The organism is Carboxylicivirga sp. (assembly GCF_982718395.1).
Map to the genome: position 1 here is coordinate 1 of NZ_CEXQWX010000015.1, position 57671 is coordinate 57671.

The 57671-nt window shown below is 38.3% G+C and carries 41 protein-coding genes and 1 pseudogene (1 of these 42 running past the window's edge); 23 read left to right on the forward strand and 19 right to left on the reverse strand.

What is annotated here, in order from left to right; translation table 11 throughout:
- The 3 genes and pseudogenes from AC4MRQ_RS04925 to AC4MRQ_RS04935 form a co-directional block, all read right to left on the reverse strand.
- A pseudogene (locus tag AC4MRQ_RS04925) lies at positions 1-220 on the reverse strand (homoserine dehydrogenase); the annotation flags it as partial.
- 117 nt (positions 221-337) lie between these two features.
- Positions 338-1633: an O-acetylhomoserine aminocarboxypropyltransferase/cysteine synthase family protein gene (locus tag AC4MRQ_RS04930; RefSeq protein WP_491196540.1), complete on the reverse strand. Its 1296-nt coding sequence runs from the start codon at positions 1631-1633 to the stop codon at positions 338-340.
- A 610-nt stretch (positions 1634-2243) separates the two neighbouring features.
- Complete coding sequence (locus AC4MRQ_RS04935) at positions 2244-4499, reverse strand: GH92 family glycosyl hydrolase (protein WP_491196541.1); 2256 nt, start codon at positions 4497-4499, stop codon at positions 2244-2246.
- Positions 4500-4804: 305 nt separating this feature from the next.
- Between AC4MRQ_RS04935 and AC4MRQ_RS04940 the strand changes: the two genes are divergently transcribed.
- Positions 4805-6499, forward strand: a complete 1695-nt coding sequence (locus tag AC4MRQ_RS04940) for a Na/Pi cotransporter family protein (protein ID WP_491196542.1) — start codon at positions 4805-4807, stop codon at positions 6497-6499.
- Between the two features lie 62 nt (positions 6500-6561).
- Here the strand turns inward: AC4MRQ_RS04940 and AC4MRQ_RS04945 are convergent, their stop codons facing one another.
- The 5 genes from AC4MRQ_RS04945 to lipA all read right to left on the reverse strand — a co-directional run bounded on the left by AC4MRQ_RS04945 (position 6562) and on the right by lipA (position 14512).
- Positions 6562-7770 carry a phytase gene (locus AC4MRQ_RS04945; RefSeq protein ID WP_491196543.1) on the reverse strand — a complete coding sequence of 403 codons (1209 nt, stop codon included), beginning with the start codon at positions 7768-7770 and terminating at the stop codon, positions 6562-6564.
- Positions 7771-7780: 10 nt separating this feature from the next.
- On the reverse strand, positions 7781-10531 hold the full coding sequence (locus AC4MRQ_RS04950; RefSeq protein ID WP_491196544.1) for a TonB-dependent receptor: 2751 nt from the start codon (positions 10529-10531) through the stop codon (positions 7781-7783).
- A 556-nt stretch (positions 10532-11087) separates the two neighbouring features.
- The gene (gene recJ, locus AC4MRQ_RS04955; protein ID WP_491196545.1) at positions 11088-12809 is read right to left on the reverse strand and encodes a single-stranded-DNA-specific exonuclease RecJ; all 1722 of its coding nucleotides are present in this window, start codon (positions 12807-12809) and stop codon (positions 11088-11090) included.
- Positions 12810-12935: 126 nt separating this feature from the next.
- A complete protein-coding gene (gene lipB, locus AC4MRQ_RS04960; RefSeq protein WP_491196546.1) occupies positions 12936-13640 on the reverse strand; it encodes a lipoyl(octanoyl) transferase LipB in 705 nt (234 codons plus the stop codon).
- Entirely contained in the window at positions 13640-14512 is an 873-nt protein-coding gene (gene lipA, locus AC4MRQ_RS04965) for a lipoyl synthase (RefSeq protein WP_491196547.1), read from the reverse strand. Before lipA ends, lipB begins: the two co-directional genes overlap by 1 nt.
- Before the next feature lie 288 nt (positions 14513-14800).
- Between lipA and AC4MRQ_RS04970 the strand changes: the two genes are divergently transcribed.
- The 8 genes from AC4MRQ_RS04970 to AC4MRQ_RS05005 all read left to right on the forward strand — a co-directional run bounded on the left by AC4MRQ_RS04970 (position 14801) and on the right by AC4MRQ_RS05005 (position 27449).
- Positions 14801-16921 (forward strand): M3 family metallopeptidase, encoded by a 2121-nt coding sequence (locus AC4MRQ_RS04970; RefSeq protein ID WP_491196548.1) that lies wholly within the window; start codon positions 14801-14803, stop codon positions 16919-16921.
- Between the two features lie 236 nt (positions 16922-17157).
- Positions 17158-17919, forward strand: a complete 762-nt coding sequence (locus AC4MRQ_RS04975; RefSeq protein ID WP_491196549.1) for a hypothetical protein — start codon at positions 17158-17160, stop codon at positions 17917-17919.
- Between the two features lie 12 nt (positions 17920-17931).
- Positions 17932-18828 carry a beta-propeller domain-containing protein gene (locus AC4MRQ_RS04980; RefSeq protein WP_491196550.1) on the forward strand — a complete coding sequence of 299 codons (897 nt, stop codon included), beginning with the start codon at positions 17932-17934 and terminating at the stop codon, positions 18826-18828.
- 5 nt (positions 18829-18833) lie between these two features.
- The gene (locus tag AC4MRQ_RS04985) at positions 18834-19604 is read left to right on the forward strand and encodes an IclR family transcriptional regulator (RefSeq protein WP_491196551.1); all 771 of its coding nucleotides are present in this window, start codon (positions 18834-18836) and stop codon (positions 19602-19604) included.
- A 4-nt stretch (positions 19605-19608) separates the two neighbouring features.
- The gene (locus tag AC4MRQ_RS04990; RefSeq protein WP_491196552.1) at positions 19609-23007 is read left to right on the forward strand and encodes an SUMF1/EgtB/PvdO family nonheme iron enzyme; all 3399 of its coding nucleotides are present in this window, start codon (positions 19609-19611) and stop codon (positions 23005-23007) included.
- A gap of 17 nt (positions 23008-23024) precedes the next feature.
- A complete protein-coding gene (locus AC4MRQ_RS04995) occupies positions 23025-24809 on the forward strand; it encodes a hypothetical protein (RefSeq protein ID WP_491196553.1) in 1785 nt (594 codons plus the stop codon).
- Positions 24809-25903 (forward strand): RidA family protein, encoded by a 1095-nt coding sequence (locus AC4MRQ_RS05000; RefSeq protein WP_491196554.1) that lies wholly within the window; start codon positions 24809-24811, stop codon positions 25901-25903. The genes AC4MRQ_RS04995 and AC4MRQ_RS05000 overlap by 1 nt, the downstream gene beginning before the upstream one ends.
- Positions 25904-25913: 10 nt before the next feature.
- Positions 25914-27449, forward strand: a complete 1536-nt coding sequence (locus AC4MRQ_RS05005; protein ID WP_491196555.1) for a sulfatase family protein — start codon at positions 25914-25916, stop codon at positions 27447-27449.
- A 103-nt stretch (positions 27450-27552) separates the two neighbouring features.
- On the opposite strand, the gene larC is transcribed toward AC4MRQ_RS05005, so the two are convergent.
- Both larC and AC4MRQ_RS05015 read right to left on the reverse strand, forming a co-directional pair.
- Positions 27553-28341, reverse strand: coding sequence for a nickel insertion protein (larC, locus tag AC4MRQ_RS05010; RefSeq protein WP_491196556.1), 789 nt, complete (start codon positions 28339-28341; stop codon positions 27553-27555).
- A gap of 365 nt (positions 28342-28706) precedes the next feature.
- Positions 28707-29387, reverse strand: coding sequence for a DUF2461 domain-containing protein (locus AC4MRQ_RS05015; RefSeq protein WP_491196557.1), 681 nt, complete (start codon positions 29385-29387; stop codon positions 28707-28709).
- Positions 29388-29801: 414 nt separating this feature from the next.
- On the opposite strand from AC4MRQ_RS05015, the gene AC4MRQ_RS05020 reads away from it, so the two are divergent.
- The 13 genes from AC4MRQ_RS05020 to AC4MRQ_RS05080 all read left to right on the forward strand — a co-directional run bounded on the left by AC4MRQ_RS05020 (position 29802) and on the right by AC4MRQ_RS05080 (position 48377).
- Positions 29802-30515 carry a 2-C-methyl-D-erythritol 4-phosphate cytidylyltransferase gene (locus AC4MRQ_RS05020; RefSeq protein ID WP_491196558.1) on the forward strand — a complete coding sequence of 238 codons (714 nt, stop codon included), beginning with the start codon at positions 29802-29804 and terminating at the stop codon, positions 30513-30515.
- A 404-nt stretch (positions 30516-30919) separates the two neighbouring features.
- The gene (locus AC4MRQ_RS05025; protein ID WP_491196559.1) at positions 30920-31153 is read left to right on the forward strand and encodes a hypothetical protein; all 234 of its coding nucleotides are present in this window, start codon (positions 30920-30922) and stop codon (positions 31151-31153) included.
- A gap of 183 nt (positions 31154-31336) precedes the next feature.
- Positions 31337-32026: a hypothetical protein gene (locus AC4MRQ_RS05030; RefSeq protein ID WP_491196560.1), complete on the forward strand. Its 690-nt coding sequence runs from the start codon at positions 31337-31339 to the stop codon at positions 32024-32026.
- Between the two features lie 753 nt (positions 32027-32779).
- A complete protein-coding gene (locus AC4MRQ_RS05035; RefSeq protein ID WP_491196561.1) occupies positions 32780-34093 on the forward strand; it encodes a hypothetical protein in 1314 nt (437 codons plus the stop codon).
- Positions 34094-34181: 88 nt separating this feature from the next.
- Positions 34182-34577, forward strand: coding sequence for an endonuclease domain-containing protein (locus AC4MRQ_RS05040; protein ID WP_491196562.1), 396 nt, complete (start codon positions 34182-34184; stop codon positions 34575-34577).
- Between the two features lie 120 nt (positions 34578-34697).
- The gene (locus AC4MRQ_RS05045) at positions 34698-35990 is read left to right on the forward strand and encodes a hypothetical protein (RefSeq protein ID WP_491196563.1); all 1293 of its coding nucleotides are present in this window, start codon (positions 34698-34700) and stop codon (positions 35988-35990) included.
- A gap of 24 nt (positions 35991-36014) precedes the next feature.
- Positions 36015-37352, forward strand: coding sequence for a hypothetical protein (locus AC4MRQ_RS05050; RefSeq protein WP_491196564.1), 1338 nt, complete (start codon positions 36015-36017; stop codon positions 37350-37352).
- A 6-nt stretch (positions 37353-37358) separates the two neighbouring features.
- The gene (locus AC4MRQ_RS05055; protein WP_491196565.1) at positions 37359-38726 is read left to right on the forward strand and encodes a hypothetical protein; all 1368 of its coding nucleotides are present in this window, start codon (positions 37359-37361) and stop codon (positions 38724-38726) included.
- A 2-nt stretch (positions 38727-38728) separates the two neighbouring features.
- Positions 38729-39715: a hypothetical protein gene (locus AC4MRQ_RS05060; protein WP_491196566.1), complete on the forward strand. Its 987-nt coding sequence runs from the start codon at positions 38729-38731 to the stop codon at positions 39713-39715.
- A gap of 6 nt (positions 39716-39721) precedes the next feature.
- Positions 39722-41077 carry a hypothetical protein gene (locus AC4MRQ_RS05065; protein WP_491196567.1) on the forward strand — a complete coding sequence of 452 codons (1356 nt, stop codon included), beginning with the start codon at positions 39722-39724 and terminating at the stop codon, positions 41075-41077.
- 1 nt (position 41078) lies between these two features.
- On the forward strand, positions 41079-41516 hold the full coding sequence (locus AC4MRQ_RS05070; protein WP_491196568.1) for a T9SS type A sorting domain-containing protein: 438 nt from the start codon (positions 41079-41081) through the stop codon (positions 41514-41516).
- Between the two features lie 20 nt (positions 41517-41536).
- Positions 41537-47818: an RHS repeat-associated core domain-containing protein gene (locus AC4MRQ_RS05075; RefSeq protein ID WP_491196569.1), complete on the forward strand. Its 6282-nt coding sequence runs from the start codon at positions 41537-41539 to the stop codon at positions 47816-47818.
- The gene (locus AC4MRQ_RS05080) at positions 47811-48377 is read left to right on the forward strand and encodes a hypothetical protein (RefSeq protein WP_491196570.1); all 567 of its coding nucleotides are present in this window, start codon (positions 47811-47813) and stop codon (positions 48375-48377) included. Before AC4MRQ_RS05075 ends, AC4MRQ_RS05080 begins: the two co-directional genes overlap by 8 nt.
- 763 nt (positions 48378-49140) lie before the next feature.
- On the opposite strand, the gene AC4MRQ_RS05085 is transcribed toward AC4MRQ_RS05080, so the two are convergent.
- Entirely contained in the window at positions 49141-49389 is a 249-nt protein-coding gene (locus tag AC4MRQ_RS05085) for an adenosylhomocysteinase (protein ID WP_491196571.1), read from the reverse strand.
- A gap of 90 nt (positions 49390-49479) precedes the next feature.
- Here AC4MRQ_RS05085 and AC4MRQ_RS05090 point away from each other — a divergent pair, with 90 nt between their 5' ends.
- Positions 49480-50046 carry an REP-associated tyrosine transposase gene (locus AC4MRQ_RS05090; protein WP_491196572.1) on the forward strand — a complete coding sequence of 189 codons (567 nt, stop codon included), beginning with the start codon at positions 49480-49482 and terminating at the stop codon, positions 50044-50046.
- 136 nt (positions 50047-50182) lie between these two features.
- On the opposite strand, the gene ahcY is transcribed toward AC4MRQ_RS05090, so the two are convergent.
- The 8 genes from ahcY to AC4MRQ_RS05130 all read right to left on the reverse strand — a co-directional run.
- Positions 50183-51616: an adenosylhomocysteinase gene (gene ahcY / locus AC4MRQ_RS05095; RefSeq protein WP_491196573.1), complete on the reverse strand. Its 1434-nt coding sequence runs from the start codon at positions 51614-51616 to the stop codon at positions 50183-50185.
- Between the two features lie 114 nt (positions 51617-51730).
- On the reverse strand, positions 51731-52660 hold the full coding sequence (locus AC4MRQ_RS05100; RefSeq protein ID WP_491196574.1) for a bifunctional riboflavin kinase/FAD synthetase: 930 nt from the start codon (positions 52658-52660) through the stop codon (positions 51731-51733).
- A gap of 423 nt (positions 52661-53083) precedes the next feature.
- The gene (locus AC4MRQ_RS05105; protein ID WP_491196575.1) at positions 53084-53254 is read right to left on the reverse strand and encodes a hypothetical protein; all 171 of its coding nucleotides are present in this window, start codon (positions 53252-53254) and stop codon (positions 53084-53086) included.
- Between the two features lie 58 nt (positions 53255-53312).
- On the reverse strand, positions 53313-54056 hold the full coding sequence (locus tag AC4MRQ_RS05110) for a LytR/AlgR family response regulator transcription factor (protein ID WP_491196576.1): 744 nt from the start codon (positions 54054-54056) through the stop codon (positions 53313-53315).
- Positions 54057-54066: 10 nt separating this feature from the next.
- Complete coding sequence (locus AC4MRQ_RS05115; protein WP_491196577.1) at positions 54067-55134, reverse strand: sensor histidine kinase; 1068 nt, start codon at positions 55132-55134, stop codon at positions 54067-54069.
- Between the two features lie 43 nt (positions 55135-55177).
- Positions 55178-55879 (reverse strand): LiaF transmembrane domain-containing protein, encoded by a 702-nt coding sequence (locus tag AC4MRQ_RS05120; RefSeq protein WP_491196578.1) that lies wholly within the window; start codon positions 55877-55879, stop codon positions 55178-55180.
- A gap of 133 nt (positions 55880-56012) precedes the next feature.
- A complete protein-coding gene (locus AC4MRQ_RS05125) occupies positions 56013-56915 on the reverse strand; it encodes an alpha/beta hydrolase (protein WP_491196579.1) in 903 nt (300 codons plus the stop codon).
- Between the two features lie 7 nt (positions 56916-56922).
- Positions 56923-57671, reverse strand: partial view of a serine hydrolase domain-containing protein gene (locus AC4MRQ_RS05130; RefSeq protein WP_491196580.1) — the 3' portion only. 586 nt of this gene lie beyond the right edge of the window; the window shows 749 of its 1335 coding nt (coding positions 587-1335); the start codon falls outside the window, past its right edge; its stop codon occupies positions 56923-56925.

Consider the following 57671-nt stretch of genomic DNA (forward strand, 5'->3'; position numbering starts at 1 on the left):
CATTATCTATCAATTCGACTACAGTATTGATATTTGGATCATCTAAAATAGCATCAGGATCGTAACAGAAGTATTGCTCAGGTAATGATCTTTTCTTCTGGTTTTTGACGCATATTTTTGATATTTCCGAGTCGAAGGCTGGACTGGTCTTCAACACTTCGTATAATCCTTGTCCAACTACACCAAAGCCAAACAGACCGATGTTTAATTTTTGTTTCATGGTTAATTTTTTCGATTCATCATATACAATGAATCAGTTGGTTTTTGTTTTGCCTCGCAAAATTAAGGTAAATAACTGACCATCCAACACCTATTAGGTATTGGATGGTTTGAAATTTTAAAGTTTTGAAAATGCCGCACTTAAATCGGCCTTGATATCATCAATGTGTTCGATACCTACTGATAAGCGAAGTAATCCGGGTTCAACACCTGAAGCTTTTTGTTCTTCAATGCTCAGCTGTTCGTGCGTAGTTGAACTCGGGTGGATGATTAATGATTTTGCATCACCAATATTAGCCAGATGACTAATCAGAGATAAGCTATTAATAAATTTGTCACCCGCTTCAGCATCGCCTTTTATTTTAAAGCTTAAAACGCCTCCAAAACCTCTTTTAAGGTATTTCTTGGCTAACTGGTGATAAGGACTGGATTCAAGACCAGGATAATTAACATATTCAACCTGAGGATGATTTTCGAGCCACTTAGCTATTTCTAAAGCGTTACTTACATGGCGATCAACACGAAGAGACAGAGTTTCTATACCTTGTATTAACTGGAAAGCATTAAATGGACTTAAGGCCGATCCATAATCGCGCAAGCCTTCAACGCGGGAACGGATGATAAAGGCAATATTACCAAACTGACTTTCAGCACCAAATACATCCCAGTATTTTAATCCATGATAACCTTCTGATGGTTCAGTAAACGAAGGGAATTTACCATTACCCCAGTTAAAGTTTCCACCATCTACAATGACACCACCGATTGAAGTACCATGCCCTCCAATCCATTTTGTTGCTGATTCAACTACGATATTGGCACCATGTTCAAGTGGGCGAAACAGATAGCCTCCAGTTCCAAATGTGTTATCAACAACGAGCGGAATATCATGTTTTTGAGCAATGGTTGCTATGGCTTCAAAGTCAGGCACATTAAATTGTGGATTACCAATTGTCTCGATGTATATGGCTTTTGTATTGGCATCAATAGCTGCTTCAAAATCTGCCGGATTATCGCCTTCAACAAATTTAACGTTTATACCCAAACGTTTAAATTGGACCTTAAACTGGTTATAGGTTCCGCCATACAAGTATGATGTTGAAACAAAGTTGTCACCGGCTTCCAGAAAATTTGTAAGCGCAATAAATTGTGCCGCTTGTCCAGATGAAACTGCCAATGCTCCAACTCCACCTTCTAAAGCAGCAATGCGCTTTTCGAATACATCGGTTGTTGGATTCATGATGCGCGTGTAGATATTTCCAAACTCTTTCAGACCAAAAAGATTGGCAGCATGCTCTGAATCTTTAAAAAGATACGAACTGGTTTGGTAAATTGGTACAGCACGTGATAAGGTGGTTTCATCAACATCATGACCGGCATGTAACTGAAGTGTTTCAAATCGAAAATCAGACATAGTATTTAATTTTTATGGTTAATGTTCTTGTTTTAACCTCTACCTGTGCCTAACGCACCGGTCTGTACTATGTTTTGTTTGATTTTCAGATACGATGCGTTGTGACACTTAGCGTGTCATCATCATACACATCATCATATATGAGGACGTATTCAATGAGTGATTCTCATTGAAGCCAGTAGAAGTAATATGAATTAATTTCTTATTCATCCATTGCAAATAAAGAGAAATTACTCCTAAATTCAAATGTATTTGTAAGAGATTTTTTTTAATATTGCGCAATAAGTAGGAAATCAAACCGTTATAAAGTGAAAGTACTTTAGAATGAATAAAAATTAGAATGGTATGCAACCTTCAAAATTTTTTTTCGTCTAGTGTTATGAATCGGGAGTTGGAATAGTAGTTAATGGTCTAATTAATTGACATAAACCCAATAAGCTATGATGACTCGAAACTTAACAACGGTCAAAGAATGGTTTAAAAGTATTGATGTACCAATCAGGTTTTTGATTTTACAGGTTTTTATACTGTCAATTGTTACTTTATTTATCATTCTTTAAAATGGCTAAGTGAAACAGAATACAATTGACTGTTTCACTTAGCTATTTTTTTAGTTTAAATCTGAAGGAGGAAAAGACTCCTTATTAGTCCATAAATTCTTATTTGGTTTTGATGTCATATGATATTCCAAATGTCCACCATTTATAATTTCATTGTGATAAATATAAGAACGATTTAACGTCTGACCGTTTAATTTCACATGATCAATGTATAAGTTTTCGGGTGATGAATTAGAGCTCGTTATTTTAAAAACTTTATTCTCATCAAGCTTAATTATTGCTTCTTCCCATAATGGTGTTCCAATTACGTATACTCCCTCAGCTGCATTAACCGGATAAAAGCCTAAGGAGCTAAAAATATACCATGACGACATTTGTCCGCAATCTTCGTTACCGCAATGTCCATTAGGAACCGGAGCGTATTGAGTTTCCATTATTTCTCTGACTCTTTCTTGCGTTTTCCATGGTTTGCCAAGGTAATTATATAAATAGGCTACATGATGACTTGGTTCGTTACCGTGAGCATATTGTCCGATCATACCTGTACTGAAGATTGGAAGTTCATCATCATCCTTTGGATGATAAGTAAACATACTGTCCAGTTTTTCATCAAAGCGATTGGTTCCACCTGTAATATCAATCAACCCCTGAATGTTGTGTGGTACAAACCAGAAGTAATGCCAGGCATTACTTTCACAAAAATGATCGGTATAATCTTTTGCCACAAAGTCTTTTATAAATTCACCATTGGCTTGTTTTGGCCTTAAAAATGATGATTCTTCATCATAATGGTTTCGCCAATTATTGGCACGTTGCATAAAATACTGGTAATCTTCAGTTTTATTTAAATCTTTGGCAAGTTGAGCTATACACCAATCATCATAGGCATATTCTACGGTTTTTGATACCGACCAGTTTTCATGATCATATGAAACTGGGACATACCCTAATTCGCGATATTCCTTTATTCCATGGTCATTATCCATGGCGTTCGATTTACAGGCCTGATATAACAGCTCTGGATCAAAATTATTCAATAGACCTTTAAAGTACGCATCCACAATTACTGGAATGGCATGATATCCAATCATCATGTTCGTTTCATTTCCATGCATCGACCAAACAGGTGTTAATCCCGTTTGCTCATAATGACTTAACATACTGCTTACAAAATCCTTTACCTTGTCAGGGTGCATAATTGTATACAATGGGTGAGCTGCTCTAAATGTATCCCATAGTGAGAATGTATCGTATTTATCAAATCCTTCTGCCTTATGATACTGGTGATCTGCGCCTTTGTACATTCCGTCTGTATCGCTTAGTAAAGTAGGTGCCAGCATTGATTGATAAAGCGTTGTGTAGAAGGTTTGCTTCCATATTTTATTGTCGCTCTGAATCTTTATTTTAGATAGTTCGTTCTCCCATGTATCGGAAGCATCTTTTCTGTATTTCTCAAATACATTATGAGAAGCTTCTTTATTCAGACTTACCAATGATCCATTTAAACTAGCTGAAGAAAAGCCAAATTTCACTAATACTTGTTCCTGATCGTTGGTTGGAAAACGAACAATCACTTTGGTATTTTTAGCATTAACACTGTTTTCCTCTACTTTCTTTCCATTTTTATATAGTTGCGACGAAGTAAATGGCTTAGAAAATTTGGCTGTAAAAAAAATTCGCTGATCAGGAGCCCAACCTGTTGAAAAGCGATAACCTTCAATGGTTGTTTCATCAACTATTTTTAAATAGGTATCAGTTGGAGCATCCCAGTTTAAAGCATATCCTAAGTCAATTATAAAACCTGAATTATCATCTTTAGGAAAAGTGTATTGATGAATACCTGTTCTTTTTGTGGCGGTTAATTCGGCGTTTATACCATAGTCCTGTAGATATACTTGGTAATAACCCGGTTCGGCCTGTTCATTTTCATGTGAAAATGTACTATACGGACGATAACCATTTTCTTTTGTTGTTTTAGTTGCTTTGGAATTGATGGGACTCAGCAATATATCGTACAAATCACCAGCTCCGGTTCCGGTTAGGTGCATATGACTAAAACCTGTTATAATTGTATCCTGATAAAAATACCCGGCAATCCGATCCCAACCTGGTATACCATGATCAGGACTTAATTGAACCATACCAAATGGAACGGTAGCGCCCGGGTAAGTATTTCCTGGTCCATCAGTGCCCATAAAAGGATTAACGAAACTGGTTAATCTTTCAGTTTCTTTTTCTTTGATCTCATCACACCCCAGTGTTAGTAAACAAAGTAAGCTTGCAATAATAATCAGATTGTTATTCATATTAGTACTTTTTAAATCTTTTAAAGTGCTCGTTTACAAAGAAAGTGGAGATCTTCCTTATACTTGGTGTATGCTGGTTCAAATAGGTATAATTATCAACTTAAATAATTCAGCTATAGATGATATTTACCGTCTGTAAATTAGAAATATTCTAAAGAGACACTTACAGTGTTAAAAAATCATTATTACAAGGTTATGTAAGTGTTAAAACTTTGAAAAAAATTACATCTTTGGGCGTTCAAATTTGAGATACAGAATCTATATTTTTTATTGCAAAGGCATTAGCCTTTACATTATTACTAATTATGAGCTATTCACTTTTTGATTTTTTAACCCTCATTGGTTCATTAGGGTTATTTCTCTTCGGGATGAAGATGATGAGCGAAGCCTTGCAAAAGGTTGCCGGAGCAAAGATGCGTAAGATTTTATCAGCCATGACCTCCAATAGGTTTTTGGGTGTTCTTACTGGCTTTTTGGTAACAACAATTATTCAGTCATCTTCGGCAACTACTGTAATGGTGGTGAGTTTTGTTAATGCAGGTCTTATGTCCCTGATTGAATCCATTGGTGTTATAATGGGTGCAAATATTGGAACCACAGTAACCGGCTGGATGATTACTTTGTTAGGCTTTAAAGTAAAAATCAGTGCCTATGCCCTGCCAATGATAGGTTTAGGCTTACCACTGATTTTCTCAAAAAATTCATCGCGACGATCATGGGGTGAATTCATGGTTGGATTCGCATTACTGTTCCTTGGTTTAGAATACCTGAAGGGATCTGTGCCTAATATTAAAGAAAGTCCGGAAGTTCTTAGCTTTTTACAGCATTATACTAATCTTGGTTTTGGCTCAACACTAATATTCTTATTTATAGGGGCGATATTAACGGTTGTTATTCAATCATCAAGTGCAACAATGGCCCTTACCTTTGTGATGTGTAACCAGGGATGGATACCATTTCATTTAGCTGCTGCGATGGTAATGGGTGAAAATATTGGTACGACCATCACTGCTAATATTGCAGCTGCAGTCGGTAATGTTTCAGCCAAACGTGCTGCCAGGGTTCACTTGTTGTTCAACATGATGGGTGTTACCTGGATGCTTATTGTATTTCCATGGTTTGTTGATGCCATTGATCATTTTGTTTCGAAAAGTAATGGTGTTTCACCAAGTCAGTCTGTTGCGGCTATACCTACAGCTTTATCAATTTTCCACACATCTTTTAATGTACTCAACGTGCTGATATTTATCTGGTTTGTGCCATTATTTAAAAAGGTGGTTGTTAAAATGATCCCATCATCTGAGGTTGAAGAAGAAGAGTTCCGGTTAAAGTTCATTACAACTGGTATGTTATCAACTTCTGAGTTATCGATACTTCAGGCCAGAAAAGAGGTTCATTGGTTTGGTAAACATAGTCAGAAAATGTTTGGTTTTATTCGGAAGCTTATAAACCAGAACAAGGATAGTAAATTTAGCAAGCAATTTGCACGTATCGAAAAATACGAAGGTATTTGTGATAATGTTGAGGTAGAAATTGCCAATTACCTTTCTCAGGTTAATCAAGGAAAATTGAGTGATTTGGGGCGTAAACGTGTTCGTTCGATGCTCAAGCTGGTTGATGATTTGGAGAGTATTGGCGATTGTAATTACAACCTTGCCAAGACAATTAACCGGATGCGTAATGCAAAGGTTCAGTTCAGTGAAGAGATAATGAATAAGCTTGAGCTGATGTTTAACCTGGTAGATGCGTCGCTTGAAGTAATGTTGTCAAATCTTGATAATTCGAATGAAGATATTCATTTGACAAAGGCTAAACAGTTAGAAGATGAAATAAATAATTACCGCAATCAGCTAAAGATTGAGCACCTGGATAATCTTAAAAATGGTGTATATACTTACGAGGCAGGAATTATTTTCAACGACTTGTTCTCTGAGTGTGAGAAACTGGCGGATTATGTCATTAATGTAACTGAAGCTTTAGCTGAGGTAAACCCTCAATAATATCAACGTATAAAGCAAAAAAAGACCGAATTTTCGGTCTTTTTTTATGTCTTTATTTTACCTTACTTCCACCATTTATAATCCGGTGAAATAATAAGTGGGTCATTAAATGATTTAGAAACATCGGCCCAATCAATAAGCTTGAAGTTTTGCGGCCTTGGTTGGTTATTCTCTTCATTAAATCCATCCTGCACTACCAATAAACCATTGGGAAAATCTGGTCCCATATTAAGGTTACTAACAGCTAAACCATCTGTTTCTTCAGCACCATCTATCGAGTTGTTTGCTCGAATTATAAAATTGCCCAGATATTTGTTGTTGCCATGTTTTTCGAATACAGCATAGGAAAAATTCCCCTGAACAGACGCAATAAGATAGCCTTTCCCGTCACCTGCATAATAGATGTCCAGACCTTCCAGGTCGTAGGCAATATGCGTGTTTAAACTATCACTGTCGGCAAGTTTTGTCAGCTCATTTGATCCGTCTTCTTCTGCATCTGTTTTCCAAATGGCGTTGCCTTCTTCTGCAATATAAAGAATACCGGTTTCATCGTCAGCTACCATTCCTTCACTTTGCGAAGCAAGAGAAATTGTTCTGACTGCTTCTATGCTTATTTTACCAGCATCAGATTCTAATTTCCATTGTTGAATATTGCCATTTTTGCCGCCGATAAATGCATAAAAAGTGTCTTTTTTTCGACTGTAATACATGCAACATCCATAGGCATCGTCAATAATGAAACTATCCAATAAGGCTGGTTTGGTATGAACAATACTTAAGCTGTCAGCAGTCACAGAGAACAACATCAAAGCATTCAGGTTTCTTTCTGAAGCTGCTGCTATGGCAATTTTCTGATCGTTATGCGGAAAATTGTAGCGAAGATCAACGTTATTTACTCTACCGACTGATTGAAAGTCGACAAGCTCACCTTTAAGATTGTAAAGCGCTAAACCAGCTTGTTTATCTGTTCCTAACACTCTTGATTCTCCCGGGTTTTCAGCATTGTACCAGATGGCAGGATCGTCAGCAGCATCAATATCATGTTGTTGATCAACCGGTTGTGTTTGTGCTTTAGGATAGACAACTCTCTTAAATTGAGCTTGTAAACTTAATGCATTGGCTTTTTTGATCGAATCTTCAATTGCTTCGGTCTGTCCATCCATTTTAGCAATAACAACTTCCTTTTCAGTTTCTGCCGATGTGCTGGCCTTATGCCTGCAACTACCAGTCAGAAAAGTCAGAACAAATAGTATTATTAATGGTCTTTTCATTTAATGTCAATTAGAAGTTAAAGCGAATACCTCCTTGCATGCGAATTCCATAATATTCTTCCTGGAAAGTATATTTTGATTCACCCTGGTAGAAGCGTAGCGGCTGATCCAACAAGTTATTAACTTCGGCAAAGAATTTCAGGTTTTTAGTAATATCATATGATCCACTTACGTCAACATGTGTGGCTTTGTCGTAGTAAACATCTTCGAATGCTTCGCCTCCATATTCATAAATAAAGTCGCCTGCATAGTTTAATGAAGCACGAAGCGTTAACTTCTTACTTTCATAGAACAGAGAAACGTTTACTGTATTTTCAGGTGTACCTGCCAGCTTAATCTCATCATCTTCGCGATCTTCCAGTTTAATGTTACTTACTTTGTTGTAATTGTAACTGTAGTTGGCATAAAGTCCTAAGTTCTTAAGTATACCTGGAAGGAAATTGAACTGACGCTGAAAAGCTGCTTCAAATCCAAACAGATCAGCATCACCAACATTAATTGGTTGAATATACTTCCATTCATCCTCTCCTTCCATTACATAAGTTCTTTCGTCAGCAACGAAATCACTGATTCCTTTATAGTACAAACCTCCTGAAATTAATCCGATTGATTTGAAGTAGTGTTCAACCATTAAATCAAGGTTCATCGAACTGGTTGCATTTAAGTCAGGATTACCGAATTCTCTCTCGTTATCTTCACGGTTAACAATCATATATGGGATAAGGTCGAAGTAACGAGGACGAGCCATTGTATTTGACCAGGCAGCCTTTAACTTGGTATTTTCAGAAATGTCATATTTCAATAAGATACTTGGTAAAAAGTTGCTATAATCGCTGGATTGTTTTCCTGTAGGTTGAAACTGATCTTCTTCTTCCTCAGCATCAGGATCAAAAACAAAACCTGAGTACTCAACATTGGTCCTCTCATATCGAATACCCGCTACGGCTTTAAGGCGATTGCTGATGGACTGATCCCAACGAATAAAACCCGCAGTTATATTTTCCTTAGCATCAAAATTACCGGCAATTTCTTCAAAATTAGGTACCTTATCCAAGTCACTGCTGTTTAAATTAAGATCACCTACAAATTCTGGCTTTACAAAATTTCCGGCCATATAATCACCCGCCCGGAAATTGTCTTTTGTTTTATTAACCATATTGCCTGGACTGGTGGCATCTGCTATAAAGGCATCTTCAGCAGCATCGTTGTTAAATTCATACTCATGAAACTCATTGCCACGTTGCTTTTCCTTACCCTTGTATTTGAAACCAAATTTAAAAATTGAATTTGTGTTAATTGGTAAGTCAAAATTAGCACCGAAAGTCTTATCAATATCATCTGTATGCTGGAACTCTTCAGTTATTTCCTTAAGTCCCCAGTTGCCATTCAGGTCTCTGGCATCAGCATCGTTAATAATAATCTGAGGTTTTTCAGTATCTGACAGGTCAGGAGTAACGCTTACATCTTTATAGTGCATACTGACATAGCGTTCATTTGGACGCTCCTCTTTTGCCTTGGAATATGAAGCTTTCCAGTCAGCAGTTAATTTACCAAAGTGGTGTTCTCCGCCTAATGAGAAGTTCATTGTTGCCTGGTCTTCCAAACGTGCATATTTATTGTCTTTTGAACCAGCTTTCGTCTGACGACGAATTTCGGCAATCATATTTCCATTATCATCTTCTTCAATATCCTTATAACGCAGACGGTAACGGTTTTCCCAGTCCTTACGACGATTGTAAATACCTTTAAGGTCAAAAGTGTGATTTTCGTTTACTTTAAAATCAAATGAAGCTGAGTAACTTTGACGCTCCCGTTGTAATTCATAGGTACGTACCTGGAAATCTTTTATTGAACCATCGTCATCCCATTCTGCTTCGATATTGTCGGAACCCAGATGATGGTTGTAATAAGAACCAGAGATCACCATTCCAATTTTATCATTGAAAAAACGATCTGCATAAACCAAAGAACCAATAGTCATTGGCTTTTCGGCTAAAAAGTTATAACCACTTCCGATTGTACCTGATATACGGCGTCCTGTTGGTTTTGAGCGGGTAACAAGGTTAACCGAACCACCAATTGCGTCACCTTCCATATCGGCCGTAACCACTTTGTTAACTTCGATGGTTTGTACCATATCTGCCGGAATAAGGTCTAATTGGACTGAACGCGTCTCCGCTTCAGCAGATGGAATTCGTTCACCGTTAATGGTAACGGAGTTAAGATCTGGTGCTGTTCCGCGAATATTGCCAAAGCGTGCTTCACCCTGATCGTATTGTACATTAATACCAGGGATACGTTTTAGTGCATCACCAATGTTCGAGTCGGGAAAACGTTCTACCTGATCGGCAGCAATGATGTTGGTTACATTAATACTGTTTTTTTGCTGGTTCAATGCTTTTGTTTGTCCTTGCAGCTGACCGTTGATTTTGATCTCCTGCAATTCGATTCCTTCTTTAAGAACAAAATTAGCTTCTGCCCCTTTCTGTTGACTGATTTCAATTTCAATGTTTGCTTTTTCAAAACCAATGTAATTGACTTCAACGGTATAATTTCCATCATTTAGGTTTTTGAGACGATAAAAGCCATTTACATCTGTAATAGTACCTGTATTTATATTACCCTGAATAAATACTGCTGCACCAGGCAGAGGATAGTTTTTTGAATCTGTTACGCGTCCGTGAATAAAGCCGTTTTGGGCCAATGTTGTGAAGCTCACTATAAACAACGATAGTGTTAGCAACAACTTAGATGTTTTCATGATTTAATGAGGTTTTATTAAAAATGTCGCCTCAAAAGTAGGAGGGTAAAAGCCGTTGGGGTTTAAATCAAAATTAAGTTTGGATTATTATGAAATAACCTCAATGTTAAGATGTTAATTAAATGTGTTGCGAATGTCTAAAGAATGGGAGTACGTGAAAGTTGGAACAAGAGGAAGTACAGGTATATATACGCAAAAAGGTCCGGCGGAACCGAACCTTTTTTCATCTGGATTTTATCTGATTTAAGGGAAAGGGCTTAACTTTCACGGGCTAAATATATATAAAAAAGTTATTCGTGCATCCCGAACTTTATAAAAAAATAAGGTGTAATTAACTCATAGTTAATAAATTGATATTTTCTATTTCTGGTTTTTTGAATTTATACCCCTAAAATACTGGTGTGAAAAAATGTTAAAATGATTTTTAAGTTATTGACCCCTCTAAAATTTAAGAGTGATGAAAATAAAATGTGATTTATTTCATTTTTACCCCTTGTTTTTAAAAAGGTAAATTATCTGCTTAATAGAAACTATTTATAATGATTCAAAATAGGAATTACTCTGCGTAAGGAAATTTGATATCTTTCACCATTACCTGGAGTGTGGTAATACCATTATAGACATTTTCTTCCACCGAATAGCAAATATCAAAAGGATCATTTGATTTGATATCATTGATAACATGTCCCATTGAGAAAGCAATACCTTGCTTGATGGCAGCTGAATGCTCTTCGATTATTTCCAGTTTCAGGTGATCGCGCTCTTTACCAACGCATTTGCTGGTACCATAATCAAATACGCGCTCAGATGAAAAGGCAGGTTTCATATTTCCAGGACCAAAAGGTCTGAATTGCTTTAAAATTCTATAAAACTTTGGTGTAATATCTTTTAAGTGCAGTTTTGAATCGATCTCAATCTGAGGTATTAATTGTTCAGGTAAGATATTGTCTTCCACATACTGTTCAAATCGTTGCTTAAAGGCAGGGATATTCTCAATCTTTAGTGTTAATCCTGCCGCATACATGTGACCTCCAAAATTTTCAAGCAGATCACTGCAAGATTCAATAGCCTTGTACAGATCAAATCCTTCAACAGACCTGGCGCTTCCGGTAGCCAGTCCTTTGGATTCAGTTAAAATAACTGTTGGTCGGTAAAACGATTCAGTCAGGCGTGAGGCAACAATTCCAATTACTCCTTTGTGCCAGTCTTTATTATAGAGAACAGTGGATTTTTTATTAAGTAACTCCTGATTACCGGCTATTAAATCATGGGCTTCGATGGTAATGCTTCGATCCAGATCTTTACGGGTTTCGTTACACTCATCAATGTCTTTACTCATCAGGCCGGCATTGCCTGAGTCACGGCTTACCAATAGATCAACAGCATCACTTCCGGCGTCAATTCGTCCTGCTGCATTAATACGCGGGCCAATTTTAAAAACGATATCACTGATGGTGATTTCGCGGCCTTCCATACCAGCTATTTTGATAATGGAACTCAAACCGATACCAGGATTAGAATTCAATTTCTCCAGTCCATAGTAGGCTAAAATGCGGTTTTCACCTGTGATCGGTACAATATCAGAAGCTATACTAACTGCTACCAGATCAATTAGATCATACAATTGTGATTCTTTGTAATCTTTAAATCGACAAAAGGCCTGCATTAATTTAAAGCCTACACCACAACCTGACAGGTTTTTATCCGGATAATTACAATCAGGACGCTTAGGATCCAGGCAAGCAGCCGCATTGGGTAAAACATCACCTGGTGTATGGTGATCACATATAATGAAGTCGATACCTTTTTCACGGGCATAATCCATTTTTTCAACAGCCTTTATCCCACAATCAAGAGCAATAACCAGGGTGATACCGTTATCGGCAGCGTAATCTATCCCTTTATATGAAATACCATAACCTTCCTCATAGCGGTTGGGTATATAGTAATCAATATCACTATAATGCAGACTTAAAAAAGAATAGACCAATGCAACGCTGGTAGTACCATCTACATCGTAATCCCCGTAGATAAGAATCTTTTCATGGTTATCAAAGGCTTTAACGATACGGTGGACTGCTGCCTCCATATCTTTCATCAAAAAGGGGTTATGAAGATCGGTAAGTTTAGGTCGAAAAAACGACTTGGCCTCGTCATAATTGGTTACCCCTCTCTGAACAAGAAGGTTAGCCAATACGCGATTGATATTTAGTACCTCTGATAAGTGATCAATTATTTCATCATCACTTTCGGGTTTTATGCTCCACCGTTTTTCCATCTCCCTTTATTGCCCATTTAAGAGCATAAATTTTTCGAAAATTTATCTTAAAACAAAAGCGGAATGCGCAATTGTTAATAAAAATATACTACCAGAGGCATTAAAATAACGCTATATTATTTATGCTCACTTGTTTAATTCCAATTCGAAAATATCAGATAATTTTTGAACCAGTTTATCTTTTACTTCCTTTATCTCTAATTTACTGCCCAACTCTTTTTCCATAGATGTAACACCTTTATCAACAAATCCGCAAGGATTTATGTGATTAAAATAGTTTAAGTCGGTGTTAACATTTAAAGCAAAGCCATGCATAGAAACATAACGACTGGCTTTCACTCCTATTGCACAAATCTTGCGAGATTTTCCTGGAACGGTAGTATCGAGCCATACTCCTGTGGCACCATCAAGGCGTTCACTTTTAATTCCATAGTCGGCCAGTGTCTGGATGATGGCTTCTTCTAAATTGTGGATATAGCTTTTCACCTGCAGGTTTAAGGCTTCCAAGTCCAGAATGGGATAACCCACAATCTGACCAGGTCCATGATAAGTAATGTCACCACCTCTGTTGATCTTGTAAAAGGTTGCGTCAATCTGTTTTAGAAACTGATCGTTGATCAACAGGTTATTCTGTACGCCACTTTTACCTAATGTGTAGACATGTGGGTGCTCAACAAATAGCAAATGATTAGTGATGTCTTTCAGATTATTCGGATTATCGCGATTGTGGAGTTTTACATCAACGACTTCCGCGAAAAGCTTTTCCTGGTAATCCCAAACCTCCTTATAATCTTTAATGCCAAGATCTTCAAATACTGTATATGTGTTCATTATTGATTATTTAAAGCATTTATATGTTGCTCGGCATGGTAGGACGAACGAACCAGCGGACCGCTTTCAACATATTTAAAACCCTTTTCGAGACCAACTTGTTTATACTTGTCAAATTGTTCGGGTGTAACATACTCCGATACGGGTAGATGATTTTGGGTTGGCTGCAGGTATTGGCCAATGGTCATCACCGTTACACCAGCCTTGAGCAGATCATCCATGGTTTCAAAAACCTCTTCTTCTGTTTCGCCCAGTCCAAGCATAATACCCGATTTAGCTACCATGCCGCCATCAGCAATATACTTTAGCACTTTTAAACTTAAATCATATTTGGCTTTGGTGCGGATAACAGGTGTTAAACGGCGAACTGTTTCCAGGTTATGCGAAATTACCTCAGGTTTGGCATCCATCACTTGTTGGATCAGGTGATGCAAGCCATTAAAATCAGGTATCAACACTTCCATGCTGGTATTCGGATTCAGTTCTTTGGTCTTTCTGATGGTAGCTGCCCAAATCTCTGCTCCGCCATCCTCCAGATCATCACGATCAACCGAAGTAATAACTGCATGTTTTAGTTTCATGATTTGAATGGAACGGGCAATTCGCAATGGTTCTTTCAAATCGACCGGATCAGGCTTACCGGTTTTAACGTTACAAAATTTGCAGGCACGCGTGCAAATATCTCCTAATATCATAAAAGTAGCCGTTCCTGCTGCCCAGCATTCTGCAGCATTGGGGCATTTCCCACTGGTACAAATGGTATGTAGTTTATTATCACGAATGGTATTGTGCATCCATTTATAGTCAGTGGTATTGGGGAGTTGTATTTTAAGCCAATCAGGTTTTAATATCTTGCTTTTAATCTTCACCATGTTATTACTATAGTTTAAGCCTTAACAATGCGGCAATATTACTTAAAAATAATGGTCTAAAAAATGAGGAATATTCGCATTTAACTGTGCTGATTATCATTCTGAGAATCAACTTACCGTAGCAAAACACCCAATTATTGACATTGTTCAATGGTCCAAAATAAGTTGGAATGTGTTTTACGACATAAATAAAACTGTGTTTTATCATACAAAATGTAGTCGCCTTTTATCTATCTTGCAAATCTTTCGATGCACAACCTAATAGTCAATTATATAATTTTAAGACAGATGAGACAATTTCTATTGCTTTCGTTGGCAATGGTAATCGCCGTTTCGGCATGCCAGTCGCCTCAGAAAAAAGAAAACAGTGGGGAAAACCCTTTTTTTGGTAAGTATGATACACCTTACAATGTACCACCTTTTGAACAGATAAAACCTGAACATTATATGCCGGCTATTGATAAAGCTATGGCTGAGCATAAGGCAGAGGTTGAAGCTATTATCAATAATAAGGAAGCAGCCACATTTGAAAATACCATTGTTGCGCTTGATGATGCAGGTAAAATGTTATCAGAAGTTATGTCGGTATACTACAGTTTGAAATCGGCTCATGGTACCGAAGGTATTATGAACATTGCTTCAGAAGTTGGTAAGAAAATGAGTGCTCACAGTGATGATATCAACTTAAATCCTGCCTTGTTTGCCAAAGTAAAAGCCGTATTTGACCAAAAAGATGCTTTAAATCTTAATGGTGAGCAAATGATGTTGCTTGAAGATACTTACAAAGGTTTTGTTCGCAGTGGTGTTAGTTTAGCTGATGATAAAAAAGCAGAATTGCGAAAAATTAACTCTCGTCTTTCAGAGTTATTCAATACTTATTCAACTAATGTATTGAAAGAAACTAACAAGTTTAAGTTAGTGATTGATAATAAAGAAGATTTGGCTGGTTTGCCAGAGTCAGCGGTGATTGGTGCTGCCGAAACAGCTAAGGAAATGGATATGGAAGGCAAATGGGTGTTTACCACTCAAAAGCCGAGTATGCTGCCTTTCTTATCTTATGCTGATAAGCGCGAGTTACGTGAGAAGCTTTACAAAGGTTATTTCATGCGTGGTAATAACAACGATGATTTAGATAATAAGAAAATCATTGAAGAGATTGTTAACCTGCGTGTCAAAAAAGCTAATTTGCTGGGTTACGAAACTTATGCCGATTATGTGTTGGAAGAGCGCATGGCTAAAACCTCTGATAAAGTTTACGGATTATTAGAGCAGCTTTGGGACAGGGCTTTACCTGTTGCCAAGAAAGAGCGTGAAGCTATGCAAGCAATTATCGATCGCGAAAAAGGAGGATTTAAATTAGCTTCATGGGACTGGTGGTATTATGCTGAGAAAGTGCGCCAGGAAAAATACAATTTAGATGAAAATGAAGTACGTCCATACTTTGAACTAAATAATGTACGTGATGGAGCTTTTGCAGTAGCTACCAAGTTATTTGGTCTTCAATTTGAGGAGATTACCGAAGACTTCCCAAAACCTCATGCTGATGCACAGGTATTTAAAGTACTGGAAGCTGATGGTTCGCACAAAGGTATTTTGTATATGGACTGGCATCCGCGTGCTACTAAAAAGCAAGGTGCCTGGTGTGGTACTTTCCGCAAACAGAGCCGACGCGGTGGTGAAGATATTCCACCAGTTGTAACCATCGTATGTAATTTCTCTAAGCCGGTTGGCGATAAGCCGGCATTATTGAGCTTTGATGAAACCACTACTTTATTCCACGAATTTGGTCATGGTTTGCATCAGTTATTAAGTGATTGTACTTATAATGGTCTATCAGGAACCTCTGTACCGCGCGACTTTGTTGAGCTTCCTTCTCAGGTTATGGAGAATTGGGCTAGTGATCCTGAAGTGATGAAAGAATATGCACGTCATTATAAAACTGGTGAAGTAATTCCTGATGAGTTGGTTGAGAAATTGAAGAACAGTGGACACTTTAACCAGGGTTTTGCAACAACTGAGTACCTGGCTGCTGCTTTACTGGATATGAACTACCATACCCAGAAAGAAGAAAAGGTCATTGATGTGAATCAGTTCGAGGAAGATTACCTTAAGAGTATTGGTCTGATTCCTGAGATTATCTCGCGTTACAAGTCAACGTATTTTATGCACATTTTTGCCAGTAGTGGTTACACTGCCGGCTATTACAGTTATATCTGGTCTGGTGTTTTAGATGCTGATGCTTTTGAAGCTTTTAAAGAAACAAGCTTATACGACCAATCTACAGCGCAATCATTCCGTTCAAATATTCTGGAAAGAGGCGGAACTGTAGATGCTATGGAAATGTACAAGAACTTCCGTGGACGCGAGCCAAAGATTGAAGCTTTACTTCGTCAACGTGGCTTAGAATAAGACCCTTATATCCAATCAACAATAACAACAACGCGGCTACTCTATTTTAGGGTAGCCGCTTTTATTTGTAACAGATCTTCTTCTCTTTCTTCATTTTCAGCGATATCTGTCTCAATATAACAGACTAATCGGAACATCATTCGTGTAAAATTTACAACAATAATCTTCTTGATTTGAGATTAATTTATACTTTTGCCCTTATTAGAAACAATGTTTCAAATAAGAAACTTCAATTCATGAAAAAAATAAGCTTTACTTTTTTACTTGTTATCTTATCGATAATTAATGTCCATGCACAAAAAACTCAATCGTTTTATGCTGATTTAACTTTTGCCACTCATTCCATCTGGCATGGTTGGGATATCAATAGTAACAAACCTGTGCTTCATCCATATCTGGAGTATTCGATTGGTAAAACCGGACTGTCAATTGCTGCTTGGGCATCATTACCTGTTGACAGAGGTTTAAAGGACAATGATGATATTGAATTCCTACTTAAATACAAGAAATCGCTTTTTAATGAAAAGCGTTATAAGGTAGCATTGAACAGTTTTATTGATTATATAGTTTGTCCAAATGCTTACTTACCAAAAGCGAATGGAGAAGATCATACAAAAATGTTATGGAAATACAACCTGGGTTTTTCTTTACCGTCGTTGATTAAAGTTGGTGAGCAGGCCATTGTACCTGGATATAACCTTTATTACATATTTCCCTTTGGTGATATAGATTTTAAAGATGGATCGGTTCATGAATTTTCCGGATATTATACAATACCGGTATTGTCAAAGATTAAGATTGGTGGAGCAGTCAACTATCATACCGGTGTGTTTGGAGCGGGTTCAGGTTGGACGCATGCTACTTCAAGTATTTCTACTTCGGTAAAAGTTGGAGCTTTTAATATTCACGGAGCCATTAATAAACAGTGGAGCTTTGATAAGCGTCCTGATATTGAAGATGAATTTTGGGCTACCATTGGCATTAATACTAAATTTTAAACCCATCAAAAAATGAAGCTATTTACAATTTTAGGCATTCTTTGTATCGTCATCAATATTCAGGGACAAGAAATAAAACATCGGTTTATAGCCTCTGGTAGTGGCATGAAAGAAATCGTTATTGTAGACAAAGAGGGCAATGTTGAATGGGCTTACCCATCAGGTAAAGAATGTAACGATGTCAGCATGTTATCTGACAGCACCATATTATTCAGTTGTCAGACCGGAGCTAAATTGGTCAACCTTGATAAAGAAATTCTTTGGGAATACAAAGGGGAGCCTAAAACAGAAGTGCAATCGGCCTCCATGCTTAAAAATGGCAATGTATTAATCATTCAGAACGGAACTCCGGCAAAGCTAATGGAGATCAGCCTCAAGGGGAAAATCAAAAAGGAATTGATCATTCCAACAACCAAAAAACATCCACACGCACAATTCAGAAATATCAGAAAAACAAATGAGGGAACGTATCTTATTGGTTACTTTAGCGAAAACAAAGTGTGTGAGTTTGATAAAAAAGGTAATATTATAAGAACCATTCCCATGAAAGGCAATGCTTTCTCTTCAGTTCGTCTGGAAAATGGGAATACGCTTATAGCCTGTGGCGATGGCCATCGCTTAATAGAAGTAGACAAGAACAACAAAGAAATATGGACACTTGAGGAAAATGAATTACCAGGTTATCCACTTCGGTTTGTAGCCAATGTGCAACGATTACCAAACGGAAATACCATTGTTTGTAATTGGGGAGGCCATGGTCATCGGAATAATCAAGCCCAGGTATTTGAAGTTACAAGAGATAAGCAGGTTGTTTGGGAAGTAAGTGATTGGAGTAAGTTTAGTACAATTTCTACCTTGCAGATTCTTGAGGGAGAAGGAAGAATGGAGCGAGGTGAACTTTACAGATAATAAGAATGGAAAAGCAATTAAGCACAGTTCCGAATATTGAAAGAGCAATAACCATTATAGAGTTATTGTCATCCACCCAGGATGGATTTTCTCTGCAGGAGTTAATTGATAAGACCGGTTTAGCCAAAACAACCGTATTTCGTATTCTTAATACCTTTGTAAAGCACGGTTATTTATTTAAGGAATCAGATAACAGTTTTGTACTGACCAAAAAGTTTCTAAAGCTTGGTTTATCAAGTATGGGTGATGAAAGCCTGATTGAGAAATCGCTGGGTGTTATGCGCCAATTAAAAGATGAGCTCAATGAAACAGTGCTGATCGGAACCATGGTTGACGAAAAAATAATCATGCTTGATCAGGTGATTGGAAATCATCCGTTTACATTTTTCCTTAAACCAGGTAAGAAAGTTGATATGCATGTTTCAGCACCAGGTAAAGCTTATCTGGCATTTTGCGACCCTAACGAGCGGGACTCTTTAATCGCAGATATGGAGTTAACACGTTATAACGAAAATACTATAACAGATAAAAAAGCGTTTAAAAAACATCTGGATGACATTCGCAAACTTGGCTATGCCATTGATTGTGCTGAAGAGTTAGAAGGAGTGCATTGCATTGGCGCTCCTGTGTATTCTTCGAATGGTCAACCCGTTGCATTGTTATGGGTAACCGGACCGTCATCGCGCCTTCCCGAAAAGGACTTCGCCAAAAATGGTGAAATCATCAGAGAGTATGCATTGAAAATATCAAAACGTTTAGGCTATATTAAAAAGTAAGGATATGAGTCAGGGAAAGAACAAATTCAAACTGGTTTTAATGGTATGCTTAGGCCTGCTATTACATATTAATAGTTGGGGAATTAATCCCAAAATTGATAAAAAAGATAAACTTGACTCCTTGATCCAGGTGGCACTAAAGCAACTGGAACAGCCGGATTATCTGGCTAAGAAAGCTGATATTATTAAGGATAAGAGTGAAAAGAAACAACTGCTGTCGTCAATTCACGAAGTTACACAACTGCAAAAGCGTATCAATCGCATTTCATTTGCGGGTACCCGAATGAGTTTGGAGAATATTGCAGCCAAACAACAATATGTGAGCAACGATACAAAATCATTTCTTAAACAATTAGATAAGTATGAAGAGCGTATTAATAGCTTAAAACCGGAAATCTACAAGCTTAATAGCAAAGCAACCAAGGAGATTGTTAAGTTTCTGGAAAAGCACCGGTCGGTGATGCTTGATAATCCTTTACTCAACGAAAAAGAGTTATTGGTTCTTAGATATAAAGTGAATAATGCTCGCCATGCAACATCCCGCGAAATAGGTCGAAATAAAAATAATTGGACCACTTCATCGGAGATTAATAGAAAAGGATGGCAAAATGATATTTGTGTATTAACACAGTTAAATAAGGATGTTCAGGTCAATTCACTGTTAAAAAATTCCAATGGTGCACCCATTAAAGATATTGACTTGCATTGGGATGGAGACAGACTGCTCTACTCAACTGTAGGTGAGAACAAGATGTGGGAGATATGTGAATACAACATTAACGATAAAACCAGTACAACCATAACTCCAACCAACTTTTGTGATATTGATTATTTTGATCCTTGTTATCTGCCTAGCGGTAAAATAATAACTGCTACAACAGCTTCATATGCTGCAGTACCCTGTGTTAGTGGAGGAAGTAAAGTTGGAAGCCTTTACCTTCTAGAACCTGAAACAAAAGACCTTCGTCAGTTAAATTTTGGTCAGGAAAGCGAATGGAATCCGGTGGTTCTTAATAATGGAAAAGTATCTTACCTCCGATGGGAATATACCGATAACTCGCACTATTTTACGCGCATATTAATGAGTATGAATCCTGACGGAACAACGAAGAAAGAACATTACGGCAGCGGTTCTTATTTTCCTAATTCGTTGTTCGATGTTCAACCAATTCCTGACCATCCCTCTCAATTTGTTGGGATCGTATCAGGTCATCACGGCGTTGCCCGTGCAGGAAGGTTATTGATTTTTGATCCGACACTGGGAAGAAAAGAAGCAGATGGTGTTATTCAGGAAATTCCAGGCTATGGTAAAAAAGTTGAACCTATAGTCAAAGATCGGTTGGTAGATGGTGTGTGGCCGCAGTTTTTAACACCACATCCACTTAGCGAAGATTATTTCCTGGTTTCCGCTAAGATGAGCCCGGATGATCTTTGGGGAATCTATTTGGTGGATCGATTCGATAATATGACTCGGGTTTACGATGAAGAAGGATACGCTTTTATTGAACCTATGGTATTGGAAAAGCGCCCGACACCTCCTGTTATTCCTGAAAAAGTGAGGCTTGAAGATACCACTGCAACGGTATATATTATGGATATTTATCAGGGTAAAGGCTTAAAAGAAGTACCAAGGGGTACAGTTAAAAGTTTAAGACTTTTCACCTATGAATATAGCTATAATCATAAAGGTAGCCACGATCTTATTGGTTTGGAAAGTAGTTGGGATGTAAAGCGGATTCTGGGCACTGTGCCGGTTGAAGAGGATGGCTCAGCCACCTTTAAAATTCCGGCCAATACACCAATTTCGATGCAACCACTTGATGCTAATGGGAATGCCCTACAATTAATGCGTAGCTGGATGACGGCCATGCCTGGTGAAGTGGTAAGTTGTGTTGGTTGTCATGAAGATCAGAACTCGATGCCGGAATCGAAGTTTACAATGGCTGCACGAAAAAAACCTGAAATAATTCAACCCTGGTATGGCGATGCACGTCCATTCAGTTACAATAATGAGGTAAAACCAATAATTGAAAAGCGTTGTGTAGCCTGCCATAATGGAAACGATCAAAGCCTTCCGGATTTCTCAAGTGATGAGCAAGCAGGGTATCGTGACTTCTCAAAGTCTTATATGGCATTACACCCTTATGTAAGACGTCCAGGGTGTGAATCTGATTTCTATACCCTGGAGCCGATGGATCATTATGTCAATACAAGTGACTTGATCCAGATGCTAAGTAAAGGCCATCATGGTGTTGAACTCGACAAGAAAGAGTGGGATCGCTTGTATACCTGGATCGATTTAAATGTGCCCTATAAAGGGGATTTCGATGAACCTGAATACAAAGGGTTTGATCAATATGAACGAAGAAAGGAATTGGCGAAATTATTTGCTAATGTTGATATTACAAACCGCGAAGAATATAAAAAAGCAAGCGAAGAAAGAAAGAAACTTGGTGATATTACACCAATAATGCCTGATTACACACCGGTTCCATACAGGCCTTTGGAAGTTGAAGGATGGCCGTTGGATAAGCATTCTGCCGATGAGCTGCAAAACGCAGCCGCTGTTGATAACTCAATTACCAGGAAAGTAGATATTGGTGGTGGTGTTATTTTGGAGTTTGTCAGGATTCCGGCAGGAAAGTACATAATGGGTGATTACAATGGACAACCCGATCAACTTGAAAAAGTGGCTGAAATAGAGCAGCCATTCTGGATGATGAAGACGGAGGTAACCAATAAAGTATTCCGAACCATTTTTAAAGATCACGACAGCAGGGTGATAGACCAACAGTGGAAAGATCATATATTCCCAGGTTATCCGGCTGACGAAGATCAAATGCCGGTTATCAGAGTATCGTGGGACCAGGCAACAGAGTTTGCTAAAATCCTTAGTGACAAAACAGGTCTGAAGATAAATCTGCCGACAGAAGAACAATGGGAGTGGGCTGCACGGGCAGGAAGTAATACCAGCATGTATTTTGGTGGGATTGATGATGATTTCTCAGAATATGAGAACCTGGCTGATATTTCATTGAAAGACCTGGCGGTTGTTGGAGTTGATCCGAAGCCTATGAAAGCTGATGACAAGCGACGTAAGTACTATGACTTTGTACCCCGCAATAATACTTACAACGATGGCATTCTCGTACCGCAGGGAACCGGACAATACAAATCCAACCCATGGGGTCTGTACGATATGCTGGGCAATGTGGCAGAATGGACACGTTCGGATTACGATTTCCCGATTCAGGGGCAAAAAGAAAATAACGGCCAGCTAAAAACGGCTAAAGGTGGCTCATGGAGAGATCGACCCAAAAACGCCACCTCGGCAACAAAAGATGGTTATTTAAGCTTCCAGAAGGTGTTTAATGTTGGCTTTAGATTAATAATTGAGGAGTAAGGCTAATCCTGAGAATCATGAAGAGATTAAATCTTATCTTATTAAGTGCTTTTGTGTTGTTGACAGCTGGTGTTGCTCAAACATCCGAGCTTAATCAGCCTTTTTCGCCTACAGCAATGGCGGTTGATCAACATAAGAAGATGGTTGCTATTGCCGGCAAAACAGCTAATACCATAGCTATTATGCGCCTGAAGGATGGCAAAATCATTAAGCAGTTTAAAACAGAACTACCGCCAACAGGATTGATATTCAAGGATAAATCACTTTGGGTGACAACGACCTATTCTAAAGGTTATCTGCTAAAATTTGATCTGAAAAATGGTGTAGAACAACAAATCAGGGTTGGTCATGGTGCGTGCGCTCCGGTTGCACATCCTGAAAAACATTTGATTTATGTGGCCAATCAATATACCGACGACGTTTCGGTTGTAGATGTTAATCAAGGTAAAGAGATTGACAGGATTGAAGTACTAAGGCAGCCCATGACAGAGGCAATATCCAATGACGGACGCTTTCTGTTTGTTGCCAATCTGCTACCTGAAACACGGGCCGATATTGATACCGTAGCAGCCGCAGTTTCTATCATTGATACCGAAAAGGGGATAAAGGTTAAGGATATACGATTGGCCAATGGCAGCAATGCACTAAGAGATATTACTATATCACCGGATGGAAAATATGTTTTTGTTAGCCACAACCTGGGACGCTTTCAGGTTCCAACTACTCAACTTGTCCAAGGTTGGATGAATACCTCTGCTATTTCTGTTATCGATGCTAAAAAGCTGTCGTATGTTGCTACAGTTATTCTGGATCAATCCGAAAGAGGAGCTGCTGGCACGTGGGGTATAAGTATCAATGATGAGGAAATAATTGTGGCTCATTCTGGTACTCACGACTATAGTCGAATCCAATATCAGCCTTTTATTGATCAATTGGAGAAATACAAGAACAAAGAAAACCTTTCGTACGACTTACAATTCATTCAACCGCTCAGGCAACGTTTTGCCATTGAAGGAAACGGGCCTCGTGTAATCAAGGTTGTTGATCAAAAACTACTCGTAGCCAACTATTTTTCAGACGATATAGAAATAGTTGATCTGACTCAGTCAAAACCAACAAAAACAATTCAGCTTAATGAGGACTACCAACCAGATGACATTCGTTTAGGTGAAATGATTTTTAATGATGCCTCACATTGTTTTCAGGGTTGGCAATCTTGTAATGGATGCCATCCCAATGATGCACGTGTTGATGGTTTAAACTGGGATTTACTTAATGATGGCATTGGTAATCCTAAAAACTGTAAAAGTCTGCTTTTAAGCCATGAAACACCTCCTGCCATGATTACCGGTATACGACCTACGGCTGAAATTGCCGTACGAGCAGGTTTCCGGCATATTCAGTTTGCGCAGGTGAAAGAGGAAGATGCCAAAAAAGTGGATGCATACCTGAAAAGACTGAAACCAGTTCCAAGTCCTTATTTAAAGGATGACGGACAACTATCTGACAAAGCGGAAAAGGGCAAAGCAATCTATGAAAGAGTTGGTTGTAGTTACTGTCATCATGGTAAATACTTTACTGACATGAAGAAACATACCATGGGTAAAATGAGTCCATACGATCAACAAAATACCTGGGATACACCAAGCCTGGTGGAAATATGGCGTACCGGTCCGTATTTGCACGATGGCAGGTGTGCAACCCTGGAAGAGGTATTTACAAATGAAAAGCATGGCTTGAGGGATCAGGAGCTGGGCAAAGAAGAAGTGGAACAATTAGTAGAATATCTTAAATCCTTGTAATGCTGAATTTTAATACCATTTGTAGTAATAAGCCAAACCTAAACGATGCTGCAATTGATATTTTTAAACAATTATCAAAGATTGACAAGCTTGTAAAGATAACTGTGTTTGTTGCCGGCAACACAGACAAGGAACTGCACAGCTGTAAACAAATCATTGATACCATTTGGCAACAAGTTGGTTCTCAAAGAAAAATCAGAATCAATTTGGTAGCACAAAAGCCTTTAAACTGTAGCCTTTCTGCCGAATATGTTTCTTACGAAGGCAATGGTATTCTTCATTATAAACAGGAAGAAGGTGTTGACGTGGTTGAGATAGATGAAGCGGGTAACAGGGTGATTTTGCTGAACGGAATCAACGATAAAAATGCTGAGACACTTGAAGAACAAGCTGAAACGATCTTCCAGAAAAGCAGTGAGATCCTGAAACAAAATAACTTCTCGTACAAGCATATTGTCCGTCAGTGGAATTATATTCCTTCAATATTGGCTGCCTCTGATGAGAAACAGAATTACCAGGTGTTTAATGACATCAGAAGTAATACTTACAATTTGGTTAATTGGACATCGGGCTATCCGGCTGCCACAGGAATTGGGGTAGCAGGAACTCGTCTTTCCATTGATCTGATTGCTGTCGACGGATTCGGGTTGAGAACCATTACAAATCCTGATCAGATCGATGCCCATATATACTCCAATAAGGTGCTTGAAAATGGTTGCCTGTCAACCCGGACTACACCCAAATTTGAACGGGCGAAGTTGTTGGAGACAGCAACAGAATCCCTTCTTTTTGTATCAGGAACTGCTGCTATCGAAGGTGAAGATAGCCATGAAGCTGAGGTGTCCAGACAAACAGAGCTTACCCTGCAACATATTCATTCGCTCTGCCAATTGGCAGTACCAGAAGGAGAAAAAGAATTAAAAACATCTGATGTCCGGCTGTTACGTGCATATATAAAGCACACTGATGATTATGAAAGAGTAGAAAGAATATGCCGGGATAAATACCCAGAAGCACCTATTATTTGTGTAAAAGCTGATGTTTGCCGCGACGAACTACTTGTTGAGATTGAAGCATTTGTAAAAACCCATTAATACATTATCTATGATTAAACCAATCTTATTTCTACTGGCTGTGTTGTTATTATCAGCATGCCAGATTTCAAGTACAGGTACTTCAGATCAAGCTGTTTCAAAACCCAATATTATTTACATTCTTGCTGATGATATGGGTTATGGTGATGTTGAAGCTTATAATCCTGAATGTAAAATACCAACACCAGCCTTAAATAAAATGGCAGATGAAGGCATGATCTTCACAGATGCCCATACGTCTTCGTCGGTTTGTACACCTACGCGATATGGTATATTAACCGGCCGATACAATTGGCGCTCACGCTTAAAAAATGGAGTTCTATGGGGTAAAGACACGGCATTGATTTCCAACAACAGGATGACTGTTGCATCATTGCTTCAGGACAATGGGTATCATACCGCATTTATAGGTAAATGGCATTTGGGTTGGAATTGGGCTATGGATGAATCTGATCAGATAGATTATTCCAAAGAGATTACTAATTCACCAAACGATATTGGATTTGACTACTCCTACGGACATGTTGCTTCATTGGATATTCCGCCTTATGTATATGTTGAAAATCACATGCCAACAGCCATACCTGATACAGTAACCGAAAGTAATCTGCCAAATGGTGGTTGGTGGCGCTTAGGTGACACAGCACCAGATTTTGTGCATGAAGATGTAACACCTAACTTCTTCCGTCGTGCAATTAAATACGTAGAAGAACGTGCCAATAAAGAAAAGCCATTCTTTTTATACCTGCCTTTGCCATCACCACATACACCTATTTTGCCAACAGATGAATGGCAGGATAAAAGTGGTATCAATGCCTATGCAGATTTTGTAATGATGGTTGATGATTACATCCGGCAACTAAATGATGCGATTAAAAACAGCGGTATTGAAAACAATACAATGGTGATTTTCACAACCGATAATGGTTGCTCACCTGCAGCTAATATCAAGGAAATGGAAAAGGCAGGTCACTTTCCGGGAGGACCATACCGCGGTCATAAAGCCGATATTTATGAAGCCGGACACCGTGTACCGTTTATCGTGAAATGGCCGGATGTTGTTACGCCTAAAACACAAAGTGATGAGGTTATCTGCACCACTGATTTATTAGCAACAGTTGCCGACATCATTAATCAAAAACTGGAGGATAACCAGGGAGAAGATAGTTACAGCATATTACCTGTTCTGCAACAACAGAAAATGGATAAGCCCTTAAGGGAGGCCACTATCCATCACTCAATCAATGGTAGTTTTGCCATCAGAAAAGGTGATTGGAAGCTGGCTATGTGTCCGGGATCAGGTGGCTGGAGTTACCCTCGTCCGGGTCAGGACAACATGGATTCTCTGCCTCGTGTACAATTGTTTAATCTGAAAAATGATGCAGGAGAAAAGGTGAATTTATCAGAACAACATCCGGAGAAGGTGAAGGAACTACAGACTTTACTAACTAAAATAATTACAGACGGACGCAGCACTATTGGGGCAACACAAGCCAATGATGGGGCTAAGATATGGAAACAACTTTGGTGGATGTCAGAAGAGTAATGCTAAACCAACATTTAGTATGATTTACAAAGTCCGTCAATTGACGGACTTTGTTATAGACTTATAGATAGTGCTATTTTATCACTTGATTGACATTTCAGGTTTAAACCAATTGTATCTTCAGCGGCGGAATAGGAAAATCCTTCCCTCCTCTTGATGTCCCTTCTTTAATAACTTTCAGACCATTTTGCTCAGACAAACTTGCATCCAGGGCAGCTAATATAGCTGAGCCGGTTGGTGTGCATAATTCCTTGTCAATCGGACCCATTTCACCAGGTAAGTCATGCTTGTCGAAGATAATCTTAGTTGCTGGTGCAGGGACTGGTAAATGACCATGCGAGAAAGTAATATGACCGCCTCCAAAACTTACCGGAGCAATCAATTCAGCTTTTATCGGGGCTTCCAATAGCTGCAATCCCATAGCTGCACCCGTTATATCAATCAGGATATCCTGTGCCTCATGTAAATAAGCATCTTCATGGTGCTCATGATGATGATCTGTATCGTTATGATGATGGTGGTGATGCGCATGGATATGGTCAGTAAGAAAAGTATTCTCCTTATGTGCCTTAATCTCGGCATCAATCAAAACTTGTAAGGCCTTAAAACCAAATTCCTGATAGACTCCTTTGATATCCAATTCAGCAAATATATCCTCTAACAGATGATAAGCTTTATGCCCGGATAAATGACCGTGATTGTGTTTAATATCGATGTGCAGTCGATGAGCTTTATCGTGAGTCAATGATGTGCTGATCGTGGCTTCACCAATCTTTTCAGCTGCCAGTTTCATGGCTTTCAGCATTTGCGACTCATCTGCACCAGCCGAGATCAGTGCCGCAGCAAACATATCACCGGCCATACCTCCTCTTGCATCTATGTATAATTGCATTCAGTTTTAGCTTATAGCTTTCAGCATCGTGCCGTTAGCTTATTAATATTGTTTCTCTACTTTGTATTTGACTGTATTGTTGAATACATCAGGGAAATTGCTTTTAAAAAGTAATTAAAATTTTAGAACCACAGATTGCACTAATTAACACAAATTGTTCCGCAAAGCGGAACTAGAAATTAGAGTAATTCGGGAAATTTGTGGTTAAAAGATAAAAATTGGTCTATCTATATTTTTAAAAGCGATTTCCCTGTTGAATACATGAAGATTAGTGTTTCATCAGAAGCAGTTTTTTGCATTGTGTGAATCATCTCCGTTAATGCGGAGCAAGCTTTGATTCTTATGTCTTGCATCTTGATACTTCATTAAAGAGTAATCTCATCCTCCTCGGTTGTAATACCACGGTTGATAAAAGAGTTATGAGGCTCCAGTGTTTTAATAACATGGCGCATATTATCGACAGCATTATTGCCCGTTAATTCATCATCAGAAGCGGCATGAAGCGGTGCGAAGGATTTATACTTTAATAACTCGATATCTTCAAAGTCTTTTGGAAATCCTTTTGGCGCCATCTTTAGTTTATCCTCAAATTTTTCAGGAAATACTTTTACGAATTCTTTATCCTGAATAATCGCTTTATACTCATCAGCAAAATTATAAATCTCACGACGAATAGCTTTTAATATATCGGCTGGGGGACAATAGCTACCACCAGCAATCATACAAGCGCCTGGCTCAACATGTAAATAGTATCCGGCCATGGTGCTCTTACGGCCTCCTTTGGCAACAAATCCGCCCATATTGGTTTTGTAAGGTGTTTTATCCTTCGAAAAACGGGTATCACGATAAATGCGGAACACGCATTCTTTAGGTGTTAAATCACCAACACTGGGATCAATGTCGTGAACGATATCAATAAACTGTTGCATCGATGCTTCAAACGATGCTTTGGCCTTGTTAAACAATGCCTTATTCTCATTAAACCAGTCGCGGTTATTATTGGCTTTAAGCTGTGTCAGGAAATCAAATACAATTGGGTCTATCATATTTCTTTGGTTTAAATTGATGAAACTGCAAAATACGAATTTAGATGATTAGTTGGAAAAGTATGGATCAATAACCGAAATTGAATGACAGAATAATAATGCTCATGAAGTTTAAGGGTTTGGTGTTAACATAGAAGATATACAATCCACGGCAAACGCATTTAACAATTATAACCACCTCCCCACTTCGTGGTACTCCTCCTTCAAAAGGAGGAGAGTGACATAACCCCGTTCCCCTCCTGAATTTTAGGAAGGGTGCCGTCAGGCGGGGTGGTTTATTTATATTTTAAATGCGTTCACCCTGATATACAACCTTCCTTCACTCATCTTCTGTTTCTTTTCTCTTGTGTTATTAACCAGCGCACATTAATTTTGAAGCAGGGAGAAAATTAAAAACGTTTACCCGATAAACAAATGACAAACTATGCAGTGATTGTAGCCGGTGGTAGCGGCACACGAATGGGAAGTGATATTCCCAAGCAATTCCTTAAGATCAATGACCTGCCGGTATTGATGCACACCATTAACACTTTTCATCAATTTGATGCTTTCATGAAACTGATTCTGGTTTTACCCGAAACTCAGATTGCATACTGGCAGAACTTGTGCATGGAACATCGTTTTAATGTACCTCATGCAATTACCAATGGAGGATCAACACGTTTTGAGAGTGTCAAAAATGGTTTGTCTTTGGTCGAAACACCAGCCTTAATTGGAATTCATGATGGGGTTCGTCCCTTTGTATCACCCGACACCTTAAGAAGGTGTTACCATCACGCTAAAGCTTTAGGCAATGCTATTCCTGTTTTGGATGCCTATGAATCAATCCGCCAGATTGATGAGGATTGCAGTAAAGCCTTAGACCGTTCAACTATTAAACTGGTGCAAACCCCACAGGTATTTCATTCCGATGTGTTATTTCCGGCCTATGAACAGCCTTACAGTCCTTTGTTTACCGATGATGCCTCGGTGGTGGAAGCCTATGGAAAAACGATTCATTTAGTAGCCGGAAATCGTGAGAATATTAAAATTACCACACCCTTTGATTTGGTTTTGGCAGATGCATTTATAAAAGCTGGCTTTGAAGAGGTGGAAGGTGATGAGGAGCCTGGGCTTGAAATGGCATAGTCAGAGGAGAGTCAGAATTGTAAGGTCATGTTCTGAAGATAAAATCATTGATGAGGAGGGAGAAATAAGAGTTCCGGGTTTGGGGTTTTTTAGTGAGTTAAGTGTTCAGGGTTCAAAGTTTATGACGGAGGACAGAAGACGGAAGACCGGAGGGAAAAAGGTTGGAGAGTTCAGGTTTCAGGGTTTAAAGTTTTGAGTTAGAAGTTGTGGAAATGTCTTTTTTACGCTGCTGTAATTGCCCGGAACGACGGTAAAGATGAATTTTACGATGCTCAAGGTGTCTTAAACCTTGCTCGTGGTACCTGGGAAGACGATTCACGTTCCTTTTTACTATGCTGTGGTTGCCCGGAACGATGTTAAAGATGAACTTTACGATGCTCAAGGTGTCTTGAACCTTGCTCGTGGTGCCTGGGAAGACGATTCACGTTCCCTTTTACTATGCTGTGGTTGCCCGGAACGATATTAAAGATGAATTTTACGATGCTCACGTTACCTTGGATCATGGTCGCGATGCCTGGCAGACAGCTCGCAGTCCCTTTTGCCATGCTGTGGTTGACCAGAATGATGGTAAAGGTGGATTTTACGCTGCGCAAGGTGGCTTGGACCTTGGTCGGGTTCCCTGGCGCTCATTTAGCTGAGCGTTATGTGGTGAGATCGTGGTGAAATAGATTGTAATTTGCATGAGCGATTGTTGTTTATCTATAATATGTAAATGTTAATCAATGTATATGGCCTGTTAATCAATATTTCAGGGAGTTATTTGGCATTTAAAAACAGCCGCAATAATTTCAATTGTTATTAACCAAATAAAATCCAATGTAATGAATAAAATTCAACAGAATCACAAATCAATGTTCAATGCCGTTAGCGATAGCTTTAAAAAATACGGTGATGTATTAAATACCAATCCTGCCATTGCCAGTAACCTGGTGGTGTTTGACCAGCGCATGAATCAACTGGAAAATTTGATTATGCTACAGGCCGGCCACGCTGTTGGGCGCAGTGAATTAAAGCAAAAAGAGGAAGCTGAAATGATTCAGGAAACCATTCAGATCGCTGCCATATTGTATGTATATGCCATCGACAATAATCTACCTGAGTTGCAGGCAAAGGTGAGCATAAGTCCGTCGATGCTTCAGAATATGAGTGCCGAGCAGTTGAAAGCAACTTGTCTGAATATCCACGCCCTAGCCGAAGAGCACGTGGATGTATTTGAAAATTATGGCAGTACGCCCGAAAAGGTGGATGATCTTAAGAAAGAGATTGATGATTTTGTTGAGGTGATATCGGCACCACGTTCGGCCATTGTAACCCGCTCGCAAGCCACCTATCAGATGAAAGTGGTGTTCGCAGAAATTAATGAGTTGCTGAAAAACAAGATTGATAAACTGATGTTGTTGTTTGAACAAAGTCATCCCGAGGTTTATCGTAATTATAAGTCGGCACGCATAATCGTTGACCTGAGTAAGGCCCAAAAGCAGGAAGTGGAAGAGGAGTTTGAGCAGGAATAAAAGTCAGTACCATTAAGTAATGAGGTTCAATAGTTATACAGTTGAAAAGCCTGGTGAAAACCGGGCTTTTTTTTGTAAAGAACATTAGTGTGTCGATATGTTGAGTTGAAAAACATGCTGTTAGTGGTTAAAATATCTGACCGATAAGCATGGAGGAGTCAGTTTTTTATGTTTCTTTATGCGTCTTTTTTAAGATAATCGGGAATTATTATAATAAGGGAATGTAGCTGGGTGAGAGGCCGGAATGGGTTTGTTGTGTCCTGTTGTGAAATGGGAAGAGGGAATAGAAAGGCAGAAGTGAAAGAAGTCCGAAGGGAGACGGCGGGAAAAGTTTTGGGTTTAGAGTTTAAGAGTTGACGGAAGACCGGGGACGGGAGACGGAAGAGTAAAGAATATCAAAGTGGTGATTTGTCGAGATGTGAAGGTTCTGGGTTCCGGGTTCTGAGTTGGAGAGTTGACGGAAGAACGTGGACAGAGGTGTTGAGAGGTGAGAATAGAGCGATGAGATGGTGAGCAGAACGAGCGATAGGCGAAGTTGGAGGCTTTGTTGGAGAATTTACCCTAAATCCCTAAAGGAACTTTGGTTGACAGCTTGATATCCCTAACCCTTGAAGGGGAACTGATTTACAGCTTGGATATATGGGCTGGTTCCCTTTAGGAAGTGAAGGGTGCGGGCCGGAAGGTGAAAACAATAAAAACTAAATAATAATAACACGCACGATGCACCAAGCACAGTGCACTAAAAGAAAAACAATGAAAAAACTAACGACTTTAATTTTAATGGGAATGTTTTGGGGAGCTACTTGTGGGCAGGAAGTTATTAATAATAAGTTAATTGTCAACAATGGGTCAAATACACTTAATGCTCATTCTTTTTCAGGTATCAGTTTAAAATCTATTGATAACGGAATGATTTCCATATTGACACCTAATACAAAGGTATCATATATGGGATTTGGAGATTCTGATGATTCATATGTTGGAGGAATGCAATACGAACATGCTTTTGATAGACTTGTTTTCCGAGCAAATAACCATACCAATGATTTAACTATAAATCATAACGGTAATATTGGAATTGGTACGAATTCACCAAGTACAAAGCTTGATATTAATGGCGATATGTCGTGGAATGGTGCACTAAAATTTAATAGTGTATCAGGTGATAGGCGTAATTTTTACCATAATACTACCTCAACCAATAGTCATAATTACATGATATGGCAAAATAATGGGATGTTTATTGGCGCCCCAGCAATTACAATTCGAACAAATGGTGGGGTAGCAGGCATAGGCGTTGATAGATTAAAAATAGATGAGGATGGCAATGTTGGTATTGGAACATCCAATCCCTTAAACAGATTGCATTTATATGGTCCAAGTGGAAATCATACTTTAAGAATCGGGAGAGATAATGGTTACTGGTTATCAATAGGTAACCTTGGAGGAAATCCAAATACTGCAAAAATTAGAGTTGGCGATACTGATTCATATAATGATGCTCTTTCAATAGTTCTTAGTACTGGCGGAGGTTATCGTAGAGGAGATATCGGCATTGGCACCACAACTCCTTCCGCCAAACTCGATGTTGCAGGCAATATCAAAGCACAAGAAATAGAAGTGACACTAGCCAGCATTAACGATATGCAACTTAACGGCACCCTGGCAGCCAACAATATCACCTACACAGCCAATGGCAACACTGCAGACTTTGTATTTGAAGACAACTACCACTTAAAAGATTTATCTGAAGTAGAAGCCTTTATAAAAGCCAATAAGCACTTACCTGAAATACCCTCGGCTGCCGAGATGGAAGAGGCGGGTGTGAATCTGGCAGAGATGAATAAGCTGCTTTTGATGAAGGTGGAAGAGTTGACGTTGTATGCGATTGAGAAGGATAAGGAAGTAGAGAGTTTAGAGTTTAAAGTTGAGGAGTTGAGTGAGGACAGAAGACGGGTGACGGAAGAGTTGAGAGATGAGAATAGAGCGATGAGAAGTGAGATGGAAGAATTGAGGAAGATGGTGATGAAGTTGGTTAAGACTTCAAACCAAACCCCTAACCCCTAAAGGGGAACTGATTTACAGCTTGGTTATGTGGGCCGATATCCCTTTAGGCAGGGTGCGAGGTGAAAGAAACAAGTTAAGCAATTCAGGTATGGCTGATTCGGTTGAGAGAAATATGTTTTATGGGGCTAAGCCTCACATTTTTCAAAAAGCTAAAACTTTACGTGAGAATATGACAGAGGCAGAGAAAGTTCTTTGGGCAAAAGTGTCTAACAAACAATTGGGTTATCGATTTAAAGCTCAACACCCAATAGACATTTTTATAGCCGATTTTTATTGTCATGAATTAAGGCTTGTTGTTGAGGTTGATGGAGGGATTCACGATGAGGTTGATCAGATAGCCTATGATGAAGGCAGAACGAATGAACTGGAAGGGTTTGGCATTAAGGTGATTCGCTTTACCAATCAAGAGGTCAATTTTCAATTAGATAAGGTTTTAGCTCAGCTATCAAATATATGTGAAGAACGAAAATTAGAACTTGATTAATGACATGCGCGCTGCTTTCCCCTTTAGGGGGCAGGGGTGCGCGATGGAAAGCAAAAAAGAAAATTAATAAATGTAAATAACATGCACTGCGCACCAGGCACAGTGCACTAAAACTACAAAATGAAAAAACTAAGTACTTTAATTTTGATGATAGTGGTTTGTGGGGCTGTTTGGGGACAGACGAATCAATATCCTACAACTGGTAATGTTTCCATATTTCAGGGAGCTTCTGGAGTTAGATCATATGATGTATTTAATTATAACAGTACGATTGTCTCACGATTAGAAGCTGCCGCAGATAAATCCGGACAGCTGTGGTTAAAAAATGCATCAGGAGATGTTAAGGTGTATTTCAAAACGAATGGCAATCCTTCTTACATTATGAATAATCTTGGCATTGGAACGTCAAATCCAACTGGGAAATTACACGTTTCATCTTCAACCGATGGTGATGCAATTTTTTTGTTGGAAGCAGATACCGATAATAATAATGAAAGTGATAACCCCATGATTCAACTAAGACAAGACGGGGGTACATTGGGTATTAATATGGGATTTAATGAAAGTGTTTTTGGTGGTAATATTTTTGGAATTGGCAGAAAGTATAGCAATAAGGAGTACAATAATGTACTATTAATGAATACAGCTAACGGAAATATCTCAATCGGCAAATCACCAACTAATGCTAAACTTGAGGTAGCAGGTAATATCATATTTGATGATCCTAATAAAACAGATGATTGGAATTTAATATGGCAATGTGGTTTTTTCGAAGGTCATAATAAGCCAAATTCTCCTGAAGCAAATCAATGGTATTGGGGTATAAATATGGGACATGGGAGTAATAATCCTGATTATAGATATGGAGGACAAATAGCAATAAGAAACTCGTCTACTACTCCAACGATGTATTTTAGGAGCAGAGATAAAAATGGAGATGGATATTGGGCAAAAGTACTTCACAATAAAGGAAATCAGAGGATAGAAGGTAATTTAACTATCAATGGTCAAATATTTTCTGAAGAAATCGAGGTTAAGGATATTGCTGCTAACAACATTACCTACACCGCCAGTGGCAATACCGCCGACTTCGTTTTCGAAGACAACTACCAATTAAAAGACCTTACCGAAGTAGAAGCCTATATAAAGGCTAATAAGCACTTACCGGAAATTCCTTCTGCATCAGAGATGGAAGAGGCGGGTGTTAACCTGGCAGAGATGAATAAGCTGCTCTTGATGAAAGTTGAGGAGTTGACACTTTATTCGATTGAGCAGGAGAAGAAGATTGAAGAGAGAGATGAGAAAGTAGAGAGTTTAGAATTGAAAGTTGAGGAGTTGAGTGAGGACAGAAGGCGGGAGACAGAAGAGATGAAAGAGCGTTTGGCAAAGTTGGAGGCTTTATTCGTAGAATAATATTAATCAAATCTAAATAGTAAAATGAAAAAAATAACAACGTTAATTGTGTTGAGTTGGATTGGATCTCTTGTTTGGAGTCAAACAGAAGATTTATCGATTAATCACAGGTGGTATACCCACAATACATCCAGTACGAATGCTGGAAAATGGACAAAGATAGCTGAGTGTCAAGTTACAGCTGCCTATCAGGATTTTGGAACCACCTTTGAATTGTATGCTAACAGTGGTGGTGATTCAAGGATGTATTATGGCAAATTAGTAACAAGATTTAAGAATCAAAATAGTACAGCCAAACCGGTAAATTTTGCTAAGTTGGTATTGTTAAATTCTAATATTGATCCAAATAATATTAAAGCTGTTCGTAATGATGTAAAAGTTGAAGTTTATATTAAAATACCACCATCTCATACTCGATTTTATTACCGTCCTATTGTTAATGGGGCATCTGCGATGACGCCTTTATTAACCCAGAACTTCCATAATGAATTACCGCAAGGAGATTTAGTTATCGATTGCGAGACAGGTGAATCTAATTTTAAGGAATTTAACTTGAATAGCTTAAAAGTATTAAATGAGCTTGAAGTAGGAGAAACTACTCTTAATAAAATTCAATTGGCAACTTATTCTTGGTCTGGAAGCCATGGTATACTTTTTAATTCATATAAAGATGTTTATCAGAATGGTTGGTTGGCTAAAAATACCAGATATGCCAATAATGTTGGCTCTTATGGAAGTGGTGCTGGAGCTATCTTCTTTTATGGAAATGGCGGAACAATGGATTTCTGTATCTCTCCAAATTCTACGGGGAAAGATGACCCGGTGGATTGGGGTGATCCTAAATTAAGGATATATCGAAATGGGAATATTGCAATAGGTAAATCTTCAGCTGACGCTAAACTTGACGTCGCCGGCAATATCAAAGCCCACGAAATAGAAGTGACCCTTGCCAGTATTAATGATATGCAACTCAACGGTACCCTGGCCGCCAACAACATTACCTACACGCCCAATGGCAACACTGCTGACTTTGTATTCGAAGATAATTACTACTTAAAAGATCTTAGCGAAGTAGAAGCTTTTATAAAAGCCAATAAACACTTGCCGGAAATACCCTCGGCTGCTGAGATGGAGGAAGCTGGTGTGAACCTGGCAGAGATGAATAAGCTGCTTTTGATGAAGGTGGAGGAGTTGACGCTTTATGCGATAGAGAAGGATAAAGAAGTAGAGAGTTTAGAGTTTAAAGTTGTGGAGTTGATGGAGAACAGAAGACGAGTGACAAAAGAAATAGAGAAAGTAAGAGAAGATAGGAGAGCATTTGAAGAACGATTAGAAATATTAGAATCATTACTAATTAAATAAATCAAAATGAAAAAAGTAACAAGTTTAATTTCAATATTTTTAATTGCTGTGTCGGTTTTGGGGCAATGGAATCAAACAGGGAATAACAATTCATCAGGGGATCTCACAATTGGAAATATTAACAACAATACGTATTCAAAGATTGTGCTTAGAGGACCAAATCAGCCATTGGGTATTGAAAGTAAAAGGGACTTAATATTTGATTTCTATTATGCTGGAAAATCGATTTTGAGATCTTACAGAGGTTCTTCTTGGGATACATATATGCAACTTATTACAACCAATTCAGCGAATCAGGAAGTACTTAGTATGCATCTTAATGGAAATGGTAAAGTTGGATTAGGTACTGATTCGCCTACTGCACATTTGCATCTGAATGTACCTTCAATATCAGGTGTAGAGAAAGCTTTCAAGGTACAGATAAGTGATGCAGTTTCAGATTATTTTCAGATACAGAATGGGACTGGAGTACACAATCAATTTATACCTCGTTTGCTTGGTTATAGAGAATCAGATAATCGAACTGTTATGGGCTTATCCGCAGAAGTGCCAGATGCCAATGATACTGGTTCTAATCCAATGCTAGCATTTGATGCACGGCGAGTTGGAGGGAAAATCCTTAATAGGCCTTTATTTCAATGGAATAGTTACACAACCAATTATATGACGATGTCAGCTACTGGGGCTTTAGGTATTGGAACAACTAGTCCAAACGGAAAGTTAGAGGTAAGGGGTTCGATAAATTACTCACTAAATGATCAAGTTAAAACTATTGTCCATACAAGCGGAGATGGTAATTCTTATTTCAATTACATTGGAGGTGCTTCTAATTCTCGTATTGGTTTTCAGATAGATGGAAGTAGTAAAATGTCCATCATGAATAATGGAGATATCGGGATAGGTACTATCCCCTCTGCCAAACTCGATGTCAACGGTGATATAAAAGCACACGAAATAGAAGTTACCCTCGCAAGCATTGATGATATGCAACTTAATGGCACTCTTGCCGCCAATAATATTACCTACACTGCCAATGGCAATACCGCCGACTTTGTTTTCGAAGAGAACTATCAATTAAAAGACCTTTCTGAAGTAGAAGCTTTTATTAAAGCCAATAAGCACTTACCTGAAATACCCTCTGCTGCCGAAATGGAAGAGGCTGGTGTTAACCTGGCAGAGATGAATAAGCTGTTATTAATGAAGGTGGAGGAGTTGACGCTTTATTCTATTGAGTTAGAGAAGAAAGTTATGGAAGAAAGAAAAGAGCGCAGAGGGGAGTTGGTACAAGCTCTTAAAACGGAGGAAGAAAAGCGCAAAGTTCTTGAGGGGAGATTAAATCAAATGGAAAAAATACTAATTGACTTAAAAAAATAGAAATGAAAAGATATTTATTAATATCAATGTTACTTTATTGCATCACCCCAATATTTGCTCAATATCTGAGAACAGATGGTACAAATGTAATGACAGGAGGATTACGAATTCGAAGAGAAGGCTCATCTTCAATTGAGCTGGAGTCAACATCTGCGGCTTTTATTGACTTTAAGCATAGTCACAGTGCGGATTACAATGGGCGTATTATTTGGAACTATGGTAATTCAAATCGTTTCGATATCTATGGAAAAGTTAATTTTAAACATGATGTTTTCGCACAATCCATTCAACTGACTAATGATCTTACTGTGGCAGGCATTATAAATGGCAAAACACAATTGCTAGATGATCCAAATTCCACCGAAGACTGGAATACAATTTGGCAGAGTGGTTTCTTTCAGGCTCATCAAAAGGCAAATGCTCCCGAAGGAGACAATTGGTTTTGGGGAATAAACTTAGGGCATAGCAGTAATAATAGTAATTATAGATATGGTGGACAAATCTTGATTAAGAATGCTACGAATACGCCAATAATGTATTTCAGAAGCCGGGATAAAAATGGAGATGGTATCTGGGCTAAAGTTCTTCATAATAAAGGAAACCAACGCATAGAAGGAAACCTGACTGTTAATGGAGTTTTTAATTCAGAAGAGGTAAAAGTGGAGACAATTGCCGCCAACAACATTACCTATACCACCAATGGCAATACCGCCGACTTTGTATTTGAAGACAACTACCACTTAAAAGATTTATCGGAAGTAGAGGCTTTTATAAAAACCAATAAACATTTACCGGAAATACCCTCGGCTGATGAGATGGAAGAAACGAGTGTTAACCTGGCAGAGATGAATAAGCTGTTGCTGATGAAGGTAGAGGAGTTGACGCTTTATTCGATTGAGCAAGAGAAACGGTTAGAGATAAAGGACAAAGAGATGGACGATTTAAAGAAGCGATTAGAAAAGGTGGAAAAATTTATAAATCAATTATAACTAACTATGAAAAAAGTATTTCTATTATTTGCTCTTATTTTATTGTACAGCTACTCTTTCTCTCAAGATCCTGTTACTGTTATTAATCCAAACAATTCTTCGGCAAATGTAAGTCTCAATTGGCATAATAATGTTGCAAGAATTAGGATTGGTGGGGAAGGTTTAGGGGCTACAAATGGACTAGATATCCAAGGGCCTGGAAACAAAAGCTTACTTCGTTTATACGATAACGGAAATGTTGGTGTTGGTCTGTCGCCGTTATATAAGTTTGATGTTAATGGTTATACCAGAACAAAGCGCCTTTACCTTTATTCTGGAGGAGGTATATACTCTCTGTATAATGATAACTTCATACTTAACGATCATAGCAATGGCAATGTTACTCTAAGTGCAGCGGGAGGAAATCTCTATTTGGGATATGCCAATACCAATAGAATTCTTCTTAGACAAGGTCTATATTCTCATGGAGGAACACAACAGATCCTTCATTCAGATGGGTATATATATCAAACTATGGCTGGAGTTAATAACTATTTCGCTGGTAAAATTGGTATAGGAAACAATTCACCTGTTGCAATGGTGGAAATCAACAACCCTTACTCTGGAGGTACACCTGGATTTGTTTTAAACAATACATGGAAAGAAAATAGTTCTGACTTTACGAAGAATAGCCCTTTTATTATTCGAAGACATAATTCTAATAATGAAGCATTAGCGTCATTTGTTCAGGATGGAAGAGCTCATTTCGTATATCAGAATGATGAATATGCAAGTGGTATTGAGTTTCGTTTAATAAATACGGATATAGAAAATTCGGATGGTTCCCGTTCATCAGACAGAACTGTAATGACAATTAGTAGCGGTCAAAATTACGGTCAGGTTAAGGTTGATGGTAAAGTATTGGCTGAAGAAGTTGAAGTGAAATTAATCGCAAGTAACGATATAGAACTCAACGGTACCTTGACTGCCAATAACATTACTTACACCGCCAATGGCAATACCGCCGACTTTGTTTTCGAAGACAGTTACCACCTAAAAGACCTCTCAGAAGTAGAAACTTTTATAAAAGCTAATAAGCACTTACCGGAAGTACCCTCGGCAGATGAAATGGAAGAAGCCGGTGTTAACCTGGCGGAGATGAATAAGCTGCTATTGATGAAAGTGGAAGAGTTAACGCTTTATTCCATAGAGCAGGAGAAAAAGATTGAGGAGTTGAGTGAGGACAGAAAGCGAGTGGCCGAAGTGGAAAGTGCACTAAACAAGGCATACAATGCGCTTAAAGAAGAAGCTGAAAGGCGACATAGTCTTGAAGAGCGATTAAACCAGATGGAAGAAATATTAACTAATCTAAATAAGCAATAAGATGAGGAAAATACTATTGGTATTATTAGCCTGCATGGCGATAGGAACATATGCCGAAGCACAATCGTTTGAGGTGCAATACACCTACGATGCTTCAGGGAACCGTATTAAAAGAAAAGTGGTTGAGGTTACTTTAAAAAGTGCCAAAGCTGCCACCAAGGATGATTTTCTGCCGGTTGAAGAGAGCTGGAGTGAACGCAAGGTGAGTATTTACCCCAACCCAACCCATGGTAACCTGAAAGTGAACATTACAGGCGGGGATGCCGAAGTGAGTTATTCTTACGAGCTGTATAACTCGGCAGGTAATAAGGTAAAGAACGGACAGATCATCAGCCATGGTGATAATCCAATCCCAATGGAAAGCTTAAGCCCTGGCGTATATATTCTGATATTACAGACCAATGAAGAAAAGCTGACTTATAAAATCATTAAAAAGTAAGACCTAAACCAGATTAAAAAATGAAAAAATTATTAAGTATTCTATGTCTACTCATTTCGGGTGTTGGTTTCGCACAGGCACAAGATCCACAAGTGAGTCATGAACTAAAATCGCCGATAACTGAATCGAAAACCTATATAGCCCGGGACTTTATTAAATTAATGGATGGCTTTACCTTTAAACCTACATCGGGAGAGGTATTCCATGCTAAAATAGATCAGGCCTTGCTGTTTCCACCAACCGATGCTACTTATATGAAACCGGATGGTACCATCACCAGTGATCCGACAGCAGGAGGTGTTGTAGGAACTATCCCCGGTCAATTTGCAGTGAGTCCTTCTGGTTCTGCAACATATAATATCCCAATTGAATGTCCGGCTGGGATTAATGATCTAACTCCTGGTATAGGGATCTCTTATAATAGCCAGTCCGGCAGTGGATTACTAGGGTATGGAATGAACCTGACAGGATTATCTGTTATAACCCGCACGCCTGACAATCCTTATTTCGATGATAATTACCACCCGGTTTCAATGGATGCGAATGATAAGTTTGCCTTAAATGGTCAGCGATTACTGGTCACTTCAGGTGTTTATGGTGCTAATGATTCAAGATACTTTACAGAGAGCGATGTCAGTACTCGTGTAACTTCACTTGGAAACACTGGAAGTGCGCCAGCCTCATTTCTTGTTGAAAGTAAAAATGGTATGGTAATGGAGTTTGGAAATACAACAGATTCCAAAATAATGTTACCAGGGCGAACAGGTATTTTTATGTGGCGAATAAACCGGATTGCCGATCAAAATGGCAATGCCATCACCTTTACCTATGGCCAAAGTAATGGAGAATCTTGGATTGAAAGTATTAATTACATAGGTAATACTTATCTAATAGACTTCAACTATACAAGCCGTCAGGACGAATCATTTGCTTTTGTTGATGGTATTCAGGTACCAAACACAAAGCTTTTAGAGAATATTGAAATCAAACATGGCTCAACTCTTCTTAAACGATACAGTTTTGATTATATCACTGATCTTTATACACATCTAACAGATATTAAGCTTGAAAACGGTGAAGGAGAAATAATTAACCCTACGGTTTTTAATTGGAATCATCTTTACAGGGGTAGTGAAGGTCGTAGCTTAAGTTGTATCTCATCTGTTCCGGCCGATTTTAATAAAGACGGAAAGATTGATTTGTATGCCCTTGTTGAAGAGGACAATAAATACTACGAACGTTTGTACCTGAATAATGGCTCAACATTTACTAAAGCCAACTGGGAGAATGAAATAACCGAGGTTGGGCAAATATATGATGAGGTATTCGATTTTGATGGTGATGGAATGGCAGACATTTTATATTTATATAATGATAAGTCGATTATGAGCTTTTTGCATGTCAATGGCTCGACTGGCACCTCATTTAAGAGCATTACTGCAAAAATTATCGGAACCAATTTTAAAGCGACAACTGGAGACTTTGATGGCGATGGCTTGTCTGAAGTATTTATCATGCAGAATAATGGTAGCTGTTCTCTGCTTGATTATGATCGTTCAAATAATACCTCAACACTGATAGCTCTTAATGAGAACGGGATTATTGATTCGGGTACTTATCATGATAAGTTTAGGTTCCAACAGGGTGATTATAATGGTGATGGTAAGGTGGATATGGGTTTTTATGAGGATAATGCATTTAAAACGTTCCAAATCAATGGCACCAGCTTGTCCAGTATATTCACCAAAAGTAGTAGTTCGATTGGTCTTAACCCGGAGAGTGGCGATATTAATGGAGATGGCATTACTGACCTGATATCAGCATCTACTTTTTCAATCAAATCATATTTCTGGACAGCAAATGGTGTTCATGAAGTAACGGAAGATCTGCCAATTCCCGAAGAATTGCACCAGTACTTTTTAGATAATGGTGTTGATTTAAGTCAAACCAATTATTTAGTAGATGAGGAAATAATTATTGATGGTTTTAAAGGGGGCGACATTAATAAAGATGGCAGGTTAGATGCCATGCTCTATTATCGAAAAGTATATGGTATATATAATATAGGACCAGGCTCATTACCACAAAATATTATTGATATTTTCCAACAGTTTACCAATAATGGCGGCGAGATAGGTCTTGAGGGTATTCGCTATCAGACCAACGTACAATTTGTTTATGGGTTAGGAAAAGGTGATGGCCATTTTATTTTTTTTGGTAAACGAGACACAGGAGATTCAGAGGTGACGGTTGATGAATATGAGCGTACTTTTCTTGTTGACTTTAATAGTGATGGTTTCCCGGCTCTTTATAAGCAAGAGAGAAATGTATTAAAATATGATCAAACCAACTTCAGCTATGTAAAGGATGTCGTTAAATATATAACCGACGGTCAGGGTAATAAGATAACCATTAGCCATGCTCCAATTTGTGAAGGTGGCGACTTATATACCTCAGGTACTGATTCATCTTTTCCTGTTGTGGATTTAATCGGCCCCCTACACGTTGTTGACGTGGTGACCCGAACCAATGGTGTGTGTGCTGATCAAACCGAACAATACAGCTATAAATCGGCTAAAGTTCATGTTCTGGGGAAAGGCTTCCTTGGGTTTATGGAATCAACGGTTAATAATCTGCAACAGCAGACAAAGTTAACGCGGACAAATGAGGTCAACACAACCTATTATAGTGTTTATCCTAAGTATGAAGAACAATTTGTGAATAATATATCGAGTGCTAAAACAACCTATACTTTTGCATTTGACAATCTCAGTAATAAGCGTTTTAAAAGCAGGCTTACCTCACAAAAAGAGGAAAATATACTTGAGGGAATTACAAAGCTGGTAAGCTACAACGAATACGATGATTTTTTAAATCCTGAACAGATAACAACCGAATTTATTGGTAGTAATATTAAGGAAGTTAAAACAGTCAATTACATTAATAAAGGAAGTTGGTGTCCTAATAAGCCGGAAACCGTAACAATAACTAAAGAAAACGGGGTTGATACCGACCAGATAAGGGTCAACAAATATAGTTACGACACAAAAGGGAACCTGGCCCAGGAAATCAAAGATTTGGGCGATGTCAATGAAGTTGTAACAGATTATTTAGAGGTTGATGCTTTAGGTCATCCTAAAACAGTTAAAGTTACCGCTAATGGTAAGAGCAGAAGTACAACCTTTATATATAGCAATGATGGCCGTTTTGTTAGTGAAAAAACGGATAATACTACTGGTTTAAAAACCAGTTATCAATACTATGAAACAACTGGTCATGTTAAATCGGAGACTGATGTTGCTTTGAACCTGACAACGACTTACGATTACGATGGGTTTAGACGTTTAACAAAGACGACACATCCTGATGGTACCTATACCGTTAATTCGTTACAATGGGCCAATAACGATGGCCCTGATAATGCCTTATATTATAGTTATACTGAAACATCTGGGCAATCACCGGAATGGGTTTGGTATGATAAGAATGGACGGGAGTTACGCAAAGACTATTATGGTTTTGATACCAATAGCAAAATAGCCGTTAAAACCGCTTATAATTCAAAGGGACAGGTTCATATAGTTTCCAAACCATTTTATTTAGGAGATGATCCTGTTGACGAAATCACTTATACGTATGATGTTTATGGACGGGTATTCACTAAGGATACACCAATGGGACAAACCACTTACGATTATTCCACGGTAAGACAGACGACTGTTACAACACCATCGGGTTCTACAACTGAACTTATTAATCATGCAGGGCAGTTAATTAAGAGTACTGTTAATGGCCGTTCGGTGGATTATACCTATTGGCCATCTGGTTTGACAAAAACATCAACACCGGAAGAGGGAAGTGCTGTTGAAACTTTCTTTGATACACAAGGAAATCGAGCCAAACTAATTGATCCGGATGCCGGTACAGTAGAAAGTGAGTACAACGGTTTTGGTGAACTTGTGTGGCAGGATCACAAGAAAACCAAATTCGATGGTACAGAGGAAACCATCCGCTCATCCTATATTTATGACGATGCGGGTCGAGTACTAACATCTAATGTCAACGGGGTAACTACCACAACTAAGTATGATCCGAATACCGGGTTTATCGAGTATACAAAGAATGATGACGGACATGAGGTGTATTATACCTACGACGAAGGATCGAACCTTAAGCTGGGACGTATAACAACTTATACCGAAAAAGTGGAAGGTAAGACCTTTACCTCCCATTCAGAATATGACTATCTGGGACGTGAAACCAAGCATACCTATCCATCGGGTTATTTTACAACAAATGCCTACAATAAATACAGTCACCTAACCGAGGTAAAAAGCAAAGGCAGCTTAAGTGTTTGGAAAGCAAAATCTGTTAATATAAAAGGTCAACTAACCCAAGTGGTAAAGGGCGATAAAACAACTACATATGGTTTTGATCAGGAAACGTACTTACCTGAAAGCATTAATTGCCCTGGTGTGCTGGAACACGGTTATTTGTTTAATTCAAAAGGAAATCTCGAATACCGCGAAGATCTGCTGACGAACCAAAAGGAAGTGTTTAATTACAAAACAACCGATAATCAACTGGATGATTGGACCGTTTATAAGAATGGAACTTCAGTTGCATTTTTTGATATGGATTATGATGTACACGGCAATATTACCACCAAAAGTGATATTGGTTATACCATGGCCTATGGAGAACCTACAACAATCGATGGAATAATATACGATGCGGGACCACATGCTTTAACCTCCATAAAAGGTAATCCAACCTTAATAGGTGATGATGAGCAAAGTATTAGCTATACCGATTTTCTGAAAGTGGAAACGATTACTGAAGGCGACAAATTACTTGAGCTAACCTATGGTATAGATCATCAACGACGAAAAGCAGTATATAAAACCAATGGCAATATTGATAAAACACGTTATTACCTGGGTGATTACGAAGAAGATATAGTAACAAATGGTAACGACCGTAAAGTTCACTATATTAGTGGTTCAGATGGTTTAGCGGCCATTTATATAGAGACTAACGGCTCAGGGCAGTTATATTATGCCTACACCGACTATTTAGGCTCTTTGACAACGTTGACTGACGAGGCAGGTACAGTAGTAGAAAACCATGCTTTTGATCCTTGGGGCAATCGCCGCGATGTCAATAACTGGCAAACTGTTTTATCCACACCCGCCAATTATTTGACGGACCGAGGCTATACCATGCATGAACACCTGGATGGCTTTGCCTTAATTAATATGAACGGGCGTGTTTACGATCCGGCATTAGGGCGTTTTCTATCGCCTGATCCGCAATTGCAGGCACCTGGTAATTGGTTAAATTATAATCGGTATGCGTATTGTTTGAATAATCCATTGATTTATACTGATCCGACTGGAGAGTTCTTTTGGGCGGCACTACCGTTGATGGTGAAAATTGGAATTGGAATTGGTGCAGGACTAGGAGCCTATAGTGGTTACAAAATTGCTGATGCTAAAGGTCTATCTGGCTTGGGTATGGTTGGGTATATTTTGGGAGGTGCTGCAATAGGTGGTGTTTCTGGATATTTTGGAACAACAATAGCTGCTAGTGGAGGCTTTATGGCCAATACAAGTTCAATACTATTTAGTTCTACATTTAATTCTTTAGGTATGACATCGCTTAGCGGAGGTGACATAGCTCCAAGTGTAAGTGTTGGATTTGCGTCATATAATTTCGGTACTGGAAAATTAGGTCATTTATGGAAAAAAGGTAACTCATTTATTGAAAATTTTGGTTATTTTATGGGAACAATGGGTGTTATTAACGATGGTTGGAATGCATTTTACAAGGATGAAATGGGAGAAACTTTATATACTCATAAGGCAACAATCGTTTCACATTCTAGTTATGGAGAGGATGATTTGCTTTCATTTGGTCCTGGAGAATATTACTGGAATGCTAAGGAAGAATGGCTTCAAGGATTGGAAGTAAGTAAATTTCAGAGAGTAAACATGAATAAAAGATATTTATTTGGTATTGCTAGAGGTAATAATGAACACGCATCAGAAATTGATCCCCTTTTTGCACATTCTACATATATCCCAAATATTAATCGAAAAGCCTTGGAATTAACAACAAAAATCGCTAGTATTTTGCCTTATCAGGGAGCAACAATTAATTGTGCTAATGTAGCTTCATTAGGAACATGGTTATCAGGTATACCTAACATTGGAATACACCCTCATTTTTTACGTTGGTCAATGGTGGCATATACTAATGGGGTTAGACCTGATTTATTTTCATATTATGCTTATGATTAGATATTTTTTACTAGTATATAAATTGATGTTTTTATCATCAATTGCGATTAATGCCCAAGAAAATAATAATGGCGTTTATTTTGCTTATGAGAAGAATGATATATTCTTTAATGGAGGGATGCATTTTATAGAAATAAGAAATGACTCAATATTCTATAATCATTTCGGCATTAACAAACCAGTAGTGGTTAATCGAAGGGCAAAGGCTGGAATAATTAATAATAATATTGCTATAGTTAATAAAACTATGTTTGAGATATTCATTGATAGTATTAAAGTCTATAAAAGAATAAATTGTGTCAAAAAAGATACTATTCTAGAAAAAAATAATTGTGGATTAATGAATTTGTGGGTTGACAATTATTATAAATTGTCAAATCGTAAAAAGTTAAATGTATGTATAAATTCAAATTTGATTTCTCATAGAGTACGAAAGAATAAGCGGTTATCTTTTCGTAAGTTCAAATTGCTGCAGAAACAAAATCAATTGGATATTACAAAGAGACCGGATGTTTTCTTGAGTGACTTGAATAGAGTTGAGAACATCGACTCGCCATAGTCATGGAATTATTGCACCCCAGCTAGTGCAGTTTGTGATCTGCGCTAATAGAATTAATATACAAAGCCTGACTATTAAAGTCGGGCTTTTGTATATTTATAATCCAAACTTTGCTGAGCGAAATCTGTGACTTCGTTCTTGATAAAAGTTAGTTTATAACTAACATATAATTTAAAGCCTGATACACCTAGTGTCAGGCTTTGATTTTTTGGAATATCGTTGTTCAAAAAAATGAATGCTTATTTGTTCGTAAACCGATAGTTATCGGATCGCCAACGGATGCTTATCGGTTTTCAAATGGATAGTTATCCATTTTACAAGCAGTGGTTACAAGTTTTAGATTCAATAATCTTCATGCCGGATATTCTTGTTTAGCGAAGTCCCTTACTTTATTTTGATCAGAAGTTAGTTTGCAACTAATAACATCAAGCATAAACAATCAATCTTGTACAAGCCGGGATTTTCTTGTTTTACTATCGTTCATACAGCATTGATTTTCAGCAATAAAATGCTTAGCTAAAAAACATGCTTATCTTTTATGCAAAACTTCACTATGTTTTGCACCACGCGTCACTAAGTTTTTAACAAAACATCAGCATGTTTTTACAACGTCACTAACGGAGCTTCCGGTTAAATCTTATTCACTGCATGTATTAATAAGGAAAGTGTGAGTGATGAGTATCGGACGTAAAGGTATATTTTATCAAATAACAAAGCCGCTCCTAAAATCAGGAACGGCTTTGTTGTATATCTATGTTATTTATTAGTAACGATAGTGTTCCGGCTTATAGGGTCCGTTTGGATCAACACCAATATAAGCAGCTTGCTCGTCAGATAAACGAGTTAATTTAACACCTAGTTGCCCTCGCTCGCCGTAGTCACTAAACGACGAACGTAGCTCGGCATAGTTTTTAACTATGTCGAATGTAAAAGTTAGTTTGTAACTAACATTGCGAAGCAAACAGATTATTAGAATGGAAAGCCATGTTAGAAATAGCGTGGCTTTTTTCAAATATTTCTGTAGTTATAAACTACGATTATAAAAATCGACGTTGCAAACTTCGCTAAGCGCTTTACTAAAATTATTAGTACATTGTTTTGCATGACAACCGGTTATCAAATAAAAGAACAAGACAGTTTATACTATTTAACACTTCAAGTAGTTGATTGGGTTGATATTTTTAGCAGACCTGTTTACAGGGATATTGTTATTGAAAGTTTGAAGTATGGAATTGAGAAGAAGGGATTACAATTATTTGCCTATGTTATCATGAGCAATCATGTGCATTTGATTGTACAAAGCAGCATAGGTGATTTAAGTGGCACAATCCGAGATTTAAAGAAGTATACGGCCAAGAAGATAATAGAAACAATTGAGCTTCGTCCAGAAAGCAGAAGGGAATGGTTGTTAAATCAATTTCGTTTTAATGCCACTAAGCACAAAAGAAATAGCAACTATCAAGTGTGGACGCATGAGAATCATGCTATATTGTTGTATAGCAATAATTTTATTGCAGAAAAGATTGAGTATATTCACCAAAACCCGGTACGTGCTAAAATTGTGCATTATCCAGAGGATTATTTATATTCGAGTGCGAGGAATTACGCATCGCTATCAGCTGTGTTGGATGTTGAGATATTGGTATTGCCAGTTGTGACAATAAAGTAGTCGCAGACTACTAGTTTTGTTCGACGAAGTTGCAAACTTCGCCGAGCTGGGTATCGGACGTAAAGGTATATTTTATCAAACAACAAAGCCGCTCCTAAAATCAGGAACGGCCTTATTGTATATCTCTGTTATATTCTTAGTAACGGTAATGTTCCGGCTTATAAGGTCCGTTTGGATCAACACCAATATAAGCAGCTTGCTCGTCAGATAAACGAGTTAATTTAACACCCAGTTGCTCCAGGTGCAGACGGGCAACCTCTTCATCCAGGTGTTTTGGTAAGGTATATACACCCACTTCGTAATTGTTTTTCCATATCTCAATCTGCGCCAAAGTCTGGTTAGTAAAAGAATTACTCATCACAAAACTTGGGTGACCTGTGGCATTGCCAAGGTTAACCAAACGACCACGTGATAATAATATGATACTGTGTCCGTCAGGGAAACGGAACTGATCTACCTGAGGTTTGATATTGACTTCTTCAATACCAGGGTAGTTCTCCAATTTCTCAACCTGAATCTCATTATCGAAGTGACCAATGTTACACACAATGGTTTGATCTTTCATTTGTTTCATGTGCTCAATGGTGATAACATCTTTGTTACCGGTTGTTGTCACCACAATGTTAGCTTCAGCCAATGCATCTTCTACAGTTGATACTTCGTAACCTTCCATAGCCGCCTGAAGTGCGCATATCGGATCAATTTCGGTAACAATCACACGGGCACCAAAACCACGCATACTTTGTGCGCAACCTTTACCTACATCGCCATAACCACATACAACCACTGTTTTACCAGCTACCATTACATCTGTACCACGCTTGATACCATCGGCTAAACTCTCGCGACATCCGTAAAGGTTATCGAACTTAGATTTGGTAACCGAATCGTTTACATTGATTGCCGGGAACAATAGTTCACCACGTTCCATCATTTGGTACAAACGGTGCACTCCAGTTGTGGTTTCTTCACTAACGCCTTTAATACCATCAGCAACATTTTTCCAACGCTGAGGATCTTCATTAAAAGTTTTCTTTACAAGTGCCATTAACTCACGAAAATCTTCTCCTTCGCCACTGTAATCAGCATCTAAAATGGATGCATTACTTAAAGCTTCAACACCTTTGTGGATCATTAAAGTGGCATCTCCTCCGTCATCAACAATCATTTCTGGTCCTACACCATCACCAAAGTTCAAAGCTTTCTCGGTACACCACCAGTACTCTTCCAGTGTTTCTCCTTTCCATGCAAAAACCGGAACACCAGCTTTAGCAATAGCAGCGGCAGCATGATCTTGAGTACTGTATATGTTACAACTACACCAACGTACATCGGCTCCCAACTCAACTAATGTTTCTATTAACACAGCTGTTTGAATAGTCATGTGCAAAGAACCCATGATGCGTGCTCCTTTCAACGGCTTTTCCTCACCATACTTGGCACGAAGAGCCATCAAACCAGGCATCTCCTTCTCAGCAATTAAAATCTCTTTTCTTCCATAATCTGCCAGACTCAGGTCGGCTACCTTGTAATCGGCAACACTTTTGTCAGCTACTTTATAATCAGCCATAACTGTTATTTATTTTAGGTATTATCTTAATAAAAAGGACTACAAAAGTAGTAAAAATTATTGAAAGCTGGCAGCTCTTAACTATTAGCTGTTAGCTATTTACAGGATCATCATTTACAGTACAATTGCTCTGATCGTAATTTCATCCTTTTGAAGTTGAGCGGTTAACTCATCTACATTGGCAAATTTCTTCTCATCGCGAACCCGCTGAATAAACTCCAATTCAACCTCTTCCGAATAGATATCACGATTAAAATCGAAAATATGGACTTCCAGCGAACGATGATCAACATTGTGATTAACGGTTGGTCGATAACCAATATTCAGCATGCCGCCATATTGCTTTCCTTCCACACGTACTTTAACGGCATATACCCCATCAGGTGGAATTAGTTTGTAAGGCTCTTCAACTTCAATATTAGCTGTAGGATAACCAATGCGCCTGCCCAATTGTTGTCCACCAACAACACGTCCTGAAACAGTATAATGGTAACCTAATATGCGATTGGCTGCAACCATTTCTCCCGCCAGGAGATGATTACGGATATCAGTTGAGCTGGTTTGCATGCCGTCAGTAAGTACAGCTTCGACTAATGAAATGGTAAAATCATATTTTTTGGCAAAAGCCTGGTATTCTTCAAAACTGTGTTGGCGTCCTTTCCCAAAGCGATGATTGTAACCAACCATCAGGTGATGAATATTTAATTGATCAAGTAAAATCTGTTGGATAAATTCTTCTGCGGTGAGGTTGGCCAGTTCAAGCGAGAACGGAATTAATACCAGATGATCAACTCCCAGTTGTCCGAATAATTTCGTTCGCTCTTCAGGCGAAGTAAGAAAACGTAATTTATCAGCATCCTGCTTAAGCACCATTCGTGGATGTGGCCAGAATGTGATCACAACCGATTCGCCTCCCACTTCCTTAGCCTTATCTGTAAGCCTTTTTAGAAGCACCCGATGACCGCTATGCACACCATCAAACATACCGATGGTAATCACTGGCTTCTTAGCACTAAACTTTTGTAAATCGGTGTGTACTTTCACATTTAACTTTTGCGCAAAAATACTATTTAAGAAGCAAGAGTCAAGACAAAAGAAACAAGTTTTGCGTTGAATCGAGGATTAGATCAATATTCCTTAAAGTATGATATCTTGCTTAATTTATTGATTTCTTTTAAAGTGATAACTAAATCGATCGCAACAAGGCGAATTTAAATGAAGTGTATCGTTGCCTTCAAAAGCCACATACTTGAGTTTGTCTCTAAAAATGATATCCGATTGTTCATCATTTTCGAATTCAATCATTAACATGTGCATTATTAAATTATTTGAAAGACGAACAAGTTTACCATGTTCAAGCAAGCTATCGTTTCTTATAAAACCATAGATTCCATACTTTTTAAATTCAAGGAAATCGAAGTTAAGGTCATGTCCGGTGCCAGCAAATCCACCAGAAACGGCATAAAGTTACCAGGAACCATATAATTTCAATCCGTAACCTGTGAAAATTTCGGAAGAATAGTATGTAGTTTGAGCTATTTCATCCAGTGCAGATACTTTGGGGCTTTCGTCTTTTTCACACCCCCCAATCAGTGTCATTAACATGCTAATACAGGCAATATGGAATAGATATTTCATACATCAGATGATTTAGTATATCAATATGACGAAGTATCTGGTTATAAGTTGCGTAAAATCAGAAATCCATTATCTCCTTAAGTTTTTTATAACCTGTACGGCTTACCTTCAATTTGCAATCATGGTTAAGAATAGCCATATAGGTATCTTTATCATAAGGCTCCAAACCTTTAATCTTTTTGCCATTAACAATGTAAGTTCGATGAATGCGAATAAACTGATCAGGAGGTAAATGCTCTTCGAAATACTTCATTGTTTTTGATTTCAGATAATGCCCGGATTCGGAATAGATCATCACATAATCATCCTGTGCCTCGATATAAAGCAGTTGATCCAAGTCAATTACTTCCAGTTTGGTTCCTTTTTTTACAACTATGCGCTCAAGCCGGTCTTGTTCAACTGCCTGCATCTGATCAATCTGAGTTTTATTTGAAGCTTCGCCCGATTGAAGTTTAGCAATCACTTTTTCAACAGCGCCATTAAATCGTTTCTCATCATAAGGTTTAAGAAGATAATCTACCGCATTAAGCTCAAAAGCCTTTAAGGCATACTGGTCATAAGCTGTACTGAAAATAACCTGAACCGGCTCGTCAATTACCTCCAATAATTCAAGACCTGTAATTTTAGGCATCTGAATATCTAAAAACAAAATTTGCGGTTGATGCTCCTTAATGGCTTTCATCGCTTCAAATCCATTAGCGCATTCACCCACCACTTCAATCGAAGTGTGCTTTTTCAAGTAAGCCCTGATAATACTTCTTGCAGGAGGTTCGTCGTCTATAATTAGTGCTTTATATGTCATGGCAGGTTTATTATAACTTAAGGTTTTCTGTAGTTAATTGAGGAATACGCAATATAACCTCAAAATGATGATTTTCCTGGTTGATGGTGAGCAAATCAGAACGGTTATAGATTAATTGTAAGCGGCTACGGACATTGTCTAAGCCAACACCTGCTCCTTTTTGTTTTGCCGCATCTTCTTCAAAATTATTGATAACACTAATTTCCAACTCATTGTTAACTATACGGCAATAGGTTCTGATATTAACCGGCTCAATACTTTCATAAACACCATGTTTGATAGCATTCTCGAAAATTGGCTGTAGAATTAATACCGGAACCAATTGATCTTTGCAATTCTGAGGCACTTCTGACTCGCATAGTAAACGATCGCCAAAGCGTACTTTCTCAATCTCCAGGTAGCGTGAAATATTTCTCATTTCCTCTTTTAGTGGCAATAGTGCATCTTCATTCTTCTTGAGGGAGTAGCGCATAAACTCCGACAGTTTGTTAATCATTTCACGGGCAGAATCAGGATCTGTAATGGTTAATGCACTCACACTGTTCAAGCTATTAAACAGGAAATGAGGGTTAAGTTGTGACTTTAGCGCATTTAATTCGGTTTCGCGAAGCAAGCGGTTCATGGTTTCATGTTGTCGGCTTTTCTCTTCCAGCTCATTGTAAAAAATAAGCATGTAATAGATCATTACAAAAACGATAAATATTAAACCACCCATTATTCCTCTGATCACAAACGCATTGGAGCTAAACATCACGTCAATTTGTTCTTGATTGATGAATAAATTGAGAACCTGATATCCCAGTGCTAACCAAATTCCAACAACCACCGTTCCAACAACCAGGTATTGAAGTAGCAGACTCAGCTTGTTTTTGCTTCTGTCGATATAAAAAATAGGGAACCAAATACTCAAACCCATTACAAACATCAGCAGGTTAAAAACAAAACTATCGGTTAATGAAGCAACTACCGGCAATTCATAGATAAACCAGTTAATGCCTGCATGGGCAATAAAAAGCATTAACCAGACAAATGCATACAATTTAAATATGCGCCCTTGAGTTAAAATTGGGTGATTCATAATTCATGTGAATCTGTTAATGAATAATATTGATCAATGCCAATTAAATGTTCCGTAGTTCGCCTCCACCAAAAATGGCTACACCTTTAATAATTAATGTTTTTGATGAGTCAGCTATGTTTTCATTGAAAAAGTTGCGTTTATCAGCAAAACCTCCAAAAATCGAAACCACTTCAGTCTTTACATTCCAGCCTCTGGGGACAGTAATTTTTGTTCCTCCAAAAATAACTGCTAAATCAATCACAGCTCCCTGTGGTGATAATTGACAACGATCAAGGTATAACTCGCCTCCGCCAAAGATAGCCGTCACTTTTCCTCCTTTAAAATTTTGCGATTCAATTTGGCTAACACCTCCGCCAAAGATATCTACTTCATCAATCACATCATCACCCGATAATTGGCCTTTGCTAAATGGCGATGCATGGCGCTTGCGAAAGAAAAACATGGCACCCACCAAAACAAGTAGTAATGGCCAGAACTTGAAAATATCACGACGATCTAAGTCATAAAACAGATCCGGTAGGAGGAAAAAAGTTGCAACGGATAAAAGAATAAAGGCCGCTGTGTACTCACGTTTGATTAGGTTGAATAATCCAATGGCCACCAAAATCATGGGCCAGCTGAATAATACATCGGTCACTTCATAAGGTAAATAACCCAAATTGCCTACTAAAAGAACCAGTCCGACAACTATTAAGAATATTCCCAACGGACCTCTTTTGCTATGTTTATTTACTTCCTTCATAATTATATGTTTTTGATTAATTTCTAATTATGATGCTAAAGTAAGCTCTGCAACTACCCTTTAAAATACATTTTCGGCGAATTGCGGAATAAAGCCGATGAATTGCGAATCACAACAAAAGTGGATCCATGAATTACAATATATTTTTCTCAAGCCATGTTTTCAGATACTTTGTCCAGATAAATGCTGGTGAATCATTATGCATTCCAAACCCATGACCTCCTTCTTCCAGTAAATGTACTTCTGTATCAATACCATGTTCCTTAAGCGCTTTCACATAAACAATTGTGTTTTGCACAACCACTGCCTGATCATCTTTGGCATGGCAGATAAAAGTAGGTGGTGTTTTACTGCTTACTTGCTTTTCCATTGAGAACGTATGAATTAGCTCCTGGTTTGGGTTTTTCCCCAACAGATTATTTCGACTTCCTTCATGCGTTAAGCCTGTCTTCATGGAGATAACCGGGTAAAGCAAAATAGAGAAGTCGGGTCTGATTGGTTTGTGAACATCATCAATAACAGGTTCAGATAAATTGGAACATGAAGCAGCCAAATGTCCACCTGCCGAAAAACCCATTATACCTATCCGGTTGTTATCGATTTGAAAGCTTTCTGCTGAATCGCGAACTAATTGAATGGCACGTTGCGCATCCATCAATGGTACATATGACGAGTTGTTACAAATCCGATTATCGGGTAAGCGGTATTTTAAAACAAAAGCATGAATTCCCAGTTCGTTTAACCATTGAGCAACTTGCGTTCCCTCATGTTCATAGGCTTCTTTGGCATATCCACCGCCCGGACAAATAATAATCGCAGGACATTTAGTTTGATTATTACTTTTAAAAAACCACAACTCGGGAATAGAGACTCCACTTAGTACCTTTGCTCCTGATAGAGATTCTTCCCTTAGTTCCTTCACCTGGTGTTTTATATTGCCTGGAGGTATTGATTTCCATAAAGGAATCACAGTTTGGGCTTTAGTTGAAAGGTTAATCATACAACAAACTAAGGTAATAGAAAACACAATCTTCATACAGAATCTACTTAATAAAGCGCATCAACTCTTTCAGATAATAATTGTAATCCACATCGTCAGGAGCTGAATTCAGGCAAGCCACTACCATGTTCTTAGATGGGATAATAGTAACTCTTTGCCCTCTGTAACCATTAAAGTAATACACATCAGCAGGTAAGTCAGGAATGTTAATTTTAGAGGCATTTAACCAAACCTGTGCACCATATTTACCATTTGAGTTGGTTGCCGGTGTTGTGCTGTATTCTACCCACCATTCGGGCAGAATTTGTTCGCCCAACCAATTTCCTCTATTCAGGTAAAGCATGCCAAGACGTGCCCAATCACGTGCTGAGCAATAAGCATACGATGAGCCAACTAAAGTACCGGCAGCATCGGTTTCAATGTAACTATGCTGCATCCCAATTTTATTAAAAAGGGCCTTCTTCGGAAACTGATAGTAACTTTTGTAATCATTAAAATATTGACGTAAAATATCAGAAATTATATTAGTAGTGCCCGATGAATAAAGCCAAACAGAATCTGGTTTAGCCGATGGTTTTGAAGTATAGGCATAACCCGACATATCACTTTTGACGTAAAGCATTTCTGAAACATCAGAAAGACTCGTTTTAGAATAATCCTCGTTCCATTCAAGACCACTGCTCATTTGAAGCAGGTTGTTGAGAGTGATTTTACTCCTGTCATCATGACTCCAGGTTTCTACCATTGTGGGTTGATTAATATCGAGTTTACCTTCTTTGACAAGAATTCCGG

Coding starts and splice junctions, on each gene's coding strand:
- AC4MRQ_RS04930 (WP_491196540.1), bottom strand. CDS start 1,633: ATGTCTGATTTTCGATTTGAAACACTTCAGTTACATGCCGGTCATGAT.
- AC4MRQ_RS04935 (WP_491196541.1), bottom strand. CDS start 4,499: ATGAATAACAATCTGATTATTATTGCAAGCTTACTTTGTTTACTAACA.
- AC4MRQ_RS04940 (WP_491196542.1), top strand. CDS start 4,805: ATGAGCTATTCACTTTTTGATTTTTTAACCCTCATTGGTTCATTAGGG.
- AC4MRQ_RS04945 (WP_491196543.1), bottom strand. CDS start 7,770: ATGAAAAGACCATTAATAATACTATTTGTTCTGACTTTTCTGACTGGT.
- AC4MRQ_RS04950 (WP_491196544.1), bottom strand. CDS start 10,531: ATGAAAACATCTAAGTTGTTGCTAACACTATCGTTGTTTATAGTGAGC.
- recJ (WP_491196545.1), bottom strand. CDS start 12,809: ATGGAAAAACGGTGGAGCATAAAACCCGAAAGTGATGATGAAATAATT.
- lipB (WP_491196546.1), bottom strand. CDS start 13,640: ATGAACACATATACAGTATTTGAAGATCTTGGCATTAAAGATTATAAG.
- lipA (WP_491196547.1), bottom strand. CDS start 14,512: ATGGTGAAGATTAAAAGCAAGATATTAAAACCTGATTGGCTTAAAATA.
- AC4MRQ_RS04970 (WP_491196548.1), top strand. CDS start 14,801: ATGAGACAATTTCTATTGCTTTCGTTGGCAATGGTAATCGCCGTTTCG.
- AC4MRQ_RS04975 (WP_491196549.1), top strand. CDS start 17,158: ATGAAAAAAATAAGCTTTACTTTTTTACTTGTTATCTTATCGATAATT.
- AC4MRQ_RS04980 (WP_491196550.1), top strand. CDS start 17,932: ATGAAGCTATTTACAATTTTAGGCATTCTTTGTATCGTCATCAATATT.
- AC4MRQ_RS04985 (WP_491196551.1), top strand. CDS start 18,834: ATGGAAAAGCAATTAAGCACAGTTCCGAATATTGAAAGAGCAATAACC.
- AC4MRQ_RS04990 (WP_491196552.1), top strand. CDS start 19,609: ATGAGTCAGGGAAAGAACAAATTCAAACTGGTTTTAATGGTATGCTTA.
- AC4MRQ_RS04995 (WP_491196553.1), top strand. CDS start 23,025: ATGAAGAGATTAAATCTTATCTTATTAAGTGCTTTTGTGTTGTTGACA.
- AC4MRQ_RS05000 (WP_491196554.1), top strand. CDS start 24,809: ATGCTGAATTTTAATACCATTTGTAGTAATAAGCCAAACCTAAACGAT.
- AC4MRQ_RS05005 (WP_491196555.1), top strand. CDS start 25,914: ATGATTAAACCAATCTTATTTCTACTGGCTGTGTTGTTATTATCAGCA.
- larC (WP_491196556.1), bottom strand. CDS start 28,341: ATGCAATTATACATAGATGCAAGAGGAGGTATGGCCGGTGATATGTTT.
- AC4MRQ_RS05015 (WP_491196557.1), bottom strand. CDS start 29,387: ATGATAGACCCAATTGTATTTGATTTCCTGACACAGCTTAAAGCCAAT.
- AC4MRQ_RS05020 (WP_491196558.1), top strand. CDS start 29,802: ATGACAAACTATGCAGTGATTGTAGCCGGTGGTAGCGGCACACGAATG.
- AC4MRQ_RS05030 (WP_491196560.1), top strand. CDS start 31,337: ATGAATAAAATTCAACAGAATCACAAATCAATGTTCAATGCCGTTAGC.
- AC4MRQ_RS05035 (WP_491196561.1), top strand. CDS start 32,780: ATGAAAAAACTAACGACTTTAATTTTAATGGGAATGTTTTGGGGAGCT.
- AC4MRQ_RS05040 (WP_491196562.1), top strand. CDS start 34,182: ATGGCTGATTCGGTTGAGAGAAATATGTTTTATGGGGCTAAGCCTCAC.
- AC4MRQ_RS05045 (WP_491196563.1), top strand. CDS start 34,698: ATGAAAAAACTAAGTACTTTAATTTTGATGATAGTGGTTTGTGGGGCT.
- AC4MRQ_RS05050 (WP_491196564.1), top strand. CDS start 36,015: ATGAAAAAAATAACAACGTTAATTGTGTTGAGTTGGATTGGATCTCTT.
- AC4MRQ_RS05055 (WP_491196565.1), top strand. CDS start 37,359: ATGAAAAAAGTAACAAGTTTAATTTCAATATTTTTAATTGCTGTGTCG.
- AC4MRQ_RS05060 (WP_491196566.1), top strand. CDS start 38,729: ATGAAAAGATATTTATTAATATCAATGTTACTTTATTGCATCACCCCA.
- AC4MRQ_RS05065 (WP_491196567.1), top strand. CDS start 39,722: ATGAAAAAAGTATTTCTATTATTTGCTCTTATTTTATTGTACAGCTAC.
- AC4MRQ_RS05070 (WP_491196568.1), top strand. CDS start 41,079: ATGAGGAAAATACTATTGGTATTATTAGCCTGCATGGCGATAGGAACA.
- AC4MRQ_RS05075 (WP_491196569.1), top strand. CDS start 41,537: ATGAAAAAATTATTAAGTATTCTATGTCTACTCATTTCGGGTGTTGGT.
- AC4MRQ_RS05080 (WP_491196570.1), top strand. CDS start 47,811: ATGATTAGATATTTTTTACTAGTATATAAATTGATGTTTTTATCATCA.
- AC4MRQ_RS05090 (WP_491196572.1), top strand. CDS start 49,480: ATGACAACCGGTTATCAAATAAAAGAACAAGACAGTTTATACTATTTA.
- ahcY (WP_491196573.1), bottom strand. CDS start 51,616: ATGGCTGATTATAAAGTAGCTGACAAAAGTGTTGCCGATTACAAGGTA.
- AC4MRQ_RS05105 (WP_491196575.1), bottom strand. CDS start 53,254: ATGAAATATCTATTCCATATTGCCTGTATTAGCATGTTAATGACACTG.
- AC4MRQ_RS05110 (WP_491196576.1), bottom strand. CDS start 54,056: ATGACATATAAAGCACTAATTATAGACGACGAACCTCCTGCAAGAAGT.
- AC4MRQ_RS05115 (WP_491196577.1), bottom strand. CDS start 55,134: ATGAATCACCCAATTTTAACTCAAGGGCGCATATTTAAATTGTATGCA.
- AC4MRQ_RS05120 (WP_491196578.1), bottom strand. CDS start 55,879: ATGAAGGAAGTAAATAAACATAGCAAAAGAGGTCCGTTGGGAATATTC.
- AC4MRQ_RS05125 (WP_491196579.1), bottom strand. CDS start 56,915: ATGAAGATTGTGTTTTCTATTACCTTAGTTTGTTGTATGATTAACCTT.